Consider the following 48,761-nt stretch of genomic DNA (forward strand, 5'->3'; position numbering starts at 1 on the left):
AAGCCGCGCTGCGCAAGAGCCGCGTTGAGCTGACCAACAAACTGGTGGCGTGGATCGCCAAGGCCGAGCACAAGCCGGCCATGCTGGTGTCGGCTTCCGCGATCGGCTACTACGGCGTACAGCGCCGGGGCGACGACGCCGTGCTGACCGAGAGCGACGGCCCGCAGGCCATGTTCATGTCCGACCTGTGCCGCGAATGGGAGCAGGCGGCGCAAGGCGCGGCGGCCCACGGGGCGCGCGTGGCGTGCACGCGTTTCGGACTGGTGCTGGGCACGCAAGGCGCGCTGCCGATGATGCTGTTGCCCATCAAGCTGGGCTTGGGCGGGCCGTTGGGCGGCGGCGCGCAATGGCTGTCGTGGATCCATGTGGACGACGTGATCGGCGGCATTGCGCACCTGTGCCGTTTGGGTGAGGCGGGCGTCTACAACTTCACGGCGCCGGAAAGCCTGACGCAGGCGCGGTTCAGCCGCGTGGCGGCGGGCGTGCTGCGGCGCCCCTTCGGCTTCCCCACGCCGGGCTGGCCGATGCGGCTGATGCTGGGCGAGCAGGCGGACTTGGTGCTGGAAGGCCAGCGGGTTGCTCCCGCGCGGCTGCTGGAGAGCGGCTATGCGTTCCGCCATCCGCAGCTGGAAGGCGCGCTGCGCAGCCTTGTGTAAGCGATGGAGAAGACATGCGAGTACTGATACTTGGCGCGACAGGACTGATCGGCAGCCATGCGCTGCGGGCCTTGCGCACCGCCGGCTGCACCGTGGTCGGCGCCAGCCGCCGTCGCCCGGCCGATGAACGCCCCGAAGACTGGATCGAGATGGACTTTGGCCGCATGAGCAATGAAGGCGACTGGTTGCCGCTGCTGGCCGGTGTGGACGCTGTGGTCAACTGCGTCGGCATCATCCGCGAAGTGCGTGACGGCGATTTCGATCGCCTGCACCGCGCCGCGCCGGTGGCCTTGTTCGCGGCCTGCGAGCGGAGCGGTGTGCGACGCGTGGTGCAGCTGTCGGCGCTCGGCAGCCATCCTGAAGCGACGACCGGATACTGGCGCAGCAAGGGGGCGGCGGACGCCGATCTGCTGGCGCGTGCGCTCAGCGCCACCATCATTCGGCCGTCGCTGGTGTATGGCGAGGATGGCGCCAGTAGCATCCTGTTCCGCATGCTGGCGACTCTGCCGGTGCTGACGCTGCCAATGGCGCATGCGGCCAAGGTACAGCCTATCCACGTCGATGACCTGGCAGCGGTGGTGGTCAAGCTGGTGGTGACGGAGAGGGACGCGCCGCGCGAATTGGCGGTGGTTGGTCCGCGCGTGATGACGATGGCTGGCTATCTCGGCGCGCTGCGCAGCGGCATGCAGGCGTCGCCGTCGCTGGTGCTGGATTTGCCGATGTCGGTAGCGCGCCTGGTTGCGCGGCTGGCGGCGCTGATGCCATCGAGCGCGTTGACGCCGGAATCGCTGCGGATGCTGGAGCAAAGCGCCGACGGCAGCAACACCGCGAATGCCGGTCCCGTCGGCGAGCTGCTAGGGCGTCCGCTGCGCGATCCGGCGCGCTACACTCGGCCTGCGCTGCGCATCGCTGCCGCATGGTCATGGGCGGAACCGCTGGTGACGATGATGGTTGCCCTGCTGTGGTTGATCACCGCATGGGTCTCCTGGTTCGGCTGGCCGCACGCAGATAGCCTGGCGTGGCTGGCGGCCTGCGGCGTGCCGACCGGCTTGCAGGGGCCGATGCTGCTGGCGGCCAGCGCCATGGACGCGAGCATAGGCGTCCTGCTGTTGCTGCGCCCACGCCGCTGGCTGTGGGCGGCGCAGCTGGCGCTGGCCGGCGGCTATACCGTCGTCATGAGCGTTTGCCTGCCGCTGTTCTGGCTGCATCCGTTCGGCCCCTTGAGCAAGAACCTACCCTTGCTGGCGTTGATGTTCCTGATGTGGAGAGTGAGCAAATAATGGACTACCTTGCGATCAAATGGTTACACATCCTGTCGGCCACGCTGATGTTCGGTACCGGCTTCGGCACGGCGTTCTACATGTTTTTTGTTAACCGTAGCGGCAACGTGCAGGCCATGGCGGTGGTGACGAAGCTGGTGGCCAGAGCCGATTGGTGGTTCACCACGCCGGCCGTCATCATCCAGCCGTTGTCGGGGTTGTGGATGATCCATCTGGCAGGCTTTCCGTTCACTTCGACATGGATCGTCTGGTCGATCGCGCTGTACGCCTTGGCTGGCGCCTGCTGGCTGCCGGTAGTCTGGCTGCAACTGCGCATGCGCGACATGGCGGTGGCCGCCGCCCAAAGCGGCGAAGCGCTGCCGGCGCGCTACTGGCGCTACGAGAAAATCTGGACCGCGTTGGGCTTTCCGGCCTTCGCCGGTTTGCTGGTGGTCTACTGGCTGATGGTGCACAAGCCAGCCTGATGGTGCTGCGGGAGCCCCCCGATTCAATTGAATCACTCTTGCTTGAAGTGAACATCTGAGGTGTAGTGCGGGCCGAAGCATGGCAAATAAATAATCCCGCCTCCATGTTGGATTTCCTCATCAGCGTCGCTCCCATGAACCAGACTCTCCATATCCTCCCGACGTGAAGTTCAATGTTGAGAAAAAGATTCTTGGCGAGCTCGAATCGCCCGGGGACGCTGACGCCAATGGCTGCTTCGTGAGAGATCTCGACAGGGCGAACCCTGAAATGTTCCGGCCGAACCGCATGGTGGCGAACGGAGCGCTCCTGCCGCTGGTGTTCGCCAGTCCTGGCTAACCCTCTGTCCTTGCTTTGCATCGTGGTGTGCACGCTAACCTGTCGGAACATCCGCAGGCGGTCGATGATCGTGTCAAGAAGTTCATCAACAGCGGTACCGCCAAGCGCAATTGCTGGGACTATGGCGCGCTGATGTTCATGCGCGCGAAGCCGCCGGAAATTACGCCGGAACTGGCGCGGGCCGCATTGGTGCGGGAAGACAAAAAAGCCATCGCCGCGCTGCGCCGGATATTGAAGAAACCGTTTGGCGACGAGGCCACGGACGGCTTCGACGGCGTGATCGCTTATGAGGACAGCGGCAGGTCCAGCGTGCACAGCCTGTCCCGCGATGGCAGGGCGGTCAGTTCCAGCGTGCCCGGTACTGCTCTGGAGACAGGCCTGTGCGCCGTCATGCCAGAGATCGAGAGGGCGCCATGATGCGACTGCTAGCCTCAGGGAATCGGCGCGACCCGCACGTTGCCGTCTCGCTCGACGATCAGCAGGGCATTGCCGGGACCGGACACTTCCTCCTTTAGTGTGCCGTCCGGCGACCACCAGGCGCTGCGACCGGCCGCCGCGTAGCCGCCCGACGGCGCGGCGTGATTGGCCATCAGCACGCCCATGCCGAAGTCGTTGGCGTAGCGCTGCAGTTTGGCGGCGTCGTTGGCGTAACCCGCTTCGGAAATCAGCACCCCCGCCAGATAGATAGCCGCACCGTCGGCCGCCGCGTGCTGGTAATGCGTGGCGTCGGCGCAGATCGCCTGGGCGTAGCGCTGCCCGTTCAGCTGCTGGCAATGCGCGCCCATCGGACCGGGCCGAGCGTACAGTTCCTCGCCCGGATGCAGGTACTGCTTGCGGTAGACCGTGGTCGTGCCGTCGGGCAGGAAGCTGAACGCGGCGATGCAGGGCAGGGCGTCGCTGTCGTCGGCTAGTGGCGCGCCGGCGATGATACGCATGCCGGTGGCGGTCGCCGCATTGCGCAGCGGCGCCAGACGGACGTCATCCGGCGTCAGCAGGCAGTCGCGCAGCAGCGGCAGCTCATAGCCGCACAGCGACAGTTCGGGAAACAGCAGCAGCTCCACGCCCTCGGCATGGGCCGCTTCGATGAAACGCAAATGGATGGCGACGTTGGCCTCGATGTCGCCGGCGATGGACGGCGATTGCGCGGCGGCGATGCAGATGCCCATTACTTCTCCTGTTTCAGCGGCTTGCCCTTGTCGATCACTTCGCGGCAGTCGCCCTTGAAGCTGGCGTTGTCGTAGTTGCTCCAGCCGTAGCTGTCGACGTAGCGCTTGTGCTGCTTGAACTGCTTGTTGATGAAGCTCCACTCCAGTCGCTCGTCGTCGTACTCGATGTCGCCCAGGTCCAGCAGCGTGTGGAAGATGTTTTCCGTCGCCAGCCGCGCCTTGCGGTGGCGCACCAGCTGCTTCACCTTGTCCGGATAGCGCGCCTTGTATTCGTCCGAGTACCACACCAGCGCCGGCACGTGGAATTCAAACTGCGTGTTGTGGCCATGGAAGGCGAGGTTGCAGCTGTTGTCGTACAGCGTCTGGCCGTGGTCGGCCACGTAGACCATGGAGCCGAGCTGCTGCGTATCCTTCAGCTGATGGATCACCTGCGACAGGAACCAGTCGGTGTACAAGATGGAATTGTCGTAGCTGTTGTTGAGCTGCGGCTTGATCTTGGTGTCGGTGTAGACCGGCTTGTCGACGCCGAACAGCGAGGGCTGCCATTTGTCGAATTCCTTCGGATAGCGCTGGCTGTAGTTCCAGTGATTGCCCAGCGTGTGCAGCACGATCAGCTTTTTCGGCGCCGGGTCGGCGATCGCGTGCTGCAAGGGCTCCAGCAGGATTTGGTCGAAGTTGGAGTTGTTGGTGAAGCCGCCCAGGTTCATGAACTGGATCACGTTCGCCTCCTTGGCGAACACTGACACCGGCGTGTCGAACTGGCCGAACGAGATCTGGTTGGACAGCCACCAGGTCTTGAAGCCGGCTTCCTTATATGCGGTCAGGAAGGATTTTTCCGAGAAGCCGTCCTTCAGGCTTTGCATCGCCGGCTTGCGCGAAATGATCACCGGCACCGACAGCCGCGTGGCCGACACCGCCGTGATGACGTCCGGCAGCGTGACCAGGTTGGCTTCCTGCTTGAGCAGCGGGGTGGTGTCGCGCGCGTAGCCGTTGATGCCCCAGCGGTCGTAGCGCGACGATTCGCCGATCACCATGATGACGATTTCCGGTGTGTCGTTCTTCTCCGGCTGGTGCGCCTTGAAGCTGAAGCTGCTGCTGCGCTGGCCCAGGTCGGCCAGGTATTCGCGCTCCTTGACGAAATCGACGCCGCGCGCGGTCAGGCCGAACGGCCACGACGAGGCGAAGTTGTCGAAGCCCAGCGGCGAGCGCATCCACCACGGCAGCTGCGCCAGTTGCCAGCCGCTGCGGCCGGCGCCGGCGACGGCGGCGTGCTCGGGCGAGCTGTCCTCTTCGGCGTCTTCTTCCTCTTCCTCCTCCTCGGAGGCGGCGTCGCTGGCACCGACCGAAGCGGTGATGCCGACATGGCTGAGCGCGGAACTGAGCGCCGAGCCGATGGCCGAGCCCAGCGCCGACCCGGCCGGCCTGGCGCTGGCCGGCTTGATGCTGGCCGCCGCCGATGCAGAGGCCGAGGCCGAGGCCTTCTGCGCCGGCCTGGCGCGGATGCCGAATTCCCAGCCGTAGACCCACAGCGCGGACAGCGCCGCTAATATAAGCAGCGCGCTCCAACGGGATTTGCCGCGCCAGGCCAGCTGCGGGCTGCGGCGGGCGGCCAGCTGCACCGCGATCCACCATGCGATTGCCGCCAGCATCACCGCGCCCATCAGCCACACTTTGCGGCCGAGGAATTCCAGCGCCTCCCTGGGGCTGGTCTCGGCGATGATGCCCAGGTGGTGGGTGGAGATGCCCTGGCCGTAGTAGATGAACAGGTACAGCTCGGTCGGCAGCGCCAGGAAGGCCGGCAGCAGCAGCCAGTGGAACCAGGCCGGGCGCTGCAACACGCCCCACACCGCGACCCAGGCCAGCAGCTCGACCAGCAGGATGTGCGTCAGCTCCGGCACTTGCCGTCCCAGCAGGATGGGCACGCAGGGCACCAGCGACAGCAGCAGGTAGCTAAACAGCACGAACAGGGGAGCGGGGCGCAACAAAGATCGCATAGACAGGGAAGGTTGGAGATTGTCTGCTATTATCAAGTGTTTCCTGACCTTTCAGCTAGTGTTTGCGTGCCCGCCGCGGCCGCATTCCGCCGCGAAATAGATTGACTGGTGTCCCGACCACGTCTATACTCGCGAGTTCTCAATTTATTCTGCACATCGTATACGCTGTTTCAGGCCGCTCCTCGCGAGTGGCTATTCGCGCCTCCGTTGTTCCTGTAGATCGAGACTAGGTTTTAGTCGCCGGACAGTCGTCCGGGTTATTAATGTTGTAATTTTGTTGGGTTTATAACGATGCCAACCATCAATCAACTGATTCGCAATCCACGCGTCGCTCTGACCGTGAAAAGCAAATCGCCGGCGCTGGAAAACAGCCCGCAAAAGCGCGGTGTTTGCACCCGTGTGTACACCACCACTCCTAAAAAGCCTAACTCGGCGCTGCGTAAAGTAGCCAAAGTTCGTCTGACCAACGGTTTCGAAGTCATTTCGTACATCGGCGGTGAAGGCCACAACCTGCAAGAGCACAGCGTTGTCCTGCTGCGCGGCGGTCGTGTAAAGGATTTGCCAGGTGTGCGTTACCACATGGTTCGCGGTGCACTGGATACCCAGGGCGTTAAAGACCGTAAGCAAGCTCGCTCGAAATACGGTACCAAGCGTGCCAAGCAAGCCAAGAAGTAATCGCAGTTTGCAATAGCTTTAAAAGTTTTCGCTCAGTGGCAGCTAACTAAGTGAATGTAATCGACCGCAATTGGTCGAGTAAGTGGTCGGCTATGATGGCCCTCCGCGAGAGTGCGAATCCCATATCTGCGCACCTCAACTGAAGATTGAAAGGAATTGATATGCCACGTCGTCGTGAAGTACCCAAGCGCGAGATTCTGCCGGATCCAAAATTCGGCAACACGGATGTCGCCAAGTTCGTGAACGTTCTGATGCTGTCCGGTAAAAAATCGGTCGCAGAAAACATCATCTACGGTGCCTTCGAGCACATCGCAGCCAAGTCGGGCAAGGATCCGTTGGAAGTGTTCGCTACCGCGATCAACAACGCCAAGCCACTGGTTGAAGTTAAATCCCGTCGCGTCGGTGGTGCAAACTACCAGGTGCCGGTTGAAGTGCGCCCAGTGCGTCGTATGGCTCTGTCCATGCGCTGGCTGCGTGAAGCTGCGAACAAGCGCAGCGAAAAATCCATGCCACAACGCCTCGGCGGTGAGCTGATGGAAGCGGCTGAAGGCCGCGGCGGTGCAATGAAGAAGCGTGACGAAGTTCACCGCATGGCTGAAGCGAACAAGGCGTTCTCGCACTTCCGCTTCTAATCAAATCGGCCGGATCCTGCGTGGTCTGGCTGTTATCTGTTGTTCGAGGCCGGGCTCATTTTTGTCAGCAAAAATGGCGCTCGGTTTTGTCCATTCAAAGATTTAGGAATAATTATGGCCCGCAAGACCCCCATCGAGCGCTACCGCAATATCGGTATCTCCGCTCACATCGATGCAGGTAAGACCACCACCACCGAACGCGTCCTGTTCTACACGGGCGTGAATCACAAGATCGGTGAAGTTCACGATGGCGCCGCCACCATGGACTGGATGGAACAGGAACAAGAGCGCGGTATTACCATTACCTCGGCAGCGACGACCTGCTTCTGGAAGGGTATGGCTAACAACTTCCCTGAGCACCACATCAACATCATCGACACGCCAGGCCACGTTGACTTCACCATTGAAGTTGAACGTTCGATGCGCGTGCTCGACGGTGCTTGCATGGTTTACTGCGCAGTGGGCGGTGTTCAGCCACAGTCGGAAACCGTATGGCGTCAGGCTAACAAGTACAAAGTGCCACGTCTGGCCTTCGTCAACAAGATGGACCGTACCGGCGCCAACTTCTTCAAGGTCTACGAGCAGATGCGCGCTCGCCTGAAGGCGAACCCGGTCCTGATCCAGATCCCGATCGGCGCTGAAGAAAACTTCAAGGGCGTGATCGATCTGGTCAAGATGAAAGCCATCCTGTGGGACGAAGCGTCCCAGGGCATGAAGTTCGACTACGTCGAGATCCCTGCAGAGCTGGCCGAGTCGGCCGCCGAGTGGCGCGAGAAGATGGTGGAAGTCGCTGCTGAAGCGTCCGAAGAACTGATGAACAAGTACCTGGAAGAAGGCGACCTGTCGGAAGCCGAGATCAAGAAAGCGCTGCGCGAACGCACCATCGCTTCCGAAATCGTTCCTATGATGTGCGGTACCGCCTTCAAGAACAAGGGCGTACAGGCCATGCTGGACGCGGTCATCGAATACCTGCCGTCGCCACTGGACATCGACGACGTCGGCGGTACCGACGAGGACGAACAGCCAACCACCCGTAAAGCTTCGGACGAAGAGAAGTTCTCGGCGCTGGCATTCAAGATCATGACCGACCCGTTCGTCGGCCAGCTGGCCTTCTTCCGCGTGTACTCGGGCGCCATCAATTCGGGCGACACCGTGTACAACTCGGTCAAAGGCCGTAAAGAGCGTCTGGGTCGTATTCTGCAGATGCACGCTAACCAGCGCGAAGAGATCAAAGAAGTGCGCGCCGGCGACATCGCCGCCGCAGTGGGTCTGAAAGACGTGACCACCGGCGAAACCCTGTGCGATCCGACCGCGATCATCGTACTGGAGCGCATGGTCTTCCCTGAGCCGGTGATTCAACAGGCTGTGGAACCAAAGACCAAGGCTGACCAGGAAAAAATGGGTCTGGCACTGAACCGTCTGGCTCAGGAAGATCCTTCGTTCCGCGTCAAGACCGACGAAGAGTCGGGCCAGACCATCATCGGTGGTATGGGCGAGCTGCACCTGGAAATTATCGTTGACCGTATGAAGCGCGAATTCGGCGTGGAAGCGACCGTCGGCAAGCCACAGGTTGCCTACCGCGAAACGATCCGCAAGGTGTGCGAAGAATCCGAAGGCAAGTTCGTCAAGCAATCGGGTGGTCGTGGTCAATACGGTCACGTGGTTCTGAAGATCGAACCGCAAGAACCAGGCAAGGGCTTCGAATTCGTTGACGCGATCAAGGGCGGTACCGTTCCTCGCGAATACATCCCTGCGGTGGAAAAAGGCGTGCGCGGCACCCTGAACACCGGTGTTCTGGCTGGCTACCCAGTGGTCGACGTCAAGGTCACGCTGTTCTTCGGTTCGTACCACGATGTGGACTCGAACGAAAACGCGTTCCAGATGGCCGCTTCGATGGCGTTCAAAGAAGGCTGCCGCAAAGCGTCGCCAGTCATTCTGGAGCCAATGATGGCTGTGGAAGTGGAAACGCCGGAAGACTACGCCGGTACCGTGATGGGCGATCTGTCGTCCCGCCGCGGTATGGTGCAGGGCATGGACGAGATCCCAGGCGGCGGTGGCAAGATCATCAAAGCTGAAGTGCCTCTGTCGGAAATGTTCGGTTACTCGACCACCCTGCGTTCCGCAACGCAAGGTCGCGCTACCTACACGATGGAATTCAAGCACTACTCGGAAGCGCCTAAGCACGTTATCGACGCGATCGTTACCGCTAAAGCTAAGTAATTTGTATTGTTTTGCGCCCGGGGAGATCCTCCGGGCGCATATTTAAAACATTGTTCTAAGGAAGAATAAAATGGCAAAAGAGAAATTCGAACGGACCAAGCCGCACGTCAACGTCGGCACCATCGGCCACGTCGACCACGGCAAGACCACCCTGACCGCAGCAATCGCTACCGTTCTGTCGAAGAAATTCGGCGGCGAAGCTAAAGCCTACGACCAGATCGATGCAGCACCAGAAGAAAAAGCACGCGGCATCACCATCAACACCGCGCACGTCGAGTACGAAACCGCTACCCGTCACTACGCTCACGTTGACTGCCCAGGCCACGCCGACTACATCAAAAACATGATTACCGGCGCAGCGCAGATGGACGGCGCGATCCTGGTTTGCTCCGCAGCCGACGGCCCAATGCCACAGACCCGCGAGCACATCCTGCTGGCCCGTCAAGTTGGCGTTCCATACATCGTCGTGTTCCTGAACAAGTGCGATCTGGTTGACGACGAAGAGCTGCTGGAACTGGTTGAAATGGAAGTTCGCGAGTTGTTGTCGAAGTACGAATTCCCAGGCGATGACCTGCCTATCATCAAAGGTTCGGCACGTAAAGCGCTGGACGGCGACACCGGTCCTCTGGGCGAAGTAGCCATCATGGCCCTGGCCGACGCACTGGACAGCTACATCCCTACGCCAGAGCGCGCAGTGGACGGCGCCTTCCTGATGCCAGTGGAAGACGTGTTCTCGATCTCGGGTCGCGGTACCGTAGTTACCGGTCGTATCGAGCGCGGCATCATCAAAGTCGGCGAAGAGATCGAAATCGTCGGTATCACCGACACCGTCAAGACCATCTGCACCGGCGTGGAAATGTTCCGCAAGCTGCTGGACCAGGGCATGGCTGGCGACAACGTCGGTCTGCTGCTGCGCGGCACCAAGCGTGAAGACGTACAGCGTGGTCAGGTTCTGGCCAAGCCAGGCTCGATCAAGCCGCACAACCACTTCACCGGCGAGATCTATGTTCTGTCGAAAGACGAAGGCGGCCGTCATACTCCGTTCTTCAACAACTATCGTCCACAGTTCTACTTCCGTACGACTGACGTGACCGGTTCGATCGAACTGCCAGCGGACAAAGAAATGGTTATGCCAGGCGATAACGTGTCGATCACCGTCAAGCTGATCAACCCGATCGCGATGGAAGAAGGTCTGCGCTTCGCTATCCGCGAAGGCGGCCGTACCGTCGGCGCTGGCGTTGTTGCTAAAATCATCGCTTAATTTTTAAGCGCTGAGATGAAACTGGGTCGGCATGGTGTGATACCATGTCGACCCAGTTACAGTAATACTCGTTCTTTTAAACATTGCTGACGCTACATAGTTGTCAGTTCGCTCTTTCGAGGAAATATCATGTCCGCACCAAACCAGAAAATCCGTATCCGCCTGAAAGCTTTCGACTACAAGCTGATCGACCAGTCCGCACTGGAAATCGTTGACACCGCTAAGCGCACCGGCGCCGTTGTCAAGGGTCCAGTCCCACTGCCAACCCGCATCCAGCGTTTCGACGTTCTGCGTTCGCCACACGTCAACAAGACCTCGCGCGACCAGTTCGAGATCCGTACCCACCAGCGCCTGATGGACATCGTCGACCCAACCGACAAGACCGTTGACGCACTGATGAAGCTGGACCTGCCAGCTGGTGTTGACGTCGAAATCAAACTGCAGTAATCGCTGTTAAGCCGGCCGGCGGAGCGCTTGTTCCGCCGCCAGCTGATGATGGGGCCGGGCCTGTTCGCCAACGCGAACACGCCCGGCCCTATTGTCGTTTGCACCGCTATTTCAAAAGCAGTTGTTCCAAAAAACAACAAACACATTAATAAACTAACTAAATTGTAATGTAACGTACTGTATCCCTTGTTGCATGCACCAAATGTGTGCAAAATTTGCGACAGACGTGAAAAGCTAGGTTCATCTTACCCAGGTGAGCGATAGCGAACGCGCAGATTAAATAACCACATCTGGGAGCAGTTCTTGAAAAAACCACTTTTTAAAAAAAAGTGCGATCGCTATCGCATTGACCGTCGCTTTCTCGCAGCACGCCATCGCTCAGCAAGCCGCTGACACCGAACCTAAACTCCAACGCGTCGAAATCACCGGTTCCAGCATCAAGCGTACCGACAACGAGGCTGCCGCCTCGGTCCAGGTCCTGACCCGCGACGACATCGAACGTACCGGCCAGCACACCATCCTGGGCCTGCTGCGTTCGTCGAGCGCCACCTCCGTCAACCTTAATTCGGCAACGCAGGGTTCGACCGGCTTCGCCACCGGCGCGTCCGGCATCGAAATGCGCAACCTGGGAAAAGTCGCCACCCTGATCCTGGTCAACGGCCGCCGCATCGCCCCTTACGGCCTGGCTGACGGCGCGCAGGAAAACTTCACCAACCTGGACGCGATCCCGACCGACGCGGTCGAGCGCATCGAGATCCTGAAAGATGGCGCTTCGGCCATCTACGGTTCGGACGCGATCGCCGGCGTGATCAACATCATCCTGCGCAAGGACTACGAGGGCGGCAAGATCACGGTCAACTACGAGACCGCCGACGGCTTCCAGGACAACCGCAACCGCAGCGTCTCGGCGATCTACGGTTACGGCGATATCGACAAGCAAGGCTTCAACACCTACATCACCTTCGAAGGCTACAAGCGCGATGGCTACAGCATCGGCGACATGCGCGGCAAGTACCCTGACTGGTACCGCAAGACCCCTGGCCACTCGACCTGGGATGCCAAGAACACCTATTCGCCGACCGGCAACTACTTCTACAACAGCGCCAAGATCGTCGCTTTGCCTGGCTGCCCCGCCGACCAGATCGACCCGGCCGACAAGCTGTGCAAATTTGACCTGCTGCCATACACCGGCCTGGTGACCAACAACAAGCGTTATGCGGCGATGAGCAACACCCACTTCAAGATCGGCGCCAACATCGACGCCAATTTTGAATTCAGCACCGCTGGCGCGACCAACGAATACATCGTCGCACCGCTGGCCACCTTCTCGACCACCTCGCCCAACACCTGGTACAACGCGATCGACGGCAAGATGATCGGCCCGTTCTTCTATCCGAAGCTGCCAGTTGGTAACAACGGCAATAGCACGTCGCAGGCCATTGAACTGCGCGCGCGTCTGATGGACACCGGCGACGGCTTCAACTTCAATCGCACCGAGTCCGACCAGAGCCGCGCCATGCTGGCCCTGAACGGCACCGTCGGCGACTACGACTGGAAATCGGCGGCCGGCTACATGACCTCGTCGGCCACCAAATCCACCCGCGCGACCAGCATGAAGGGCTACACCGACGCGATCGTCAACAACACCTACAAGTTCGGCCAGAAAAACGATACAGCCCTGCTGGAATCGATGTTCCCGGTCCGTACCACCAAAGGTAAATCGAAGATCTCGTTCTTCGACGCTACCGTGTCCGGCGCGGTTGCCCAACTGCCAGCTGGTCCGCTGAGCGTTGCCGTGGGTACCGACCTGCGTCGCGAATCGTATGAAATGTCGAGCTCGGACAACGTCCTGCGCGGCGACCTGGTTGGTATCTTCGGCCTGCAGGTCAAAGACGCCGTCAGCCACTACGCGCTCTTCACCGAAGCGACCGTTCCAGTCGTCAAGAAGCTGGAGCTGAGCGCCGCCCTGCGCGCCGACAAGACCAGCGGCACCGAAGCGCACGTTTCGCCTAAGGTCGGCCTGAAATTCAATGCCACCGAAACGCTGCTGCTGCGCGGTACGGCTTCGGGCGGTTTCCGTGCGCCGAACATCGTCGAAGCCGGTAACGGCCTGGGCCGTAGTGCGATCAGCACCCCGATCAACGACCTGCGTCGCTGCCCGATCGCCACGGAGTTGAACAAGCTGGTTCAGAATGCGTCGACCGCGACCACCACCGACAAGGCCTTGGCCAACACCTTCCTGCTCAGCGACTGCAAGGGTTCGGTGCCGAGCTTTACCAAGTCGAATCCTGACCTGAAGCCGGAAACCTCGCGTTCGTATACGCTGGGCCTGGTGTTTGAGCCGGTCAAGAACTGGACCCTGGCACTCGACTACTACAATATCGAGCGCAAGGACGAAATCGGCACACGTGACATTGGCGACGTGCTGAAAAGCGAGGCCACGCTGCCGGCCGGCCAGCTGGTGCGCGTGGACAGCACCGCGACTGACAACGAGTTCCTGACCCTGGTCAAGAAATACGCGCCAGGCACCACCGTCAACTTCCAGAACATCGGCAAGCTGGGCCTGATCTACAACCCATACGTCAACAGTGGCAAGACTAGGGCATCGGGCGTCGACTTCGACATCGCTGGCCGCGTCAAGATCCCGAACGTGGGCGATCTGCGTCTGAAACTGGAAGGTAACTACGCACTGAACTACCAGGTCTTCGCGGTAGCTGACAACGCCTACGGCATGAACTCGGCCGGCAACTACGACGCCCAGGCGCGCCTGAACACCAAGCTGCGTGCTTCGTTGAAAGTTGGCGAGTTCGACCATGGCGCCACCGTCAACTACAACGGCGGCTACAGCCTGAACAGCGATGACAACGTGAACTACTGTGTGGATGCTGGTGTCAGCGCCGCCAACATGCCTGCATGCGAGCGCGTGCGCAGCCTCACCACGCTGGACTACAACCTGTCGTACTCCGGCATCAAGAACGTGAAACTGGCCTTGTACATCAACAACCTGTTGAACAAGGACGCACAAGTGAACTACCGTGCTACGTTCACCACGCCGCAGTTCCGCACCTTCGCCGCAAGCGCTTCCTACTCGTTCTGATCGCTTAGAACCGGAAGTCTGAAAAACCGGGCACTTGCTGCCCGGTTTTTTTTCGCCTGTCACGGCTGGACAGCGCCGCGCCTTGACGCTAGAGTCGCTTGCCAAATACCCAACCGGAACGACCATGCTTGCTGCGCTGGACCACCACCTGCTTGACTACTTCGTCCGTCCAGGCCTGCGCGGCTGGGCGCGCTTCGTGGCCGAATTCCTGTACTTCGGCCTGAAGGAGGCGAGGGCCTGCCTGTTCGTCGCGCTGTTCTTCGGTGCAGTGCTGCTTGTGCCGCGCGCCGGCGTGCTGGGCCTGCCGCGCTACGATGTGCTGCTGCTCGTTGCGTTGGCGATCCAGCTGGGCATGGTGTGGGCGGGGCTGGAGACGTGGGACGAGCTGAAGGCGGTCAGCCTGTTCCATGTGGTCGGCTTCGGGCTGGAGGTGTTCAAGGTGTCGGGGGCGATCCAGTCGTGGAGCTAACCGGACTTCGCCTACACCAAACTGTGGGGCGTGCCACTGTTCTCGGGCTTTATGTACGCGGCGGTGGGCAGCTACATCATCCAGGCCTGGCGCCTGTTCGACTTGCGCATCCGACATCATCCGCCGTACTGGATGGCGGTGCTGATCGCCGTGCTGATCTACGTGAACTTCTTCACCCACCATTACATCGGCGACTACCGCTGGTATCTGGCGGCCTGCGCGCTGGGTCTGTACGCCCGCACCACGGTGGTGTTCCGGCCACTGGACCGCGACCGCTGCATGCCGATGCTGCTGGCCTTCGTGTTGATCGGCTTTTTCATCTGGCTGGCCGAGAATATCAGCACGTTCTGGGGCGTGTGGCGCTATCCCAACCAGCTGGGCGCCTGGTCCGCGGTGCATGTCAGCAAGTGGAGCTCGTGGTCGCTGCTGGTGGTGATGACTTTCACCATCGTCGCCCATCTGAAGCACATCAAGGCCAGCATCCACGTCCCCGAATGCTGAAGCGCGCGCCGGCCAAATCAAAAAAGCCGGCACATGAAATTCATGTTGCCGATAAAGAAAGATCCGCCCCAGGCGAACGCACCGATTGCCGCGTACGCAATGCTCAATCCGAATTGAGCAACGAAGGCGCGCTGTCGTGATTTGAAGAACGGCGCGCCCAGCAAGAATGCCAAGCCTATCAAGCCGGCGATAACATAAAGTTCCAGTCCGCCATGACATGAGTAATCTCGTCCGATGATTAGGGCGAGAAGGAAAAATCCTAGGCTGGCGATTAGCGGAGGTGAAAATTCAGGCATGAGTCTGTGCATGATGACGTCCGCTCAAACGGGCTGGAGTTGCTGTGAAGCTTCGTCCGAAACGTCCATATGTGCCTTGCGTAGTGACAAGATTTACGCGCATCTTCGTCTTGGCCGACTCCGCCGCGATCGGCATGGCGCCTTGTTCTGCGGGGGCATCGTGGGAGTGCGCGGATAACGCCGCGGAAACCCGACATACCCCGTATTAAGTTGTTGCGTCAAGGGTCTTTTCGCGCTACACTAGCCGGCTTCGGTATGGATACGTCTTTTTATTGGTCCGTACTAATTTTAGTAGTTCAACATATCCCCGCCCAATCGTAGGTGGGAATTGGAGAAAAAATGAGCCTTGGCCTTCTCGGTCGCAAGGTTGGTATGATGCGCATCTTCACCGATGACGGGGATTCGATCCCAGTCACCGTGTTGGACGTATCGAACAACCGTGTTGCGCAAATCAAAACTCCTGAAACCGACGGTTATACCGCGGTTCAGGTCGCATTCGGTCAACGTCGCGCTTCCCGCGTAACGAAGGCTGTTGCTGGTCACCACGCTAAAGCCGGTGTCGAAGCTGGTACTCTGTTGAAAGAGTTCCGCGTTGACGCAGCCAAAGCTGCCGAACTGAAAGCTGGCGACGTTGTTGCCGCTTCCCTGTTCGAAGTCGGTCAGAAGATCGACGTTCAAGGTGTCACGATCGGTAAAGGCTACGCCGGTACCATCAAGCGTCACCACTTTGCTTCGGGCCGTGCTACCCACGGTAACTCCCGTTCGCACAATGTTCCAGGTTCCATCGGTATGGCGCAAGATCCAGGCCGCGTGTTCCCTGGTAAGCGCATGACCGGTCACCTCGGTGACGTCACCCGCACTGTGCAGAACCTCGAAATCGCCCGTATCGATGCCGACCGTCAGCTGCTGCTGGTCAAAGGCGCGATCCCAGGCGCGAAAAATGGCCAGGTGGTTGTATCGCCTGCTGTCAAAGTTAAAGCAAAGAAGGGAGCTTAAACGATGGAACTCAAGCTCTTGAACGCTCAAGGTCAAGCCGCCTCTAACGTAGCTGCCGCCGACACCATTTTCGGCCGTGACTACAACGAAGCCCTGATCCACCAAGTCGTCGTTGCTTACCAAGCCAATGCTCGCAGCGGCAACCGTAAACAAAAAGACCGTGAAGAAGTCCACCACACGACCAAGAAGCCATGGCGCCAAAAAGGTACCGGCCGTGCTCGTGCTGGTATGTCGTCGTCGCCACTGTGGCGCGGCGGTGGTCGCATCTTCCCGAACTCGCCTGACGAGAACTTCACCCACAAAGTGAACAAGAAGATGTATCGCGCAGGTATCTGCTCGATCCTGTCCCAGCTGGCTCGCGAAGATCGCCTGACGATCATCGAAGACCTGACGATCGAAGCGCCAAAGACCAAGCTGCTGTCGCAAAAGCTGACCGGCATGGGCTTTGACTCGGTACTGATCATCACCGACGTCGCCAACGAAAACCTGGAACTGGCATCGCGTAACCTGCCTAACGTACTGGTTGTTGAACCACGTCACGCAGATCCAATGTCCCTGGTGTTCTACAAGAAGATCCTGGTCACCAAAGCTGCACTGGCTAAGATTGAGGAGATGCTGGCATGAGCGCATTGAAATTTAGCGAAGAGCGCCTGATGAAGGTGCTGCTGGCTCCGGTCATTTCCGAGAAGGCCACCATGGTCGCGGAAAAGAACGAACAGATCGTGTTCCGTGTAACCACCGACGCGACCAAGCCAGAAATCAAAGCCGCTGTTGAACTGCTGTTCAAAGTGGAAGTGGAATCGGTGCAGACCGTCAACCGCGAAGGTAAGCAGAAGCGTTCCGGTGCTCACTCCGGCCGCCGCAACCATACCAAGCGCGCTTTCGTGTGCCTGAAGCCTGGCCAGGAAATCAATTTCTCCGAGGAGGCTAAATAATGGCACTCGTTAAGATGAAGCCAACCTCCCCAGGCCGTCGCGGCATGGTGAAGGTTGTGAACCCGGACCTGTACAAAGGTCGTCCGTTCGCAGCCCTGGTTGAGAAAAAATCGAAAACTGCTGGTCGTAACAACAACGGCCACATCACCACCCGTCACATCGGCGGTGGTCACAAGCAGCACTATCGCCTGATCGACTTCAAGCGTCAGAAGGATGGCATTCCAGCGAAAGTGGAACGGATCGAATACGATCCAAACCGCACCGCGAATATCGCCCTGCTGTGCTACGCCGACGGCGAACGCCAGTACATCATCGCAACCAAGGGCATGTCCGTTGGCGATGCAGTGATGAATGGTTCGGAAGCGCCGATCAAGTCGGGCAACTGCCTGCCGATCCGCAACATTCCGGTCGGTACCGTCATGCACTGCGTCGAAATGCTGCCAGGTAAGGGTGCCCAAATGGCCCGTTCCGCCGGCGCCGGCGTGGTCCTGATGGCCCGTGACGGCACCTACGCCCAGGTTCGCCTGCGCTCGGGTGAAGTACGTCGCGTGCACATCGAGTGCCGTGCAACCGTGGGTGAAGTCGGCAACGCCGAACACAGCCTGCGTAAAATCGGTAAGGCCGGCGCGATGCGCTGGCGCGGTGTTCGTCCTACCGTTCGCGGTGTGGTCATGAACCCGGTCGATCACCCGCACGGTGGTGGTGAAGGTAAAACTGCAGCTGGTCGTCATCCAGTGTCGCCTTGGGGCCAACAGACTAAGGGTAAGAAGACCCGCAGCAACAAGCGTACTTCTTCCATGATCGTCTCGCGCCGCGGCAAGAAATAAGGGGTAGCACATGACTCGTTCATTGAAAAAAGGGCCGTTCTGTGACGCCCACCTGGTGAAAAAAGTCGAAGCCGCGCAAGCTGCCAAAGACAAAAAGCCAATCAAAACCTGGTCCCGTCGTTCGACCATCATGCCTGACTTCATCGGCCTGACGATCGCCGTCCACAATGGCAAGCTGCACGTGCCAGTGTACGTTTCCGAGAACATGGTTGGTCACAAGCTCGGTGAATTCGCGCTGACCCGCACGTTCAAGGGCCATGCCGCTGACAAGAAGGCGAAGAAATAATGGAAACCAAAGCTATCCTCAAGGGTGTGCGCTTGTCGGATCAGAAAGGTCGCCTCGTGGCTGACCAGATCCGCGGCAAGAAAGTTGACGCTGCACTCAACATTCTGCAATTCAGCCCAAAAAAGGGCGCGACCATCATCAAGAAAGTGCTGGAGTCCGCCATCGCGAACGCCGAGCACAATGATGGCGCCGACATCGACGAACTGTTCGTAAAAGTCATTTACGTCGAAAAGGGCCCGATCCTGAAGCGCTTCACTGCACGCGCTAAGGGCCGGGGCGATCGCATCTCGAAACAATCGTGTCACATTTACGTGACCGTCGGCAACTAAGGAGCTAAAAATGGGTCAAAAAATTCACCCAACCGGCTTCCGCCTGTCGGTTACCCGTAACTGGGCCTCGCGTTGGTACGCGGGCAACAGCAACTTCGCTTCGATGCTGAACGAAGATCTGAAGGCACGCGCCTACCTGAAAACCAAGCTGAAGAACGCTTCGGTCGGCCGCATCGTCATCGAGCGTCCTGCCAAGAACGCGCGCTTCACGATCTACAGCTCGCGTCCGGGCGTGGTCATTGGTAAAAAAGGCGAAGACATCGAAGTGCTGAAGGCCGCGCTGACCAAGATCATGGGCGTGCCAGTGCACGTCAATATCGAAGAAATCCGCAAGCCGGAAATCGACTCGCAACTGATCGCCGATTCGATCGCTCAGCAGCTGGAAAAGCGCATCATGTTCCGTCGCGCCATGAAGCGCGCCATGCAAAACGCCATGCGTCTGGGTGCCCTGGGCATCAAGATCATGTCGTCGGGCCGTCTGAACGGTATCGAAATCGCTCGTAAAGAGTGGTATCGCGAAGGCCGTGTGCCACTGCACACCCTGCGCGCCGATATCGACTACGGTACCAGCGAAGCTTCGACCACCTACGGCATCATCGGTGTCAAGGTGTGGGTATACAAGGGTGACCGCGCGCCGAACGGCGATGCACCAGTCATCGATACCCCGCCGGACGAGAAGAAGCCACGTGGCCCACGTCGTGACGACGGCAAACCAGCTGGCCGTCCGCGTCCAGCAGGCGCCGGCGCCAAGCCAGCGGCTCCAGGCGCTCGTGTTCGCACTGCCGCCAAGCCGGCCGAGAAAGCAGGAGAATAATCATGCTGCAACCAGCACGCAGGAAGTATCGTAAAGAGCAGAAAGGCCGCAACACCGGCATTTCGCATGGCACCGGCACTTCGGTGTCGTTCGGTGAGTTCGGTCTGAAAGCCGTTGCCCGTGGTCGTATCACGGCACGCCAGATCGAAGCCGCACGTCGCGCCATGACCCGTCACATCAAACGTGGTGGCCGTATCTGGATTCGTATCTTCCCGGACAAGCCAATTTCGAACAAGCCTGCCGAAGTCCGTATGGGTAACGGTAAGGGTAATCCGGAATACTACGTCGCTGAAATCCGTCCGGGCAAAGTCCTGTACGAAATGGACGGCGTAGATGAAGTACTGGCGCGCGAAGCATTCCGCCTGGCCGCTGCCAAACTGCCACTGGCGACCACTTTCGTGGTCCGTCAAGTCGGCCAATAACAGGAGTGAAATATGAAAGCATCTGAACTCCGCGGCAAAGACCAGGCAGCTCTGCAAAAAGAGCTGAATGACCTGTTGAAGGCCCAGTTCGGCCTGCGTATGCAAACCGCTACGCAGCAGCTGAGCAACACTTCGCAGCTCAAGAAGGTACGTCGCGATATCGCACGTGTAAAAACGGTAATGAACACGAAGGAAGCCAAATGACCGAACCAGTAAAGTCGCTCAAGCGCACCCTGATCGGTAAAGTGGTGTCCGACAAGATGGACAAAACCGTCACCGTTCTGATCGAACGTCACGTCAAGCATCCTTTGTACGGCAAGATCATCGTGCGCTCGAACAAGTATCACGCGCACGACGAGACCAACCAGGTGAAAGCCGGTGACACGGTGGAAATCGTGGAAGGTCGTCCGATCTCCAAAACGAAGGCATGGACCGTGACGCGCGTGGTGCAAGCCGCGCAAATCGTTTAATTGATTGTTCGCCTCCGGCTTTCGGGCCGGGGGCGATTTTCAATTAGTTCTTGCAAGCCCGCGAGTTGTATGTAATACTTGCGGGCTTCGTTCATGTAACGCCGCAAAGTGTCTGGCCACAGACGCTGAACCGCGCGGTCAGTAGCAAGACGAAGGTCAAGCACCCAAACAGTGGGCTCTTCATGAGCGCTCTGGCGGGACCAAGACTGACCGCAGGTCCGCATTGTGTGGATTCTTCGGCTTAAGTTGGGAAAGAGAATACTATGATTCAAACTGAAAGCCGGCTCGAAGTGGCTGACAATACCGGTGCCAAAGAAGTAATGTGCATCAAGGTATTGGGCGGCTCCAAGCGCCGTTATGCTGGCATTGGCGACGTGATCAAGGTAACCGTTAAGGTTGCTGCGCCACGTGGCCGTGTCAAAAAAGGTGAAATTTATAACGCCGTGGTAGTGCGCACCGCTAAAGGTGTTCGCCGCCAAGACGGTTCCCTGGTGAAGTTCGACGGCAACGCTGCCGTTCTGCTGAATGCCAAGCTGGAACCGATCGGTACCCGTATTTTTGGACCAGTGACGCGCGAGCTGCGCACTGAAAAGTTCATGAAGATCGTGTCCCTGGCACCGGAAGTCCTGTAAGGAGTCGTAATGGATAAGATTCGTAAAAACGACGAAGTCATCGTTCTGACCGGGAAAGACAAGGGCAAACGTGGCGTCGTTCAGCAGCGTATCGATGCTGAGCATGTCGTGGTTGAAGGCGTCAACGTCGCTAAAAAAGCGACCAAGCCTAACCCAATGACTGGCGTACAAGGTGGTATCGTCGATAAGACTATGCCGATTCACGTGTCCAACGTTGCATTGTTCAATGCAGCGACTGGCAAGGCAGACCGTGTCGGTTTCAAAGAAGTGGATGGCAAAAAAGTCCGCGTCTTCAAATCGTCCGGCGAAGTAGTGAAGGCTTAAGAAATCATGGCACGTCTCCAAGAATTCTATAAAGAAAAAGTCGTCGCTGACCTGACCGCGAAATTCGGTTACAAGTCGGTGATGGAAGTTCCACGTCTGACCAAGATCACCCTGAACATGGGTGTTGGTGAGGCTATCGCGGACAAGAAAGTCCTCGAACACGCTGTCGGCGACCTGACTAAGATTGCTGGCCAGAAGCCAGTGACCACCAAGTCGCGCAAAGCTATCGCGGGTTTCAAAATCCGTGAAGGCTACCCGATCGGTACCATGGTCACCCTGCGCGGCGCTCGCATGTACGAGTTCCTGGATCGCTTCATCACCGTGGCTCTGCCGCGCGTGCGCGATTTCCGTGGTGTCAATGGCCGCTCGTTCGATGGTCGTGGTAACTACAACATCGGTGTCAAAGAGCAGATCATCTTCCCGGAAATCGAGTACGACAAGATCGATGCGCTGCGTGGTATGAATATTTCGATCACCACCACCGCCAAGACCGACGACGAAGCGAAAGCTCTGCTCGCCGCCTTTAAATTCCCGTTCAGGAACTAAGAAGATCATGGCAAAACTCGCACTGATTAACCGTGAGCAGAAACGCGTCGACCTGGCAAACAAGTTTGCTGCCAAGCGCGCTTCGCTGAAGGCCATCATTGATGACCAGTCGAAGTCGGAAGAAGAACGTTACGAAGCGCGCCTGAAACTGCAAGCGCTGCCACGTAACTCGGCTCCGACCCGCCAGCGTAACCGCTGCGCCGTCACCGGTCGTCCACGCGGCACCTTCCGTAAATTCGGTCTGGGCCGTATCAAGCTCCGTGAATTCGCCATGCGTGGTGAGATCCCGGGTATGACTAAAGCAAGCTGGTAATAGGAGAATATGCAATGAGTATGAGCGATCCTATCGCCGATATGCTGACCCGCATTCGTAACGCCCAAGGCGTGCAAAAGACGACCGTGGCCATGCCATCGTCGAAAGTTAAAATTGCGATTGCCAACGTCCTCAAGGACGAGGGTTACATTGAAGATTTCGCCGTAGCCGAAGCTGGTGGCAAAGCGGAACTGAAAATCGGTTTGAAGTATTATGTTGGCCGTCCCGTCATTGAGCGCCTTGAGCGCGTGTCCCGTCCGGGCCTGCGCGTCTACAAGGGCAAAGACGAGATCCCTACTGTGATGAATGGCTTGGGTGTGGCGATCGTGTCGACTCCGCAAGGCGTCATGACTGACCGCAAAGCACGCGCTACCGGTGTCGGCGGCGAAGTTATTTGCTACGTCGCATAAGGAGTTAGACATGTCTCGTGTAGCTAAAATGCCAATCGCTGTGCCAGCTGGCGCTGAAGTCGCCATCTCCGCAGCAGCGATCACCGTCAAGGGCCCGCTGGGCGTCTTGACCCAGGCCCTGAACGGCCAGGTAACGGTGGAAAACAATGCAGGAACCCTGAGCTTTGCCGCCGCTAATGACAGCCGCGAAGCCAATGCCATGTCCGGTACGCTGCGCGCACTGGTCAACAACATGGTCACTGGCGTGACCAAGGGTTTCGAGAAAAAGCTGAACCTGGTTGGTGTGGGTTACAAGGCGCAAGCGCAAGGCGACAAGCTGAATCTGTCGCTGGGCTTCTCGCACCCTGTAGTGCACTCGATGCCAGTAGGCGTCACCTGCGCAACCGCAACGCCGACGGAGATCATCATCAAAGGGATCGATCGTCAGCAAGTGGGCCAAGTGGCTGCTGAAGTTCGCGCTTACCGCTCCCCTGAGCCTTACAAGGGCAAGGGCGTCCGTTATTCGGACGAAGTGGTTAAGATTAAAGAAACCAAGAAGAAGTAACTAGGGGCTGACGATGGACAAGAAAGAATCACGTCTGCGCCGCGGACGCCAAACCCGGATCAAGATCGCGCAACAGAAAGTGAACCGCCTGTCGGTACACCGCACTAACCTGCATATCTACGCGAACCTGATCTCGCCGGATGCCAAAATTCTGGTATCGGCGTCCACGGCAGAAGTCGAAGTGCGCAACGAACTGGCTGGCAAATCGGGCAAGGGCGGCAACGCTGCTGCTGCCGCGATCGTCGGCAAGCGCGTCGCAGAGAAAGCACTGAAAGCAGGGATTACCGAAGTCGCGTTCGACCGCTCCGGTTTCCGTTACCACGGCCGTGTGAAGGCGCTGGCAGAAGCCGCGCGCGAAGCCGGTCTGAAGTTCTAAGGAACGATCATGGCAAAAATGCAAGCAAAAATGGCAAGCGACAAGCCGGATGACGGCATGCGCGAAAAAATGATCGCGATCAACCGCGTGACCAAAGTGGTCAAGGGTGGTCGTATCATGGGTTTCGCCGCGCTGACCGTGGTTGGTGATGGCGATGGCCGCATCGGCATGGGCAAGGGCAAGTCGAAGGAAGTCCCGGTTGGTGTGCAGAAGGCAATGGAAGAAGCCCGTCGCAACCTGATCAAGGTCAACCTGAAGAACGGCACCCTGCAGCACACCGTTACCGGTCGTCACGGCGCGTCGAAAGTAATGATGTCGCCTGCTAAACCAGGTACCGGCGTCATCGCTGGCGGCGCAATGCGCGCAATCTTCGAAGTAATGGGCGTGACCGACGTCGTGGCGAAATCCACCGGCTCGAGCAACCCTTACAACCTGGTGCGCGCCACGCTGGATGGTCTGGCAAAAATGAGTACTCCTGCTGAGATTGCTGCGAAACGCGGCAAGTCGGTAGAAGAGATCCTGGGCTGAGGTGGACATTATGACAACTAAAACCGTCAAAGTACAATTGGTCAAGGGCTTGATCGGCACGCGTGAAGACCACCGTGCCACCGTTCGCGGTCTGGGTCTGCGTCGTGTTAACTCGGTCGCCGAGTTGCAGGACACCCCATCCGTGCGCGGCATGATCAACAAAGTCTCGTACCTCGTTAAAGTAGTTGCGTAAGCCCTCGGGCTTACTCACGGAGAAATCATGGAACTGAATACCATACAACCAGCCGATGGCGCTAAGCACTACAAGCGTCGCGTCGGCCGCGGTATCGGCTCCGGTCTGGGTAAAACCTCGGGCCGTGGTCACAAGGGTCAAAAATCGCGTTCGGGCGGCTTCCACAAAGTCGGTTTCGAAGGCGGTCAGATGCCTCTGCAACGCCGTCTGCCTAAGCGCGGTTTCAAGTCGCTCAACGCCACCTTCAAAGCTGAAGTGCGCCTGTCCGACCTGAACAACCTGGCCGTTGGCGACATCGACATCCTGGTCCTGAAGCAAGCTGGCGTACTGGGCGTGCTGGCACGCGACGTGCGCGTCATTCTGTCCGGCGAGATCACCAAAGCGGTGAACCTCAAAGGCCTGAAAGTGACCGCTGGCGCGAAAGCCGCCATCGAAGCAGCCGGCGGCTCGGTAGCCTGAGTTGACCGCTAACAGCTTGATCGGAGCGAAAATTGGCGACTAATCCACAACTTGCTAAAAGTGCAGCGGCTGGTTTCCCTTGGGGCCGGCTCTGGTTCTTGCTTGGCGCATTGGTGGTTTATCGTATCGGCGCTCACATCCCGGTTCCCGGGATCGATCCGGTACAATTGGCCGCGCTGTTCAAGTCGCAAGAGGGTGGCATCCTGGGCATGTTGAACATGTTCAGCGGTGGCGCTCTCGCGCGCTTCACAGTCTTTGCGCTGGGTATCACGCCTTACATCTCGGCCTCGATCATCATGCAACTGGTGTCGATCGTGTCCCCGCAGATGGAAGCGCTCAAAAAAGAAGGCGAAGCAGGCCGTCGCAAGATCACCCAGTACACCCGGTATTTCACGGTGGTGCTGGCTACGTTCCAAGCGTTGGGCATTGCAGTCGCACTGGAGTCGCAGGCAGGTCTGGTGCTGGATCCAGGCTATGCATTCCGTTTCGTTACGGTCGTTACGCTGTTGACCGGAACCATGTTCGTGATGTGGTTGGGCGAGCAAATTACCGAGCGCGGTCTCGGTAATGGTATCTCGATCATCATCTTCGCGGGTATCGCTGCCGGTCTGCCGGGCGCGCTGGGAGGCTTGGCCTCGTCGGTGAGCAACGGTGCGATCGGCGCGTTCTCCGCGATCATCATCATGATCCTGGTTGTGGCGGTGACGTTCTTCGTGGTATTTGTCGAACGTGGCCAACGCAAGATTCTGGTGAACTACGCGAAACGCCAGGTGGGTAACAAGATTTACGGTGGACAGACGTCACACCTGCCATTGAAGTTGAATATGGCCGGCGTGATCCCACCGATCTTCGCTTCGTCGATTATCTTGTTCCCGGCAACGATCGTGGGCTGGTTTACTACGGGCGCCGATACGGCCAACCCGGTAGTCCGGTTCCTGAAAGATTTGGCAGCATCGATGGGGCCAGGCGAGCCCATCCACGCACTGTTGTACGCCATTGCGATCGTGTTTTTCTGTTTCTTCTATACAGCGCTGGTCTTCAACAGCAAGGAAACAGCGGATAACTTGAAGAAGAGCGGGGCCTTTGTGCCAGGGATACGTCCCGGTGAGCAGACTGCCCGTTACATCGACAAGATCCTGACACGTTTGACACTGGCTGGCGCCATCTACATCACTTTGGTGTGTTTGTTGCCGGAATTCATGCAAGCTGAGTGGAAAGTACCGTTCTACTTCGGCGGCACTTCTCTGTTGATTATTGTGGTTGTTACCATGGATTTCATGGCGCAAGTGCAAAACTACGTGATGTCGCAGCAATATGAATCGCTGCTGCGCAAAGCAAACTTCAAGGGCGGAATTCCGACGCGATAAGCGCGGTTTCATACATACCGAATGGCAAAAGACGACGTCATACAGATGCAGGGCGAGATTCTTGAGAATCTCCCGAATGCAACATTTCGAGTAAAGCTGGAAAACGGACACGTGGTGCTCGGGCATATTTCGGGTAAAATGCGGATGAACTATATCCGCATTCTTCCTGGCGACAAGGTGACGGTAGAGCTGACACCTTACGACCTGAGCCGTGCACGTATCGTGTTCCGGACCAAGTAACTATAAATCGAACCAAGAAGAGAGAGCAAAATGAAAGTTAACGCCTCAGTCAAGCGGATCTGCCGCAACTGCAAGATCATCAAGCGCAAGGGCGTTGTTCGCGTAATCTGCGTCGAACCACGTCACAAGCAGCGTCAAGGTTAATAACCGTTATTTATCGAGGAATAACGAATGGCACGTATTGCAGGGGTTAATATCCCCAATCATCAGCACACCGTAATCGGCCTGACGGCCATCTACGGTGTAGGCCGTCCACGCGCAAAGTTCATCTGCGCCGCAACGGGTATCGCGACCACTAAAAAGGTCAAGGATCTGGACGACAGCGAACTGGAAAAACTGCGCGATGAAGTAGCTAAATTCATCGTCGAAGGCGACCTGCGTCGTGAGCTGTCCATGAACATCAAGCGTTTGATGGATCTGGGTTGCTACCGCGGTATGCGTCACCGTAAGGGCCTGCCGGTCCGCGGTCAACGCACCCGCACCAATGCACGTACCCGCAAGGGCCCGCGCAAAGCCGCTCAATCGCTCAAGAAATAATCTAGGGAAATCACATGGCTAAGCAACAAAGCAGCGCAGCAGCAGCGCGCGTCCGCAAGAAGGTCAAGAAGAACGTTGCCGAAGGTATCGCACACGTTCACGCTTCCTTCAACAACACCATCATTACCATCACCGACCGTCAGGGCAATGCTCTGTCGTGGGCGACCTCCGGTGGTGCTGGCTTCAAGGGTTCGCGTAAATCGACCCCGTTCGCAGCGCAGGTTGCGGCCGAAGCAGCTGGTAAAGTCGCAGTCGAATGCGGCGTGAAGAACCTGGAAGTGCGTATCAAGGGCCCTGGTCCTGGTCGTGAATCCGCAGTGCGCGCACTGAACAACCTGGGCATCAAGATCACCGAGATCCAGGACGTTACCCCAGTACCGCACAACGGCTGCCGTCCTCCAAAACGTCGTCGTATCTAATAGTCGACCAGGCGGCGAAGTTCGCTTCGCCTCCTTCCGACTTGCAGAAATCGCTGGAGCAGGAGACCGGAAACGGTTATACTGCCCGGCTGTTGTCGCCTGTCGAACAACGTTCGGCGGGTTATTCGCATTTTGAGCCACCGTCTGGCCCACCCTGAGGATCAGACTAGCGCCTAACCATCGCATGATGGCTGGGGCGTTATTATTTAAAAAAAGGAAGCATCGTGGCACGTTATATCGGACCTAAAGCAAAACTCTCCCGTCGTGAAGGTACTGACCTGTTCCTGAAGAGCGCACGTCGCTCGCTCGACAGCAAGTGCAAACTGGACGTCAAACCAGGCCAGCACGGCGTGAAATCGGGTGCCCGCACCTCGGACTACGGCAACCAACTGCGCGAAAAGCAAAAAGTTAAGCGTATGTACGGCGTTCTGGAACGTCAGTTCCGTCGCTACTTCGCAGAAGCCGACCGTCGTAAAGGCAACACCGGCGAAACCCTGCTGAAGCTGCTGGAAACCCGCCTGGACAACGTTGCATACCGCATGGGCTTCGGCTCGACCCGCGCTGAAGCGCGTCAGCTGGTATCGCACAAGGCGTTCACCGTGAACGGCCAAGTGGTCAACATCGCTTCGTACGTGGTCAAAGTCGGCGACGTCATCGCTGTTCGTGAAAAGTCGAAGAAGCAAGTGCGTATCGTTGAAGCGCTGTCGCTGGCTGAACAAGTTGGCATGCCAGCTTGGGTGTCGGTCGATGCCAAGAAAATGGAAGGTACTTTCAAGTCCCTGCCAGAGCGCAATGAGATCGCCAACGACGTCAACGAATCGCTGATCGTCGAACTGTACTCGCGTTAATCTGTAGTCTAGTCGTAAAAAACCCGCCCACTCGCTCGAGTGGGCGTTTTCACTAATGCCATCAGCCTTATCGGCCTAACGCGCCGAGGGTATTGAAGAGGACATTTACATGCAAAACAGTCTGTTGAAGCCACGTATTATCGATGTAGAGGCGCTGGGCGCCGGCCACGCTAAAGTAGTGATGGAGCCGTTCGAACGCGGCTATGGCCATACATTGGGTAATGCGCTGCGTCGCGTACTGCTGTCGTCGATGGTGGGCTACGCGCCGACCGAAGTGACGATCGCGGGCGTTGTACACGAATACTCGTCGCTCGACGGCGTGCAGGAAGACGTCGTTGACCTGCTGCTGAACCTGAAGGGCGTGGTCTTTAAAGTCCACAACCGTGACTCCGTCACCCTGACCCTGAAAAAGGAAGGCGAAGGCGCCATCCTGGCCTCGGACATCGATCTGCCACACGACGTGGAACTGATCAATCCGGACCACGTGATCGCTCACCTGACCGCCGGCGGCAAACTGGACATGCAGATCAAGGTCGAAAAAGGCCGTGGCTATGTGCCAGGTAACGTACGCCGCCTGTCCGAAGACACCAACAAGACCATCGGCCGCATCATTCTGGATGCATCGTTCTCGCCAGTGCGCCGCGTTTCCTACTTCGTCGAGTCCGCTCGCGTGGAACAGCGTACCGACTTGGACAAGCTGATCATCAACATCGAAACCAACGGCGTCATCTCGCCGGAAGAAGCGATCCGTCAATCGGCCCGCGTGCTGGTCGATCAACTGAACGTGTTCGCCGCCCTGGAAGGCACCGAAGCCGCCGCCGAAGCACCTTCGCGCGCACCGCTGGTCGATCCTATCCTGCTGCGTCCAGTGGACGACCTGGAACTGACCGTGCGTTCGGCCAACTGCCTGAAAGCCGAAAACATCTACTACATCGGCGACCTGATCCAGCGTTCGGAAAACGAACTGCTGAAGACGCCGAACCTGGGCCGCAAGTCCCTGAACGAAATCAAGGAAGTGCTGGCATCCCGCGGCCTGACCTTGGGCATGAAGCTGGAAAACTGGCCGCCTGCTGGCTTGGAAAAATAACAAATTGGGTGACAGTGCTGGACATCGCGCAGCGATGTTCTGCTCTGTTACCAACTGATTTGCATTTGTCGTACCCGCCCGGCACATGTTGTGCCGGGCGTTATCCCTAGAACCGGTCCGCGCTCACCTTCAACCGTGAGCGATCGAAGAACTCGGATTTAAACACCTGAAAGGAAGTACCATGCGTCACCGTCACGGCCTCCGTAAACTGAATCGTACCTCGTCCCACCGTCTGGCAATGCTGCGCAACATGACCGTTTCCCTGCTGCGTCATGAAGCCATCAAAACCACGCTGCCAAAAGCTAAAGAGCTGCGCCGCGTAGTTGAGCCTATCCTGACCATGGGCAAGACCGACACCCTGGCTAACAAGCGTCTGGCATTCTCCCGTCTGCGCGATCGTGAAATGGTTCTGAAGCTGTTCGCAGAACTGGGCCCACGCTACGCAAACCGCAACGGCGGCTACCTGCGCATCCTGAAAATGGGTTTCCGTGTTGGCGACAACGCTCCTATGGCTTACGTTGAGCTGATGGACCGTCCAGAAGTCACCGACATCGACGCAGCGCCAACCGCAGAAGAGTAATCTTCGCCGTTGTCACCGTGTGATTGAAGAAAGCCAGGCTCTGCCTGGCTTTTTTTATTACTTCAGGCGCCGCTCGCCGGCCGCCTTGAACTCCGAGCCGGCGTTCCATGTAGGCGTCGTCCCTTGGGCAATGTCCAACCCTACCTGGAACAGCAGCTGGATGTCCTGCACGCCGCCGCGCAAGTCCCAGTCGCCGCGGACATCGTCCGTCACCTGATGGTAATCATGCGCGACATAGCTGTCGACCACCTCGTGCGCATAATTGTCCGGCTTATCCAGGAAGCGGCTGCGGGCCTTGGTGTACAGCACCGGCACGCCGACCCGCGCGAACTCCAGCTGGTCGGCGCGGTAGAAGCTGCCCAGCTCCGGCCGCGAGTCCTTCTCCATCAGCCGGCCCTGCATCACCGCATATTTGGTCAGCAGTTCGTCGATGCTGGAATGACCCGAGGTCACGTTCTCGATCTGCGCCGTCTTGCCCCAGGCGTTGATGCCGTCGATATTGATGTTGGCCACCGTCCGCTTGAGCGGATACAGCGGATGGGCCGCATAGTATTTCGCGCCCAGCAGGCCGCGTTCCTCGGCCGTGGTTGCCAGGAACAGGATCGAGCGCTTGGGCGCCTTCGGCAGCGCCTTGTAGGCCTTGGCCAGCGCCAGCAGCGCGGCGGTGCCGGATGCGTTGTCCAGCGCGCCGTGATAGATCTGCTGCGTGCGCGTGCCCGGCAGGCGCGGGTCGATGCCCAGGTGGTCCCAGTGCGCGCTGTAGATCAGGTACTCATGCTTGAGCTTGGGATCGCTGCCCTCGATCAGGCCCAGCACATTGTTCGAGTCCACCGTGCGCGCCGTGTTCTCCACCTTGAAGTCGGCCGTGCCCTTCAGGCTGACGGGATGGAAATCCCGGCTCAGCGCCTGCTGCTTGAGCGTGTCGAAATCGTAGCCGGCCGCCGCCATCATCTGTTTGGCCTTGTCCAGCTGGATCCAGCCCGGCACCGGCGGCGCGTCGGGATCGGCGCCGTCGTGCAGCAGGCTGAACTGTTCGCCATTGCCGCCGCTGCGCACCACGTCCCACGGATAGGCCGCCGGCTTGGTCTCGTGGATGATGATGGCCGCCGCCGCGCCCAGCTTGGCGGCGATCTCGTATTTGTAGGTCCAGCGGCCGTAGTAGGTCATGGCGCTGCCCTTGAACATGGCCGGGTCCAGCCGCGACGGGTCTTTTGGATCGGGCACGGCAGGGTCGTTAATCAGCATCAGGATGGTCTTGCCGCGCACATCGACGCCCTTGTAGTCGTCCCAGGCGTACTCGGGCGCCTGCACGCCGTAGCCGACAAACACGATCTCGGAATTGCCGACGTTGACGCTGGTGGGCTGGCTGGTCGAATGGGCCACGTAGTCCTCCGGGAAGTTCAGCGCCACCGTCTGGCCGCCTATCGTGTAGCTGAAGCTGGGCGTCGGTTGCAGGCCGCGCATCGGCACCGCCTGTGTCCACTTGCCGTTGGGGTTGCCCGGTTTCAGGCCCAGTTTCTTGAACTGCCGCTCCAGGTAGGCCACCGTCTTGGCCTCGCCCGGCGTCCCCGGCGCGCGGCCCTCGAAATCGTCCGACGCCAGCGTCTTGATATGGTCCAGCAAGTCCTGCGGCGACACGGTGGCCAGCGCCTTGGCGGGCGCCTGGGCGCATGCGGCGCCGGCGGCCAGCGCCAGGGCGGAAAACAGCAGGGGGCGTAGTGTGCTCATCGGGTACTCCATCACGGGGAAAAGCCGAGTTTAGCAGGCTTTAAGGCTGGCCTCAGGCGCAAAAAACAGCCCCGGTGTACTATGCTGGTGCTCGTTTCGTCGAAAGAAAACACATGCTTCGTCTTGCCCGCCTGTTCGTGTCGCTGCTGTCGCTGATCGCCTTGTTGATGGCGCGTCCCGCGCTGGCCGACGACGGTTTCCTGGAACCCGATGCGGCGTTCAGGTTCTCGGCCCACATGGTCGACGGCCACACCGTGTCGGTCAGCTTCCAGATCGCCGACGGCTACTATATGTACCGCGAACGCTACAAGTTCAGCGCCAACGGCGCCAAGCTGGGCGCGTTGTCCATCCCGGCCGGCACCGTGCACTTCGACGAGACCTTCCAGAAAAACGTCGAGACCTACCGCAAGACCGTCACCATGACTTTGCCGGTGGAGGCCGACGGCCCGTTCACGCTGATGGCCGTGGGGCAGGGCTGCTCGGACAAGGGCCTGTGCTATGCGCCGCAGGATTACAAGGCCTCGCTGGTCGCCAGCGGCTCGGTGCCGCTGCCGGCCGGCGCCAAGCCCGCCGCCGCCGCCGTGCCAACAACTTCAATCAACGCCACGCCGGCGCCGCTGACCGTGCTGCCGGCTGTGAGCGTACCGGCCGCCGGCGCAGCGCCAGCCGCCAGCGCCACGGTCGGCGAAGGCAAGCCTGCGCCGCTGACGCCCGGCGTCACCATCCGCGCCATCCCGATGCCGACCGCCACCATCCTGCCGCCGCTGCAGCCACCGGCCGCCGCCGCGCCGGTCAGCGATGCCGGCCGTTGGGAGGCGGCGCTGCGCAGCGGCAGCCTGAGCGTTATACTGCCATTGTTCCTTGTGCTGGGCTTGGGCCTGTCGTTCACGCCGTGCGTGCTGCCTATGGTGCCCATCCTGTCCTCGATCATTGTGGGCGAAGGCGCGCAAAGCAGTCGCAGCCGAGGCCTGATCCTGTCGGCCACCTACTCGTTGGGAATGGCGCTTGTCTACACTGGGCTGGGCATCGCAGCGGGTTTCGCTGGCGAAGGGTTGGCTGCCCAGTTCCAGAACCCATGGGTGCTGGGCGCATTTGCGGCGCTGATGGCGCTGTTGTCGCTCTCGATGTTCGGCTTCTATGAGCTGCAGGTGCCGGCCGCGTTCCAATCCAAACTGAGCACCGTCTCCAACCGGCAGTCGGCGGGCAAGCTGGCCGGGGTGTTTGTGATGGGGGTGATTTCCGCTTTAATCGTAGGCCCTTGTGTCGGCCCCGCGCTGGTAGGCGTACTCGTCTATATCAGCCAGTCGCATGACGCCGTTATGGGCGGCAGCGCGTTGTTTGCCATGGCCGTCGGCATGAGCGTGCCGCTCATCCTGGTTGGCATTTCGGCGGGAACCCTGCTGCCAAGGGCGGGCGCATGGATGGATGCGGTAAAGCGCTTCTTTGGTGTGCTGCTGCTAGCGGTCGGCTGGTGGCTGGTGTCGCCGGTGCTGCCGGCCGCGGTGCAGATGCTGGGCTGGGCCGCGCTGCTGGTCGGCTACGGCATGTACCTGCTGATGAACCGGGGCAAGTGGGTGGCCAAGTCGGTCGGCATCATGGTCGCCGTGCTGGGCCTGATGCAACTGGTGGGCGTGGTCAGCGGCGGCCGCGATCCACTGGCGCCGCTGGCGCATCTGACCGGCGGCAAGCATGAGGCGCCGCTGGCCTTCCAGCGCATCAAGACCGTGCAGCAGCTCGATGCGGTTCTAGCCCAGACCGGCGGCAAGACCGCCATCCTGGACTTCTACGCCGACTGGTGCGTGTCCTGCAAGGAGATGGAAAAACTGACCTTCGTCGATCCGCAAGTGCGCGCCCGGCTGGCCAGCAGCGTGCTGCTGCAAGTGGACGTGACCGCCAACGACGCCGACGACAAAGCCATGTTGAAGCGCTTCGGCCTGTTCGGCCCGCCGGGCATCATCCTATTCGACAAGCAAGGCAAGGAAGTCGACGGCGCCCGCGTCATCGGCTTCCAGGATGCGGCCAAGTTCACCGCATCGCTGGCGCGGCTGAACTAGGCAGCTCAGTCGCGGTGGCCGTGCCAGCCACCGCGCGGACCCGCATGGCCGCCATGCGCGCCGCCCATGCTGTGGTCGTCGAAGATGGCTTTCTGCTCGGCCGTCAGCTGGCCGTAGAACGCCGTCAGCGCCGCCAGGTGCGCTTCCATCTTGACCTGGTGCTGCTTGCTCAGGTCGAGCATCTTGGCCATGCGGTCCGGCGCCGACATCTTGGCGATGGCCGCGCGGTCCGGCAGCGTGCCGCCGGTGGCGGCCGGCGCGATGGCCGCCTGGTAGGTGGCCCACGCCGATTCCTGCTGCGTCGTCAGCTTCAGCAGATCGTGCATCTTGGCCTGGCGCTTGGCGAACATCTCCGCCATCTTGGCCTGCATCTGTTCCTTGTTGACAGCGGCGCCGTGGCGGCCTGCCGGCGGGGCAGTATCCTGCGCCTGCGCCGCCGCCATGCCCAGCACGGTAAAACCGATCAATATGCTTTTGCGTAAGACGTTCATGGTCGTTCCTCTATCATTGAAAGTTAGGTATCGCGATGCATTCGGCGCCGCGCTTGATGCATAGTGGCAGCGCAAGGTTGCCGCCAAGTTTCCCAGGGCCGGGATTTTGTATCCAGATGTTTCGCCCCTAGGGGGATATACAAGACGATACAATTGGTGATTGGTCACGCACCGTCTAACTGGGGATAATTAGCACATGGAACCCACATCAACTATCTTGATCGTAGACGACGATCGCGACATCCGCACCCTGCTGGCCGACTACCTCGAATCAAACGGCTACCGTGCCCTGTGCGCCGCCGACGGCACCGCCATGTGGAAGCTGCTCGACGAAGGCCGCCCGGACCTGGTGGTGCTCGACCTCAACCTGCCCGGCGACGACGGCCTGACCCTGTGCCGCAAGCTGCGCGCCCACTCCACGCTGCCCGTCATCATGCTGACCGCCCGCAACGAACCGCTGGACCGCATCCTCGGCCTGGAAATGGGCGCCGACGATTACCTGCCCAAACCGTTCGAGCCGCGCGAACTGCTGGCGCGCATCCGCAGCGTGCTGCGCCGCAGTAACGCGATGCCGGTCGGCAGCGGCACCGAGAAGGCGCAACAGCTGCGCTTTTCCGGCTGGACGCTGGACCTGACCGCGCGCCACTTGCTCAACCCGGACGGCATCGTCATCATGCTGTCGGGCGCCGAGTTCCGCCTGCTCAAGGTCTTCCTCGAACATCCTAACCGCGTGCTCAACCGCGACCAGTTGCTCAACCTGACCCAGGGCCGCGACGCCGACCCCTTCGACCGCTCGATCGACATTCAGATCAGCCGCTTGCGCCAGAAGCTGGGCGAGGACGCGCGCCTCCCGCAAATCATCAAGACCGTGCGCAATGGCGGCTACGTGCTGGCCGGCACCGTGACGGTGGAGCCGCAAGCGTGAAAGCCTTTTTCGGATCAATGACCGGGCGCGTGTTCCTGATTCTGCTGCTCGGCATCGTCGCCTCGGCGGCGCTGACCCAGTGGCTGGCGGTGGGCGAACGCACGCGCGCGCTGGAGCGCTACCGCGACTTCCACGCGTTGGAGCGGGCCGAACAATTGATCACCACGGCCGACGTGCTGCCCGAGGCCTCGCGCCCGACCTACCTGCGCATGGCCCACCGCGGCACCGTTCGGCTGGAGGCGACCGACCTGCCGCTGGCCACCGCGCTGCCGCCGACCGAGTTTTCCGCCAGCTTGCAGCAGCGCCTGGGCGCGGGCTACAAGCTGGGTCCGCTGGCCGAGCATCCGGCCGCGTGCGACCTGCCGCGCAAGAGCAACAATATCTTCGCGCCGAGCCAATGGCGCGGCACCTGCGAAACCATGAACGTGCAGCTGCACGACGGCCAGGTGCTCAAGCTGTCCGTGCTGCCGCCGCGCGCGCCGGCGCCGTCCGGCCACAGCGAATTGCTGGCCATACTGCCCTTCCTGTTCAGCATTGCCGCGCTGGCCTACCTGGTCACCCGCATGACCGTGCGTCCGCTCAAGCAGCTGGCGCAGGCCGCCAAGGACCTGGGCAACGACATCAACCACGCGCCGCTGGTGCTGAGCGGCGCGGCCGAGATCCGCCAGGCCAGCGCCGCCTTCAACGCCATGCAGGCGCGCATCCGCCAGCACATCATGCAGCGCACGCAGATGCTGGCCGCCATCACCCACGACCTGCAAACCCCGCTGACCCGTTTGCGCCTGCGGCTGGAAAAAGTCGGCGACCAGGAATTGCAGCAGCGCCTGATCGACGACTTGTCGGCGATGCAGCAAATGGTCAAGGAGGGCCTGGACCTGGCGCGCAGCATGGACACCACCGAAACCATGCAGGCGCTGGATCTCGACTCGCTGCTCGACAGCGTGTGCAGCGACGCCACCGACGGCGGCCAGCAGGTCGAACTGCGCGGCCGCGCGGCGATGGCGCTGATGGGCCGGCCGCTGGCGATACGCCGCTGCCTGGTCAACCTGATCGACAACGCCGTCAAGTACGGCCACTACGCCAACGTCACCGTCGAGCGCATGGTGGGCGCGGCCCGCATCCGCATCCGCGACGGCGGCCCCGGCATCGACCAGGACCAGATGGCGCGCGTGTTCGAACCGTTCTATCGCATCGAAACCTCGCGCTCGCGCGAATCGGGCGGCACCGGCCTGGGCCTGACCATCGCCCGCAACATCGCCGAACAGCACGGCGCCAACGTCATGCTGTCCAACCATGCGGACGGCGGGCTGGAAGTCACCTTGATCGTGCCCGAATACTACGCCGGCGCCTAGACCCCGCGCCCACAAACTCCCGCCCGGAAAAAAGCGCCCGCCGACGGCCACGGCGCGGTTTTCCCGGCAAATACTGTGCGACAATATTCCGCCTGATGCAGGCCGGCAATGTTTCTACCTAGTTTAAAAAATAATGAAAAAATCTTCCTTAGCATTCCTGGTCGGCGCCATCGTGGTGGCAGGCGGCGGCGTCTGGACCATGACGCATCCAACGGCGGAACAGCCAAAAACCGCCAACAGCGCGGGGGCACAAGGCCCGACCACCGTCAGCGTCATCGCGCCGGTGCGCCAGGATGTGCCGGTGGTGTTGCAAGCGAACGGCACCGTCACACCGATCAGCACGGTGGACCTGCATCCGCAAACCACCAGCACCATCGCCAAGGTGCATATCAAGGAAGGCCAGTTCGTCAAATCGGGCGAGCTGATGTTCACGCTGGACGACCGCAGCGAGCGCGCCAACGTCGACAAGGCCCAGGCCCAGGTCGCGCGCGACCAGGCCGCGCTGGCCGACTATGAGCGCCAGTACAGGCGCTCGATGGAACTGCTGGCCAAGGGCTTCATCGCCCAGGGCGCGGTCGACACGCTCAAGAGCCAGGTCGATTCGGCGCGCGCGCTGCTGCAGTCCGATGTGGCGGCCGCCCGCTCGGTCGGGGTCGACGCCAGCTACACCGCGATCCGCGCGCCGATGAACGGCCGCGTCGGCGCCATCAACGTCTATCCGGGCAGCCTGGTGCAACTGGCCACCTCGCTGACCACCATCACCCAGCTCGATCCGATCAATGTCTCCTTCACCTTGCCGGAGTCGGCGCTGGCCGGCCTGCTGCAAGCGCAACACGAGGGGGCGGTGGCGGTCAAGGTCGCGCTGGGCAACTCCGACAAGGAAATCAGCGGCGCCCTGAGCTTCATCGACAACACCGTCGATCCGATCGCCGGCGTGATCCGCGTGAAGGCCCAGTTCGACAACAAGGACACCAATCTGTGGCCGGGCCAGTACGTCAACACCAAGCTCGTCTCGCAGGTGTTGAAAGACGCCATGGTGATACCGCAAAACGCCATCATCAGTAATACCCGCGGCACCTTCATCTACGCGGTCGATGCCGACCAGTCCGCCAAGGTGGTGAACATCAAGCGCCTGTACGCGTTTGGTGAAAGCGCCGCCGTGTCCGGCCTGAGTGGCACCGAGAAAGTCATCGTCGACGGCAAGCAAAACCTGCGGCCGGGCGGCAAAGTGCGTATCGCCGGGGCCGACAAGCCTGCGGACACGAGCAAGCAGAAAGGCTGAGCATGAACCTTTCCGAGTTATGCATCCGCCGGCCGGTCATGGTGGTGCTGCTGTCGCTGAGCCTGATACTGGCCGGCGTGCTGTCGTACTTCTACATCCCGGTCGCCGCGCTGCCGAGCTACAACACCCCGGTCATCAACGTCTCGGCCGACCTGCCCGGTGCCGCGCCGGACACGATGGCCTCGTCCGTCGCGCTGCCGCTGGAGAAGCAGTTCTCCACCATCGCCGGCCTGGCGCTGATCACCTCCACCAACACGCTGGGCAATTCCTCGCTGACCTTGGAGTTCGATCCCAGCGTCAACGTCAACGAAGCGGCGGTCGATGTGCAGGCGGCGCTGCTGCGCGCCCAGCGCCAGTTGCCGATCGAGATGACCGACCTGCCGTCCTACCGCAAGGTCAACCCGGCCGACGCGCCGGTGCTGTTCATGACCATGAACTCGCCGTCGCTGACCCTGGCCGAACTGAACGACTACGCCGAGAACCTGATCGCGCCCAGCCTGTCGACCCTGCCCGGCGTGGCCCAGGTCAGCGTCAACGGCCAGAAGCGTTTCGCCGTGCGGGTGCGCGCCAAGTCCGAGCTGATGAACGCCCGCAACCTGACCCTGGATGAATTGCAGCAGGCGATCAAGTCGGCCAACGCCAACACGCCGCTGGGCATCCTCGACGGCCCGAGCCAGACCTTGACCATCCAGGGCAACGCTCAGCTGATGAAGGCTTCCGAATTCGCCGAGCTGATCGTGGCCCAGCGCAACGGCCAGCCGGTGCGCCTGAAGGACGTGGCGACCGTCGAGGACAGCTTCCAGTCGGTCAAGACCGCTGGCAGCTACAACGGCGAGCGCTCCATCGTGCTGCTGGTGCAGCGCCAGCCGGACGCCAACACCGTGCAGGTGGTCGACGGCGTGCGCCGCCTGCTGCCGCGCTTCAAGAACCAGCTGCCGGCGTCGATCAACATCAACCTGGTCAACGACCGTTCGGTGTCGATCCGCGAAGCCATCCACGACGTCAACCTGACCCTGCTGCTGACCATCTTCCTGGTGGTGCTGGTGATCTTCCTGTTCCTGCGCCGCGCGGCCGCCACCTTCATCCCGGCCATCACGATGCCGATCTCGCTGCTGGGCGCGCTGGCCTTGCTGTACGCCTTCGGCTACAGCCTGGACAACGTTTCCCTGCTCGGCATCACCCTGGCGGTCGGCCTGGTGGTCGACGACGCCATCGTGGTGCTGGAGAATATCGTCCGCCACATCGAGCTGGGCAAGAAGCCGCTGCAAGCGTCGCTGGTGGGCGCCAAGGAAATGGGCTTCACCATCATCTCGATCTCGGTCTCGCTGGTGGCCGTGTTCATACCGATCTTCTTCATGCCGGGCGTGATCGGCCTGATGTTCCATGAATTCGCCGTGGTGGTGGCGCTGTCGGTGCTGGTGTCGGCGGCGGTGTCGCTGATGCTGGTGCCGATGCTGGCCAGCCGTTTGCTGCCGGCCGACGCCGTCGATCCCGAACACGACAAGGGCGGCTTCATCGGCCGCTGGTTCGAGGCCGGCTTCACCGCGCTGCGCAACGGCTATGTGCGCACGCTGGACGTCGCGCTACACCACCGCTACATCGTGCTGGCGGCGGCGATCGGCACCTTCGCATTGACGGCGGTGCTCTACATCACCATCCCGAAAGGCTTCTTCCCCGAGGAAGACCTGGGCCAGATCCGCGTCAACACCGAGGCGTCGGAAGACATCTCGTCGGCCTCGCTGATGGACTTGCAGGAGCGCGTGGCGGCCGTCATCAAGGCCGATCCCAACGTGCAGGACGTGACCTCGTTTGTCGGCGGCGGCAACAGCGGCCGCATGTTCCTGGTGCTCAAGCCGCGCGACCAGCGCCAGAAGATGCCGCAAGTGCTGGACAGCCTGCGCAAGGCCACCAAGACCGTGGCCGGCATCTCGGTCTACCTGAGTCCGGTGCAGAACCTGCAGCTGGGCGGGCGCCAGTCCAAGAGCCGCTACCAGTACACGCTGCAATCGGTCAGCCCCGGCGCGCTCAACGACTGGGCGCAAAAATACCTCGACAAGCTGCGCGCCGATCCCGAGTTCCGCGACGTCACCAGCGATTCGCAGAACAAGGGCCTGCAGGCGTCGCTCAAGATCGACCGCGACAAGGCCAACAATCTCGGCGTGGCCATCGGCGACGTCCGCACCGCGCTCTACCTGGCCTTCGGCGAGCGCCAGGTGTCGACCATCTACTCGCCCGCCGCCAGCTACTACGTGATCCTGGAGGCGGCCACCGCCGATCGCCAGTTCGACGACGCGCTGACCCGCATCTCGGTGCGCAACAAGAGCGGCAACCTGGTGCAGCTGTCCAGCTTTGCCACGGTCGAGCGCACCATCGGCCCGACCGCCGTCAACCACCAGGGCCAGCTGCAGGCGATCACCCTGTCGTTCAACCTGGCGCCGGACGTCCCGCTGGGCAAGGCCACCGCCAAGATCGACCAGATGGGCGTGGACATGCATTTGCCGCCTTCCATCATCACCAACTACGGCGGCGACGCGGCGGTGTTCCAGAGTTCGCAAAGCAGCCAGCTGATCCTGATCATCGCCGCGCTGGGCGTGATCTACGTGCTGCTGGGCGTGCTGTACGAGAGCTACATCCACCCGTTGACCATCCTGGCCGGCCTGCCGTCGGCCGCGGTCGGCGCCTTGCTGACCTTGCGCCTGTTCAACCTGGACCTGACGATGATCGCCATCATCGGCATCCTGATGTTGATCGGCATCGTCAAGAAGAACGCCATCATGATGATCGACTTCGCGCTGCACGTGCAGCGCAACGAAGGCCGCACGCCGGCCGAGGCGATCCGCGAAGCCTGCGTGCTGCGCTTCCGCCCGATCATGATGACCACCATGGCGGCGCTGATGGGCGCCTTGCCGATCGCGCTGGGCCTGGGCGCCGGCGCCGAGCTGCGCCAGCCGCTCGGACTGGCCGTTGTTGGTGGCCTGATCTTCTCGCAAGTGATCACGCTGTACATCACGCCGGTCATCTACCTGTTCCTCGACAAGTACAGCGGCAGCGGCCCGATGAGCGACGCCGAGTTGGTTGCCGGCGACGTCCCGGCCGCCGAAGGTGTGCACGCCGTGCCACTGAAGGCCGTCAACACGGTGAAGCATTGAGCGGTAGCAAGTTGCTTTAAAGACCGTTTCTTTATCATGGGCAAGTTGACCACGATAAAGGACGATCGCAGATGAAACGCTACAGTGTCACCATCGTCGGCATGGGCCCGCGCGGGCTCAGCGCTTTTGAACGCATCGCCGCCATCGCCGCCAGCCGCCAGCTGCCGCTGGACATCAACCTGGTCGAACCGGGCGACTGCGGCCCTGGCGTGCACAGCACGCGCCAGCCGCAGCATCTGCTGATCAACACCATCGCCAGCCAGGTCACGCTGTTTCCCGCCGCCGGCGCGGTGCAGTATCCGCCGGTGTGCGCCACGCCCTCGCTGACGGCGTGGGCGCGCCAGGCCGGCTACCGCCGCGTCGGTGAGCGCTACTACCAACTGGGCGAACAAGGCGGCGCCGCCATCACCGAAGCCGACTACCTGCCGCGCAGCCTGCTGGGCGAATACCTGGCCTGGGCCTACCGCCAGATCGCCGCCGCGCTGCCGGCCAGCGTGCGCCTGACCCACCACCGCCTGCGCGCGCGCGACCTGTGGCGCCAGCCCGACGGCGGCTGCACCGTCGAGCTCGACACCGGCTATCTGGTGTCCAGCGACTTCGTCTTCCTGACCACCGGCCACGGCCGCAACCAGCCCAGCGAGCTGGACGAAAAGCTGGCCGCGTTCGCGCGCGAGCACGCGCGCCACAACAGCCGGCTGGCCTTCGTGCGCCACGCCTATCCGCTGGAGCAGCTCAACGGCATCGCCGCCGGCGCCCGCGTCGCCATCCAGGGCCTGGGCCTGAGCGCGCACGACCTCATCGCCGAGCTGACGGTGGGGCGGGGCGGCGCCTTCGTGCGCGGCGAGCACGGCTTGCGCTACCAACCTTCCGGCGCCGAGCCGCAGCTGACCCTGTGCTCGCGCAACTGCCTGCCGGCCGCGGCGCGCGGCATCAACCAGAAGGGACTGGATGGCCGCCACCAGCCGCACTATTTCACGCCGGACGCGGTGGCCGCGCTGCGCCGCCTGGCGCTGGCCTCGCGCGGCAGCCGCCAGCTCGATTTCGAGCGCGAACTGCTGCCGCTGCTCAAGCGCGAAATGGCCTGGGTCTACCGCAGCACGCTGGCCAAGGCTGTCCTCGATCCAGCCGGCTTCGTGCCGACGGCGGACGACGATGCGCTGATCGACCAGCTGCTGTTCCCGCTGCGCGGCCGCCAGTTCGCCACGCTGGACGCGTTCCGCGCATTCTTCCACGACTGGCTGCGCAAGGACCTGGCCGAAGCAAAACTGGGCAATGTTGGCAGTGCGATCAAGGCCGCCACCGACGTGCTGCGCGACGTGCGCGCCACCCTGCAGGCGGCGATCGAACATGGCGGACTGACGCCCGCTTCGCACCGCCAATTCCTCGAGCTCTACCACCCGGCCTTCAACCGCAGCGCCTTCGGGCCGCCGCTGCGGCGCAACCAGGAACTGCTGGCGCTGCTGGACGCCGGCGTGATCGAGATCCTGTCCGGTCCCCACAGCAGCATCGAGCTCGACGAGAAAAATGCCTGCTATGCGCTGAGCACCCCATTCGGCGGCGGGGTCGTCCAACACCCGGTCGATGTGTTGCTGATCGCCCGCCTGGATGGCTTTTTCCCGGCCAGCGACGATTCCTTACTTATCCGTAATGTTCTCAAGCGGGGCCTGGCGCGGCCATATTTCAACGGCAGTTTCCACCCCGGCGGCATCGACATCGACGCCGCCGGCCGGCCGCGCGACGACTTCGGCCAGCCGTCCCGCAACCTGTGGGCGCTGGGCTACCTGGCCGAAGGGGCGCACTACTACACGCACGCCCTGCCCAGGCCGCAAATGCGCTCGCGCCAGGTGCTGGACGCCGACCGCAGCGTGCACGCCATGGTGGCCCAGATGGACGCCATCCCCCAGCCGGACGCCCGCCGCGACGCCAGCACGGCGCCCGCCACGGTGTTGCCACATGTCACTTTGTAAAGCCGATTGATACATACGGTAACACCCGTCAAGACGCGGAACTTGTAAGCTATTCCTGTTAAATCCCCTGGAGCGCACGCGCCGCAGTCCGGCGCGTTATCATGGCCCTGCACAGCGGTTCCCAAAACGGTGGGACTCTGGCACTATGGCCGCATTTTGTCGACTTCGTTCCAACCAAGGTTTGCTATTTTGCATCACGATTCCCATTTACTCTCTGCAAATTCCGAATATTGCGAAACTTGCGGCCAGCGTTTGCCTGAGGCTGGGGAGCGGTTCGCCGCATGGGATCGGAAATCGCAGTCCAACCGCATCGGCGTCGGCATTTCCATCGCCTTGCACTTGCTGGGCGTGCTGTACTACTTCCTCTCGCCGACGCTGAAGAACAGCCATTCCGCGCCGCCCAAGGGCGGGGTGATGGTCTACGTCGCGCCGCTGCCGGACAAGCCGCAGAACAAGCCGCAGCAGAAGAAACCCGAAGTGTCCAAGGCCACCAAGCCGCCGCCGCCGCGCAAGCAGGTCGCCACCAAGGATACGCCGGCGGCCATCCGCCCCAAGCTGGAAACCTATGTGCCGCCGGTGCAGGCGACCATGACGCCGCCGCCCGAGCAGGACATGTCCGAGATGATCGCCAAGCGCCGCGCCGCGCGCGAGGCCAACAACCCGCAACCGGCCCCAAGCGCCCCGGCCGAGAGCGACGCCGAACGCTCGCTGCGCATCGCCAAGGGCAATATCGCCGGCGCGCAGGGCCGCACCAGCGGCGCCGACAAGGACGACACCGGCGGCATCTTCCAGGTCGACAAGAGCTACCACAGCGCCGACGTGAAGTTCCGCGGCTGGAACACCAACTTCAAGCGCCGCTGGCTGCAGCAGATCCACGTCGAGCAGGGCGCCGAGCAGGATATCGAGACGGCGGTCGCCAAGGAAATGGTCAAGATCATCCGCAAGGAAAAGCCGGGCGACTTCGAATGGGATTCGCGCCGCCTGGGCAAGGTGGTGACGATGAGCGCGCGCAAGGAAGACGAAAAGGAGTTGATCGCCTTCTTGCTGAAGGAAATGTTCCCCGAGTACTCGCGCGGTCCCGGGCGCTGATTTGCCAAAAAACTACGGTTTGATCCCCAAAATCGGCCGTTGGTCGCAAAAATCCTGATAGCTTGGCAACTTTATCTTAAGGTAACGTTGCCGCGGACTGCGTCCGTTTCCCTATCAGGAGATTGTGTTCCATGCTATCGATCAAACAGCTGAGCAAGACCTACGCCAACGGCGTCAAGGCCATCAACGACGTCACCCTCGACATCCCCAACGGCATGTTCGGCTTGCTGGGCCCCAACGGCGCCGGCAAGTCGTCGCTGATGCGCACCATCGCCACGCTGCAAGACCCCGATAGCGGCACCATCCATTTCGACGGCCTCGATGTGCTGGCCCAGCCGGAGGCGCTGCGCCGCCAGCTCGGCTATCTGCCGCAGGACTTCGGCGTCTACCCCAAGGTCACGGCCGAGGTGCTGCTCAACCACTTTGCCGTGCTCAAGGGCCTGACCGCGAGCGGCGAGCGCAAGGAAGCGGTCGAGGCGCTGCTGCAACAGACCAATTTGTGGGAAGCGCGCAAGCGCGGCCTGGGTACCTATTCGGGCGGCATGCGCCAGCGCTTCGGCATCGCCCAGGCGCTGCTGGGCGCGCCCAAGCTGGTGATCGTCGACGAGCCCACCGCCGGCCTCGATCCCGACGAACGCAACCGCTTCCTCAACCTGCTGGCCAAGATCGGCGAGCAAGTGGTGGTGATCCTGTCGACCCACATCGTCGACGACGTCACCGACCTGTGCCCGCGCATGGCGATGATCGTCAAGGGCGAGGTGCTGCTGCAGGGCGAGCCGCAGGCCGCCATCGACACGCTCAGGAACAAGGTCTGGCGCCGCAGTGTCAGCGCCGAGGCGCTGCCGGAATACCAGCAGCGCATGAACGTGCTGCACACCCGCCTGGTCGGCGGCAAGCCGCAGATCAATGTGTTTGCCGACAGCCAGCCGGACGACGGCTTCGTGGCGGTGGAGGCGGACCTGGAAGACGTCTACTTCCTGCACGTGCGCAATGCCGCCGCCAGCGCGGCCGCCGTGGTCTGAGGGGCGCGCCATGTTAATGGAATTCTTTAAATTCGATTTGCGCTACCAGCTGCGCCAGCCGCTGCTATGGGTGACCGGCATGATCCTGGGCCTGATGGCCTTCGGCGCCGCCACCAGCGACGCCATCCAGGTCGGCGGCGCCATCGGCAATGTGCACCGCAACGCGCCGGTGGTCGTGGCTCAGCTGATGGGTTCGTTCACCGTGGTGTCGACCTTCATCGTCACCATCTTCATCGCCGGCACCGTGCTGCGCGACAGCGAGGTCGGCATCTCCGACATGCTGTTCGCCACGCCGATGCGCAAGTACCAGTATCTGGCCGGGCGCTTCATCGCCGGCCTGGTCGCCTGCCTGGCGATCTTCGTGCTGATCGCCGTCGGCCTGCTGCTGGGACCGTTGATGCCGTGGGTCGACACCGCCCGCGTCGGCCCGCAGCCGCTGTTTGCCTATCTGTGGGCCTTCGGTTTCTTCGTCATCCCCAACCTGGTCTTTATCGGCGCCTTGCTGATGCTGCTGGCCTCGACCACGCGCTCGATGATGCTGGTCTACGTCGGCGTGCTGGGCTTCTTCGTGTTGTGGATCGTGGCCGGCGTGTTCACCCGCGACATCAACAACGAATGGACCGCCGTGCTACTCGACCCGTTCGGCGTGCGCGCCTTCAGCCGCGCGGTGCGCTACTTCTCGACCGCCGAATCGAACGCCGGCCTGCCGCCGTTCAGCGGCTTCCTGCTGGCCAACCGCGCGCTGTGGTTGGCGGTGGCGCTGCTGTTCTTCGGCGCCACCCTGGTGCTGTTCAAGCCGCAGCGTGCCGGCACCGGCCGCCGCTGGTTCGGCAAGGCCAAGGCGGACGCCGCCAACGTGGCGCCGGCCCCGTCCAGCCTGGCGCTGCCGCGCACGGTGGCGCGCTTTGGCGCAGCGACCGGCTGGATACAGTGCTGGCACATCCTGCGCTTCGACGCCATGGGCGTGTTCAAGAGCGTGCCCTTCCTGGTGATGCTGCTGTTCGGCGTGCTGAACTTCGTTGGCGGCGCCACCCAGGCCGGCGCCAACTTCGGCACCACCGTCTATCCGGTCACCGGGCTGATGCTGCGCACCCTGGCCGGCAGCTTCAACTTCATGCTGATCATCGTGCTGACCTTCTATGCAGGCGAGCTGATCTTCAAGGAACGCCAGGTCAAGATCGCCGACGTCAGCGACGCCATGCCGGTGCCGGACTGGGCGCCGCTGCTGGCCAAGTCCATCGCGCTGGTCGGCGTGATCTTCGGCTTCCTGCTGGCCGGCGTGTTGGCGGCCGCTTGCTTCCAGCTGGTCAAGGGCGGCACGACGATCGAAGCGGGCCTGTATGTCAAAGGCATGCTGCTGGAGTCGGCCTTCTTCGTGCTGATGGGCTTGATGGCGCTGGCGCTGCAGGTGCTGACCAATAACAAGTTCCTCGGCTACCTGCTGGTGATCGTGCTGATGGTGTCGCAGATCGTGCTGAACATCATGCACTTCGACCACAACCTGTACAACTTCGGCTCCATGCCGGGCCTGCGCTATTCGGACATGAACGGCTACGGCCACTTCCTCAAGGGCTGGTCGTGGTTCGGCCTCTACTGGGGCCTGTTCAGCCTGGCCTTGATGGTGCTGGCGCAAGCGTTCTGGGTGCGCGGGCTGGCGCGGCCGTGGCGCGAGCGCGTGCGCGTGGCCGGCGGCCGCCTGAAGGGCCGCTCCGGCTTCGCATTGGCGATGCTGGTGGCCGGTTTCGTCGGCAGCGGCGCCTGGATCTTCTACAACACCAACGTGCTCAACAAGTACGAAGCGTCCGACGTGGTGATGGACAAGCAGGCCCGCTACGAAAAGCTGTACCGCCAGTACAAGGACTTGCCGCAGCCGCGCATCACCGACGTGAGCGCCGATGTCGACATCTACCCGGCCGAACGCCGGGTGGCGATCCGCGGCCGCTACCTGATGGAAAACAAGACCGGCGCGCCGCTGGCCGTCCTGCGCATCCAGCGCAACCCGGACATCGACACGCGCTTCGACAACCTGCCGCCGCACGAAGTGGTGCTGGACGATAAAATCGCCGGCTTCAGCATCATCAAGCTGACGCAGCCGCTGGCGCCGGCCGCGCGGCTGGACCTGTCGTTCACCGTCGACGTGCACAACCAGGGCTACACCAACAGCGGCGCGGCCGACAGCGTCAACCTGAACGGCACCTTCTTCAACAACTTCGCCTTCTTCCCCCACTTCGGCTACAACCAGCAGGCCGAGCTGACCGACCGCAACGAACGCCGCAAGCGCGGCCTGGGCGAGCCGGTGCGCATGGCCAAGCTGGAGGACGAGAAGGCGCGCGCCAACACCATCTTCAGCAACGAGGCGGACTGGATCAACTTCGAGACCACCGTCTCGACCAGCGCCGACCAGATCGCGATCGCCCCCGGCTACCTGCAGAAGCGCTGGGAGCAGAACGGCCGCCGCTACTTCCACTACAAGATGGACCGGCCGATGGTGCCGTTCTTCGCCTACCTGTCGGCCCGCTGGGAGGTGCGCAAGGGCGAGTGGCACGGCTTGCCGATCGAGATCTACTACGACAGCAAGCACGCCTACAACGTCGATCGCATGATCAGCTCGGCGCAGAAGTCGCTCGACTACTTCGAAGCCAACTACACCCCGTATCAGCACAAGCAGGTGAGGGTGCTGGAGTTCCCGAATTACCAGGGTTTCGCGCAGTCGTTCGCCAACACCATTCCGTATTCGGAATCGATAGGCTTCATCGCCGACCTGCGCGACAAGGATGACATCGACTACGTCTACTACGTCACCGCGCACGAGATGGCGCATCAGTGGTGGGGCCACCAGGTGGTCAGCGCCAACATGCAGGGTTCGACCATGCTGATCGAATCGTTGGCGCAGTACTCGGCGCTGATGGTGATGGAGAAGGAATACGGCCGCGACAAGCTGCGCCGCTTCCTGCGCTTCGAGCTGGACCAGTACCTGCGCGAACGCGGCGGCGAACTGGTGGAAGAGCAGCCGCTGATGCGCGTGGAGAACCAGCAATACATCCACTACCGCAAGGGCAGCCTGGTGTTCTACCGCCTGCGCGACGAGATCGGCGAGGTGGCGCTCAACCGCGCGCTCAAGCGCTTCCTGACGGACAAGGCTTACCAGCAGGCGCCGTACACCACCAGCCGCGAACTGCTGGCCTACCTCCGCGCTGAAGCGCCGCAGGACAAGCAGGCGCTGATCACCGACCTGTTCGAGAAGATCGTCTTCTACGACAACCGCGTGACCGAGGCCAAGGCGCACAAGCGCGCCGACGGCCAGTGGGATGTGACGATGACGCTGCACCTGGCCAAGATGGAAGCGGACGGCAAGGGCAAGGAGACGCCGCGCGTGTATGACGAGCCGGTGGAGATCGCCGTGTTCGCGCGCGCCAAGGGCGCCAAGGAGCGCGAAGAGCGGGTGCTGTTCAGCGACAAGCGCGTGCTGCAGGGCAGTGATCCGGTGGTGACGGTCACGGTCAAGGAGCAGCCGTTCGACGTCGGCGTCGATCCCTACAACAAGATGATCGACCGCGTCTCGCGCGACAACCGCAAGGAAGTCACGCTCGACTAAAACCAACCCGGGGTCAAGTCTGACATTCGGACACGAGCTCTGCCGTAAGCGGTGTTACGGCAGAGCTCGTGTCCGAATGTCAGACTTGACCCTGAACCTTCCCCTCAAATTTCTTGTAAACATTTGAGGA

The 48,761-nt window shown here is 61.1% G+C and carries 52 protein-coding genes and 1 pseudogene (1 of these 53 only partly in view); 48 read left to right on the forward strand and 5 right to left on the reverse strand.

What is annotated here, in order from left to right; genetic code table 11:
* The 4 genes from AC07OK_RS24950 to AC07OK_RS24965 form a co-directional block, all read left to right on the forward strand.
* On the forward strand, positions 1–656 hold the final stretch of the coding sequence (locus AC07OK_RS24950; RefSeq protein ID WP_494692819.1) for a TIGR01777 family oxidoreductase. The gene continues 793 nt to the left of window position 1, outside the view; only the last 656 of its 1,449 coding nucleotides appear in the window; the start codon falls outside the window, past its left edge; it ends in the stop codon at positions 654–656.
* A 14-nt stretch (positions 657–670) separates the two neighbouring features.
* The gene (locus tag AC07OK_RS24955; protein ID WP_494692820.1) at positions 671–1,936 is read left to right on the forward strand and encodes an SDR family oxidoreductase; all 1,266 of its coding nucleotides are present in this window, start codon (positions 671–673) and stop codon (positions 1,934–1,936) included.
* Positions 1,936–2,400, forward strand: a complete 465-nt coding sequence (locus tag AC07OK_RS24960) for a DUF2269 family protein (RefSeq protein WP_494692821.1) — start codon at positions 1,936–1,938, stop codon at positions 2,398–2,400. Before AC07OK_RS24955 ends, AC07OK_RS24960 begins: the two co-directional genes overlap by 1 nt.
* A 364-nt stretch (positions 2,401–2,764) precedes the next feature.
* The gene (locus tag AC07OK_RS24965; RefSeq protein WP_494692822.1) at positions 2,765–3,154 is read left to right on the forward strand and encodes a hypothetical protein; all 390 of its coding nucleotides are present in this window, start codon (positions 2,765–2,767) and stop codon (positions 3,152–3,154) included.
* A gap of 14 nt (positions 3,155–3,168) precedes the next feature.
* On the opposite strand, the gene AC07OK_RS24970 is transcribed toward AC07OK_RS24965, so the two are convergent.
* Both AC07OK_RS24970 and AC07OK_RS24975 read right to left on the reverse strand, forming a co-directional pair.
* Positions 3,169–3,903: a carbon-nitrogen hydrolase family protein gene (locus AC07OK_RS24970; RefSeq protein WP_494692823.1), complete on the reverse strand. Its 735-nt coding sequence runs from the start codon at positions 3,901–3,903 to the stop codon at positions 3,169–3,171.
* Positions 3,903–5,885 carry a phosphoethanolamine transferase gene (locus tag AC07OK_RS24975; protein WP_494692824.1) on the reverse strand — a complete coding sequence of 661 codons (1,983 nt, stop codon included), beginning with the start codon at positions 5,883–5,885 and terminating at the stop codon, positions 3,903–3,905. The genes AC07OK_RS24970 and AC07OK_RS24975 overlap by 1 nt, the downstream gene beginning before the upstream one ends.
* Before the next feature lie 303 nt (positions 5,886–6,188).
* Between AC07OK_RS24975 and rpsL the strand changes: the two genes are divergently transcribed.
* The 7 genes and pseudogenes from rpsL (at position 6,189) to AC07OK_RS25010 (ending at position 15,199) form a co-directional block, all read left to right on the forward strand.
* A complete protein-coding gene (gene rpsL, locus AC07OK_RS24980; RefSeq protein WP_008444270.1) occupies positions 6,189–6,572 on the forward strand; it encodes a 30S ribosomal protein S12 in 384 nt (127 codons plus the stop codon).
* A 161-nt stretch (positions 6,573–6,733) separates the two neighbouring features.
* Positions 6,734–7,204: a 30S ribosomal protein S7 gene (gene rpsG / locus AC07OK_RS24985; protein ID WP_008444271.1), complete on the forward strand. Its 471-nt coding sequence runs from the start codon at positions 6,734–6,736 to the stop codon at positions 7,202–7,204.
* Between the two features lie 114 nt (positions 7,205–7,318).
* A complete protein-coding gene (fusA, locus tag AC07OK_RS24990; protein WP_217943621.1) occupies positions 7,319–9,424 on the forward strand; it encodes an elongation factor G in 2,106 nt (701 codons plus the stop codon).
* 70 nt (positions 9,425–9,494) lie between these two features.
* Positions 9,495–10,685, forward strand: a complete 1,191-nt coding sequence (gene tuf, locus AC07OK_RS24995) for an elongation factor Tu (protein WP_020704295.1) — start codon at positions 9,495–9,497, stop codon at positions 10,683–10,685.
* Between the two features lie 129 nt (positions 10,686–10,814).
* Entirely contained in the window at positions 10,815–11,132 is a 318-nt protein-coding gene (gene rpsJ / locus AC07OK_RS25000; protein ID WP_005663509.1) for a 30S ribosomal protein S10, read from the forward strand.
* 346 nt (positions 11,133–11,478) lie between these two features.
* Positions 11,479–14,229: a TonB-dependent receptor plug domain-containing protein gene (locus tag AC07OK_RS25005; protein ID WP_494692825.1), complete on the forward strand. Its 2,751-nt coding sequence runs from the start codon at positions 11,479–11,481 to the stop codon at positions 14,227–14,229.
* Between the two features lie 124 nt (positions 14,230–14,353).
* A pseudogene (locus AC07OK_RS25010) lies at positions 14,354–15,199 on the forward strand (DUF817 domain-containing protein).
* A 17-nt stretch (positions 15,200–15,216) separates the two neighbouring features.
* Here the strand turns inward: AC07OK_RS25010 and AC07OK_RS25015 are convergent.
* Positions 15,217–15,507 carry a hypothetical protein gene (locus AC07OK_RS25015; RefSeq protein ID WP_494692826.1) on the reverse strand — a complete coding sequence of 97 codons (291 nt, stop codon included), beginning with the start codon at positions 15,505–15,507 and terminating at the stop codon, positions 15,217–15,219.
* A gap of 327 nt (positions 15,508–15,834) precedes the next feature.
* Between AC07OK_RS25015 and rplC the strand changes: the two genes are divergently transcribed.
* The 28 genes from rplC (at position 15,835) to rplQ (ending at position 29,977) form a co-directional block, all read left to right on the forward strand.
* Entirely contained in the window at positions 15,835–16,491 is a 657-nt protein-coding gene (rplC, locus tag AC07OK_RS25020; RefSeq protein ID WP_020704370.1) for a 50S ribosomal protein L3, read from the forward strand.
* Between the two features lie 3 nt (positions 16,492–16,494).
* Positions 16,495–17,115, forward strand: coding sequence for a 50S ribosomal protein L4 (rplD, locus tag AC07OK_RS25025; protein WP_026334873.1), 621 nt, complete (start codon positions 16,495–16,497; stop codon positions 17,113–17,115).
* Positions 17,112–17,426, forward strand: coding sequence for a 50S ribosomal protein L23 (gene rplW / locus AC07OK_RS25030; protein ID WP_492929564.1), 315 nt, complete (start codon positions 17,112–17,114; stop codon positions 17,424–17,426). The genes rplD and rplW overlap by 4 nt, the downstream gene beginning before the upstream one ends.
* The gene (gene rplB / locus AC07OK_RS25035; RefSeq protein WP_020704372.1) at positions 17,426–18,253 is read left to right on the forward strand and encodes a 50S ribosomal protein L2; all 828 of its coding nucleotides are present in this window, start codon (positions 17,426–17,428) and stop codon (positions 18,251–18,253) included. The genes rplW and rplB overlap by 1 nt, the downstream gene beginning before the upstream one ends.
* Before the next feature lie 10 nt (positions 18,254–18,263).
* Entirely contained in the window at positions 18,264–18,539 is a 276-nt protein-coding gene (rpsS, locus tag AC07OK_RS25040; RefSeq protein ID WP_008444295.1) for a 30S ribosomal protein S19, read from the forward strand.
* Positions 18,536–18,868, forward strand: a complete 333-nt coding sequence (gene rplV, locus AC07OK_RS25045; RefSeq protein ID WP_173595008.1) for a 50S ribosomal protein L22 — start codon at positions 18,536–18,538, stop codon at positions 18,866–18,868. Before rpsS ends, rplV begins: the two co-directional genes overlap by 4 nt.
* 10 nt (positions 18,869–18,878) lie before the next feature.
* Positions 18,879–19,682: a 30S ribosomal protein S3 gene (gene rpsC, locus AC07OK_RS25050; protein WP_217943624.1), complete on the forward strand. Its 804-nt coding sequence runs from the start codon at positions 18,879–18,881 to the stop codon at positions 19,680–19,682.
* A 2-nt stretch (positions 19,683–19,684) separates the two neighbouring features.
* Complete coding sequence (rplP, locus tag AC07OK_RS25055) at positions 19,685–20,104, forward strand: 50S ribosomal protein L16 (RefSeq protein ID WP_020704376.1); 420 nt, start codon at positions 19,685–19,687, stop codon at positions 20,102–20,104.
* 12 nt (positions 20,105–20,116) lie between these two features.
* Positions 20,117–20,308, forward strand: coding sequence for a 50S ribosomal protein L29 (gene rpmC / locus AC07OK_RS25060; RefSeq protein ID WP_020704377.1), 192 nt, complete (start codon positions 20,117–20,119; stop codon positions 20,306–20,308).
* Positions 20,305–20,574 (forward strand): 30S ribosomal protein S17, encoded by a 270-nt coding sequence (gene rpsQ / locus AC07OK_RS25065; protein ID WP_008444314.1) that lies wholly within the window; start codon positions 20,305–20,307, stop codon positions 20,572–20,574. Before rpmC ends, rpsQ begins: the two co-directional genes overlap by 4 nt.
* A gap of 263 nt (positions 20,575–20,837) precedes the next feature.
* Positions 20,838–21,206, forward strand: coding sequence for a 50S ribosomal protein L14 (gene rplN / locus AC07OK_RS25070; protein ID WP_008444317.1), 369 nt, complete (start codon positions 20,838–20,840; stop codon positions 21,204–21,206).
* A gap of 9 nt (positions 21,207–21,215) precedes the next feature.
* Complete coding sequence (rplX, locus tag AC07OK_RS25075; protein ID WP_008444319.1) at positions 21,216–21,530, forward strand: 50S ribosomal protein L24; 315 nt, start codon at positions 21,216–21,218, stop codon at positions 21,528–21,530.
* A 6-nt stretch (positions 21,531–21,536) separates the two neighbouring features.
* On the forward strand, positions 21,537–22,076 hold the full coding sequence (gene rplE / locus AC07OK_RS25080; protein ID WP_008444321.1) for a 50S ribosomal protein L5: 540 nt from the start codon (positions 21,537–21,539) through the stop codon (positions 22,074–22,076).
* Positions 22,077–22,083: 7 nt separating this feature from the next.
* The gene (gene rpsN, locus AC07OK_RS25085; protein ID WP_008444324.1) at positions 22,084–22,389 is read left to right on the forward strand and encodes a 30S ribosomal protein S14; all 306 of its coding nucleotides are present in this window, start codon (positions 22,084–22,086) and stop codon (positions 22,387–22,389) included.
* 14 nt (positions 22,390–22,403) lie between these two features.
* Positions 22,404–22,799 (forward strand): 30S ribosomal protein S8, encoded by a 396-nt coding sequence (rpsH, locus tag AC07OK_RS25090; RefSeq protein ID WP_008444325.1) that lies wholly within the window; start codon positions 22,404–22,406, stop codon positions 22,797–22,799.
* A gap of 10 nt (positions 22,800–22,809) precedes the next feature.
* On the forward strand, positions 22,810–23,343 hold the full coding sequence (gene rplF / locus AC07OK_RS25095; RefSeq protein WP_217943625.1) for a 50S ribosomal protein L6: 534 nt from the start codon (positions 22,810–22,812) through the stop codon (positions 23,341–23,343).
* Positions 23,344–23,356: 13 nt separating this feature from the next.
* A complete protein-coding gene (gene rplR / locus AC07OK_RS25100) occupies positions 23,357–23,719 on the forward strand; it encodes a 50S ribosomal protein L18 (protein WP_020704378.1) in 363 nt (120 codons plus the stop codon).
* 9 nt (positions 23,720–23,728) lie between these two features.
* Positions 23,729–24,247: a 30S ribosomal protein S5 gene (gene rpsE / locus AC07OK_RS25105; protein ID WP_026334874.1), complete on the forward strand. Its 519-nt coding sequence runs from the start codon at positions 23,729–23,731 to the stop codon at positions 24,245–24,247.
* 10 nt (positions 24,248–24,257) lie between these two features.
* Positions 24,258–24,440, forward strand: coding sequence for a 50S ribosomal protein L30 (gene rpmD, locus AC07OK_RS25110; RefSeq protein ID WP_036623375.1), 183 nt, complete (start codon positions 24,258–24,260; stop codon positions 24,438–24,440).
* Between the two features lie 27 nt (positions 24,441–24,467).
* A complete protein-coding gene (gene rplO, locus AC07OK_RS25115; protein WP_116992806.1) occupies positions 24,468–24,899 on the forward strand; it encodes a 50S ribosomal protein L15 in 432 nt (143 codons plus the stop codon).
* A 32-nt stretch (positions 24,900–24,931) separates the two neighbouring features.
* The gene (secY, locus tag AC07OK_RS25120; protein ID WP_494692827.1) at positions 24,932–26,266 is read left to right on the forward strand and encodes a preprotein translocase subunit SecY; all 1,335 of its coding nucleotides are present in this window, start codon (positions 24,932–24,934) and stop codon (positions 26,264–26,266) included.
* 21 nt (positions 26,267–26,287) lie between these two features.
* The gene (gene infA / locus AC07OK_RS25125) at positions 26,288–26,506 is read left to right on the forward strand and encodes a translation initiation factor IF-1 (RefSeq protein WP_005663428.1); all 219 of its coding nucleotides are present in this window, start codon (positions 26,288–26,290) and stop codon (positions 26,504–26,506) included.
* Between the two features lie 30 nt (positions 26,507–26,536).
* Positions 26,537–26,650: a 50S ribosomal protein L36 gene (gene rpmJ / locus AC07OK_RS25130; RefSeq protein WP_005663407.1), complete on the forward strand. Its 114-nt coding sequence runs from the start codon at positions 26,537–26,539 to the stop codon at positions 26,648–26,650.
* Positions 26,651–26,677: 27 nt separating this feature from the next.
* On the forward strand, positions 26,678–27,043 hold the full coding sequence (gene rpsM, locus AC07OK_RS25135) for a 30S ribosomal protein S13 (protein WP_020704383.1): 366 nt from the start codon (positions 26,678–26,680) through the stop codon (positions 27,041–27,043).
* Positions 27,044–27,057: 14 nt separating this feature from the next.
* On the forward strand, positions 27,058–27,462 hold the full coding sequence (gene rpsK / locus AC07OK_RS25140) for a 30S ribosomal protein S11 (RefSeq protein WP_008444339.1): 405 nt from the start codon (positions 27,058–27,060) through the stop codon (positions 27,460–27,462).
* 224 nt (positions 27,463–27,686) lie between these two features.
* Entirely contained in the window at positions 27,687–28,310 is a 624-nt protein-coding gene (gene rpsD / locus AC07OK_RS25145) for a 30S ribosomal protein S4 (RefSeq protein ID WP_008444341.1), read from the forward strand.
* Between the two features lie 109 nt (positions 28,311–28,419).
* A complete protein-coding gene (locus AC07OK_RS25150; protein ID WP_008444343.1) occupies positions 28,420–29,397 on the forward strand; it encodes a DNA-directed RNA polymerase subunit alpha in 978 nt (325 codons plus the stop codon).
* A 181-nt stretch (positions 29,398–29,578) separates the two neighbouring features.
* Positions 29,579–29,977: a 50S ribosomal protein L17 gene (gene rplQ, locus AC07OK_RS25155; protein WP_217943627.1), complete on the forward strand. Its 399-nt coding sequence runs from the start codon at positions 29,579–29,581 to the stop codon at positions 29,975–29,977.
* 57 nt (positions 29,978–30,034) lie between these two features.
* Here the strand turns inward: rplQ and AC07OK_RS25160 are convergent, their stop codons facing one another.
* Complete coding sequence (locus AC07OK_RS25160) at positions 30,035–31,705, reverse strand: M28 family peptidase (RefSeq protein ID WP_494692828.1); 1,671 nt, start codon at positions 31,703–31,705, stop codon at positions 30,035–30,037.
* A 113-nt stretch (positions 31,706–31,818) separates the two neighbouring features.
* Between AC07OK_RS25160 and dsbD the strand changes: the two genes are divergently transcribed.
* Positions 31,819–33,759, forward strand: a complete 1,941-nt coding sequence (gene dsbD, locus AC07OK_RS25165) for a protein-disulfide reductase DsbD (RefSeq protein WP_494692829.1) — start codon at positions 31,819–31,821, stop codon at positions 33,757–33,759.
* Between the two features lie 5 nt (positions 33,760–33,764).
* Here dsbD and AC07OK_RS25170 read toward each other — a convergent pair whose 3' ends face one another.
* Positions 33,765–34,250, reverse strand: coding sequence for a Spy/CpxP family protein refolding chaperone (locus AC07OK_RS25170; RefSeq protein WP_494692830.1), 486 nt, complete (start codon positions 34,248–34,250; stop codon positions 33,765–33,767).
* A gap of 196 nt (positions 34,251–34,446) precedes the next feature.
* On the opposite strand from AC07OK_RS25170, the gene AC07OK_RS25175 reads away from it, so the two are divergent.
* From AC07OK_RS25175 to AC07OK_RS25210, 8 genes are all read left to right on the forward strand, one after another.
* A complete protein-coding gene (locus tag AC07OK_RS25175) occupies positions 34,447–35,175 on the forward strand; it encodes a response regulator (RefSeq protein WP_494692831.1) in 729 nt (242 codons plus the stop codon).
* Positions 35,172–36,527: an ATP-binding protein gene (locus AC07OK_RS25180; protein ID WP_494692832.1), complete on the forward strand. Its 1,356-nt coding sequence runs from the start codon at positions 35,172–35,174 to the stop codon at positions 36,525–36,527. Before AC07OK_RS25175 ends, AC07OK_RS25180 begins: the two co-directional genes overlap by 4 nt.
* Positions 36,528–36,660: 133 nt before the next feature.
* Positions 36,661–37,809 (forward strand): efflux RND transporter periplasmic adaptor subunit, encoded by a 1,149-nt coding sequence (locus AC07OK_RS25185; RefSeq protein ID WP_494692833.1) that lies wholly within the window; start codon positions 36,661–36,663, stop codon positions 37,807–37,809.
* 2 nt (positions 37,810–37,811) lie between these two features.
* The gene (locus AC07OK_RS25190) at positions 37,812–40,958 is read left to right on the forward strand and encodes an efflux RND transporter permease subunit (RefSeq protein WP_494692834.1); all 3,147 of its coding nucleotides are present in this window, start codon (positions 37,812–37,814) and stop codon (positions 40,956–40,958) included.
* A gap of 71 nt (positions 40,959–41,029) precedes the next feature.
* Complete coding sequence (locus AC07OK_RS25195; protein ID WP_494692835.1) at positions 41,030–42,925, forward strand: FAD/NAD(P)-binding protein; 1,896 nt, start codon at positions 41,030–41,032, stop codon at positions 42,923–42,925.
* Between the two features lie 252 nt (positions 42,926–43,177).
* The gene (locus AC07OK_RS25200; RefSeq protein ID WP_494692836.1) at positions 43,178–44,014 is read left to right on the forward strand and encodes a hypothetical protein; all 837 of its coding nucleotides are present in this window, start codon (positions 43,178–43,180) and stop codon (positions 44,012–44,014) included.
* Between the two features lie 131 nt (positions 44,015–44,145).
* Complete coding sequence (locus tag AC07OK_RS25205) at positions 44,146–45,036, forward strand: ABC transporter ATP-binding protein (protein WP_494692837.1); 891 nt, start codon at positions 44,146–44,148, stop codon at positions 45,034–45,036.
* Positions 45,037–45,046: 10 nt separating this feature from the next.
* Positions 45,047–48,631: a M1 family aminopeptidase gene (locus tag AC07OK_RS25210; protein ID WP_494692838.1), complete on the forward strand. Its 3,585-nt coding sequence runs from the start codon at positions 45,047–45,049 to the stop codon at positions 48,629–48,631.
* The last annotated feature ends 130 nt before the right edge of the window (positions 48,632–48,761 follow it).

It is taken from the genome of Duganella sp. GW821-FHT07G03, from assembly GCF_059418605.1.

Excerpts from the sequence above, each read along its gene's own strand:
- rplP (WP_020704376.1), top strand. The coding sequence starts at position 19,685 with ATGCTGCAACCAGCACGCAGGAAGTATCGTAAAGAGCAGAAAGGCCGC.
- rplR (WP_020704378.1), top strand. The coding sequence starts at position 23,357 with ATGGACAAGAAAGAATCACGTCTGCGCCGCGGACGCCAAACCCGGATC.
- AC07OK_RS25205 (WP_494692837.1), top strand. The coding sequence starts at position 44,146 with ATGCTATCGATCAAACAGCTGAGCAAGACCTACGCCAACGGCGTCAAG.
- rpsK (WP_008444339.1), top strand. The coding sequence starts at position 27,058 with ATGGCTAAGCAACAAAGCAGCGCAGCAGCAGCGCGCGTCCGCAAGAAG.
- AC07OK_RS25210 (WP_494692838.1), top strand. The coding sequence starts at position 45,047 with ATGTTAATGGAATTCTTTAAATTCGATTTGCGCTACCAGCTGCGCCAG.
- rplE (WP_008444321.1), top strand. The coding sequence starts at position 21,537 with ATGGCACGTCTCCAAGAATTCTATAAAGAAAAAGTCGTCGCTGACCTG.
- AC07OK_RS25160 (WP_494692828.1), bottom strand. The coding sequence starts at position 31,705 with ATGAGCACACTACGCCCCCTGCTGTTTTCCGCCCTGGCGCTGGCCGCC.
- AC07OK_RS25195 (WP_494692835.1), top strand. The coding sequence starts at position 41,030 with ATGAAACGCTACAGTGTCACCATCGTCGGCATGGGCCCGCGCGGGCTC.
- AC07OK_RS25175 (WP_494692831.1), top strand. The coding sequence starts at position 34,447 with ATGGAACCCACATCAACTATCTTGATCGTAGACGACGATCGCGACATC.
- rpmC (WP_020704377.1), top strand. The coding sequence starts at position 20,117 with ATGAAAGCATCTGAACTCCGCGGCAAAGACCAGGCAGCTCTGCAAAAA.
- rpsQ (WP_008444314.1), top strand. The coding sequence starts at position 20,305 with ATGACCGAACCAGTAAAGTCGCTCAAGCGCACCCTGATCGGTAAAGTG.
- rpsL (WP_008444270.1), top strand. The coding sequence starts at position 6,189 with ATGCCAACCATCAATCAACTGATTCGCAATCCACGCGTCGCTCTGACC.
- AC07OK_RS24960 (WP_494692821.1), top strand. The coding sequence starts at position 1,936 with ATGGACTACCTTGCGATCAAATGGTTACACATCCTGTCGGCCACGCTG.
- AC07OK_RS25015 (WP_494692826.1), bottom strand. The coding sequence starts at position 15,507 with ATGCACAGACTCATGCCTGAATTTTCACCTCCGCTAATCGCCAGCCTA.
- AC07OK_RS24955 (WP_494692820.1), top strand. The coding sequence starts at position 671 with ATGCGAGTACTGATACTTGGCGCGACAGGACTGATCGGCAGCCATGCG.
- AC07OK_RS25190 (WP_494692834.1), top strand. The coding sequence starts at position 37,812 with ATGAACCTTTCCGAGTTATGCATCCGCCGGCCGGTCATGGTGGTGCTG.
- rpsG (WP_008444271.1), top strand. The coding sequence starts at position 6,734 with ATGCCACGTCGTCGTGAAGTACCCAAGCGCGAGATTCTGCCGGATCCA.
- rpmD (WP_036623375.1), top strand. The coding sequence starts at position 24,258 with ATGACAACTAAAACCGTCAAAGTACAATTGGTCAAGGGCTTGATCGGC.
- rplW (WP_492929564.1), top strand. The coding sequence starts at position 17,112 with ATGAGCGCATTGAAATTTAGCGAAGAGCGCCTGATGAAGGTGCTGCTG.
- rplQ (WP_217943627.1), top strand. The coding sequence starts at position 29,579 with ATGCGTCACCGTCACGGCCTCCGTAAACTGAATCGTACCTCGTCCCAC.
- rplD (WP_026334873.1), top strand. The coding sequence starts at position 16,495 with ATGGAACTCAAGCTCTTGAACGCTCAAGGTCAAGCCGCCTCTAACGTA.
- rpsE (WP_026334874.1), top strand. The coding sequence starts at position 23,729 with ATGGCAAAAATGCAAGCAAAAATGGCAAGCGACAAGCCGGATGACGGC.
- rpsS (WP_008444295.1), top strand. The coding sequence starts at position 18,264 with ATGACTCGTTCATTGAAAAAAGGGCCGTTCTGTGACGCCCACCTGGTG.
- dsbD (WP_494692829.1), top strand. The coding sequence starts at position 31,819 with ATGCTTCGTCTTGCCCGCCTGTTCGTGTCGCTGCTGTCGCTGATCGCC.
- rpsH (WP_008444325.1), top strand. The coding sequence starts at position 22,404 with ATGAGTATGAGCGATCCTATCGCCGATATGCTGACCCGCATTCGTAAC.
- rplB (WP_020704372.1), top strand. The coding sequence starts at position 17,426 with ATGGCACTCGTTAAGATGAAGCCAACCTCCCCAGGCCGTCGCGGCATG.
- infA (WP_005663428.1), top strand. The coding sequence starts at position 26,288 with ATGGCAAAAGACGACGTCATACAGATGCAGGGCGAGATTCTTGAGAAT.
- AC07OK_RS25170 (WP_494692830.1), bottom strand. The coding sequence starts at position 34,250 with ATGAACGTCTTACGCAAAAGCATATTGATCGGTTTTACCGTGCTGGGC.
- AC07OK_RS25185 (WP_494692833.1), top strand. The coding sequence starts at position 36,661 with ATGAAAAAATCTTCCTTAGCATTCCTGGTCGGCGCCATCGTGGTGGCA.
- rpsM (WP_020704383.1), top strand. The coding sequence starts at position 26,678 with ATGGCACGTATTGCAGGGGTTAATATCCCCAATCATCAGCACACCGTA.
- AC07OK_RS24970 (WP_494692823.1), bottom strand. The coding sequence starts at position 3,903 with ATGGGCATCTGCATCGCCGCCGCGCAATCGCCGTCCATCGCCGGCGAC.
- rplN (WP_008444317.1), top strand. The coding sequence starts at position 20,838 with ATGATTCAAACTGAAAGCCGGCTCGAAGTGGCTGACAATACCGGTGCC.
- rpsN (WP_008444324.1), top strand. The coding sequence starts at position 22,084 with ATGGCAAAACTCGCACTGATTAACCGTGAGCAGAAACGCGTCGACCTG.
- fusA (WP_217943621.1), top strand. The coding sequence starts at position 7,319 with ATGGCCCGCAAGACCCCCATCGAGCGCTACCGCAATATCGGTATCTCC.
- rplX (WP_008444319.1), top strand. The coding sequence starts at position 21,216 with ATGGATAAGATTCGTAAAAACGACGAAGTCATCGTTCTGACCGGGAAA.
- rplF (WP_217943625.1), top strand. The coding sequence starts at position 22,810 with ATGTCTCGTGTAGCTAAAATGCCAATCGCTGTGCCAGCTGGCGCTGAA.
- rplC (WP_020704370.1), top strand. The coding sequence starts at position 15,835 with ATGAGCCTTGGCCTTCTCGGTCGCAAGGTTGGTATGATGCGCATCTTC.
- rpsJ (WP_005663509.1), top strand. The coding sequence starts at position 10,815 with ATGTCCGCACCAAACCAGAAAATCCGTATCCGCCTGAAAGCTTTCGAC.
- AC07OK_RS25150 (WP_008444343.1), top strand. The coding sequence starts at position 28,420 with ATGCAAAACAGTCTGTTGAAGCCACGTATTATCGATGTAGAGGCGCTG.
- rpsC (WP_217943624.1), top strand. The coding sequence starts at position 18,879 with ATGGGTCAAAAAATTCACCCAACCGGCTTCCGCCTGTCGGTTACCCGT.
- rpmJ (WP_005663407.1), top strand. The coding sequence starts at position 26,537 with ATGAAAGTTAACGCCTCAGTCAAGCGGATCTGCCGCAACTGCAAGATC.
- tuf (WP_020704295.1), top strand. The coding sequence starts at position 9,495 with ATGGCAAAAGAGAAATTCGAACGGACCAAGCCGCACGTCAACGTCGGC.
- rplO (WP_116992806.1), top strand. The coding sequence starts at position 24,468 with ATGGAACTGAATACCATACAACCAGCCGATGGCGCTAAGCACTACAAG.